Raw genomic sequence first — 56152 nt, 5'->3', positions numbered from 1 at the left:
CAGACAGTGAAATGGCCACGACTGATCACACCCTTGGTCGGTCCGCCTTGCCGGCCCGGAGATGTACGGCCGAGCACTCCTCCGTTCCGTCCATCGTGCCATCAACTCCCCTGTGGTCGCTGCCGGCTGACGGATCGAAGTGACTGGATCTCGCCATCCTTGCGCCCCGCGTGCGCCCTGGGGCGCACAGGTGCACACGGGTGCTCACAGGACCCACCAGCCCTCCGCACGCCTGTGAGTGAACTGTGAATAAAACAATCACAAGAACGTTCGACTGTGATGGTTTCCATATCCACACACTTCATCCACATGCAATTCCAAGGGATCCGTGCGATGAAATTCATCCACCTCAACCGCCTGTCGATATGCACCATTTAATGGGGATGAATCTGGGCATAGCGGGCATTTCTTGGCGGTTTCGCTTTTGAATGGACGCGAACATCAAATATCTGTGAGCGGTTTTACGAATTACAATCGAGCCGTCTAAGGTGCTTTAGATGTTCCCCGCTCCGAACGTATTTCAGAGGGCCCCGCTCCCATCAGCGACCCGGGAGTCGGAGCCCAGACACCAAGGGACGACGACCGCCACCGCGGCATCCCCCGCACCGGTGGCGAACAAGCCTCCGGCGGCCGCGCCGGCGAAGAAGCGCGACGCCTACTTCGACAACGCCAAATATCTGGCCATCGTGCTCGTCGCGGTGGCGCACGCCTGGGAACCGGTCATGGACGGCAGCCGGACCACCCGCGCGCTGTACATGGTGGCGTACACCTTTCACATGCCGGCCTTCATCATCGTCTCCGGCTATTTCTCCCGCTCCTTCGACCTGTCCGCCGCCAAGGTGAAACGCCTGGTCACCGGCGTCGCCGTGCCCTACGTGGTGTTCGAGACGGCGTATTCGCTGTTCAAGCGGTACGCGGGCGACTCGCCCGATCAGCCGATCAGCCTGCTCGACCCCTGGTATCTCACCTGGTTCCTGGCCGCGCTGTTCATCTGGCGGCTCACCACACCGCTGTGGCAGGCCCTGCGCCATCCGCTGCCGGTGTCGCTCGTCATCGCCGTACTCGCCTCGTTCTCCTCGACGATCGGCGACGACCTCGATCTCCAGCGAGTTCTGCAGTTCCTGCCGTTCTTCGTGCTGGGACTCCAGCTGAAGCCCGAGCATTTCCAGCTGGTCCGCCGGCGGGAGGTGCGGATGTGCGCGCTGCCGCTGTTCGCCGGGGCCCTGGCGTTCGCGTACTGGGTGGCGCCGCGGATGCAGCTGGGCTGGTTCTACCGCAGCAACAGCGCGCCGGAGATGGGCGCACCGTGGTGGTCCGGTGCCGTGATGACGCCGGCGATGTTCGGCTGCGCGCTGCTGCTCACCATCGGGTTCCTGTCCTGGGTGCCGCGTCGGCCCATGTGGTTCACCGTGCTCGGCGCCGGGACCATCTGCGGCTACCTGCTGCACGGATTCCTGATCAAGGGCGCCGAGTACGCCGGGGTCTTCGACGCCTGCGACTGGCTCTCGGCGCCCGCCGGCCTGGTCCTGGTCTCGCTCGTCGCGGCCGGCGCGGTGACGCTGATGTGTACGCCTCCTGTACGCAGAGCACTGCGCGTGGTGACCGAGCCGGAGATGGACTGGGCGTTCCGGCGGGACGCGTCCACACGCTGATCCGGGTGGTTCAGTCCCCCGCCGGGTTGGCTTGAACCGGTTGCTCGGCGGACGCTTCACCTGGGGCGAGTCCGAGCAGCCGCCGTACCTGCGCATACTTCTCGGCCAGTCGGGTACGGGTCGCCGGCTCCAGTACGGCGAGGCGGGCCGGGTCGGCGTTGTGTGCCAGGTCGGACTCCTTGATCAGCAGGGCGCCCGGGGTGCCGAGGATGCGCCGGGTGTACGCGGCGAGGTCCTCGCCGTCACGTTTGGTGACGGCGAGGACCATGTCCTTGACGCTCTGCGGCAGCGCGGCGCCGGCCAGCCACTGCGCCGACAGCGCGTCGTCCTCGACGGCGTCGTGCAGCCAGGCCGCGGCGATCTGCTCGTCGCTGCCGCCCCGGGCGCGTACGCCTTCGGCGACGGCGGCGAGGTGCTCGGTGTACGGGCGCCCCGCCTTGTCCCGCTGGCCGGCGTGCGCCTCGCGGGCGATCGCCACTACTTCGGCCAGGGTCAGCTGTGCGTGTGGAGTGGGCATGGCCCGACTCTACGGACGGGCGGCCGTCCTGCGCAGGGCCGCACGGGCCGGGACCGTCACGGCCGCGAGGCCGAGCCCGATGGTGGCGGCGACGAAGGATCCGTACAGGGCCGGCGGGATGTACGGCGCCTCGCCCGTCAGGCCCTTCATCATCGGGACGAGTGTGGCCAGTGCGATGGCGGTGCCGAGCGCGGCCCCGGCCACCGTGACGAGCAGCGCCTCCCAGCGGATCATGCCCATGACCTGGCGCCGGGTGGAGCCGACGAGGCGGAGCATGGTCAGTTCGCGGCGGCGGTCGAGGACGGTCATCACCAGGGTGTTGATCGCGGCGACGGCGGCGAATCCGCCGAGGACCGCGGCCATGACGGTGTTGGCCCAGGCGTTGAGTTCACGGTTCTGGTCCTGCGCGGCGGCGTAGCCGGAGCGGTCGGTGACGGTGCCCAGCGCGGCGAGCTTCTGTGCGGCGGCGGGGGTGGCCCGTACCAGCAGGTCGGAGGCATACGGCGAGGTGACATGGGTCCTGAGGTCGGCGGCGGACAGCGTGACGAGACCGGTGCCCAGGCCGCGGCCGTAGACGGCGACGATCTTCGGCGACGCCTCGGTGCCGTCCGGGAGGCGCAGGGTCAGCCGGTCGCCCGTCCCGAGCTTCGTGGATCCGGCGAGGGTGGTGTCGATGGCGACGGTGCCGGGCCGCAGGCCGGCCAGGGATCCGGTCCGGACGTCGAGGTCCAGGACCTTGGCGAGGTCGCCGCCGGAGCCGGTGATCCCCTGGGCGGAGGTGGTCTGGAGCCTGCGGTCCCCGCCCGATCCGGTGGGCACCAGGACGGAGCCGCGGAGCAGCCCGACGGCGGCCGTGACACCGGGTGTGGCGGCGGCCCGCTCGGTCGCGTCGGAGGCGAGTCCGCCCGGGGCGGAGACGATGTGGTCGGCGGTGATGGCGTCGCGCTGCTGGTGTGCGATCACCCGGTTCTCGCTGGTGTGCATGAAGACGAGCGTGGAGGAGAAGGCCATGGCGAGCACGATCGGGGTGATCGCGGAGGCCAGCCGGCGCGAGTTCGCCCGGGAGTTGGCGGCGGCCAGCGAGCCCGACGCGCCGGCGGCGCGCAGCGGGAAGCCGATGACGGCGGCACAGATCCGGGCGATCAGCGGGCCGAGCAGGCCGACCGCGAACATGAAGAACATGACGACGCCGAGTGCGGCGTTCGCCGAGTCCTCGCCGCTCGTGGACGAGGCGACGCCCGCGAAAACCACACCGCCGGCGAGGGCGGCGAGGCCGAGCGGGGTGCGGATCCAGCCGAACGGGGGGCGTTCCACCGCGGACTGGGCGAGAGCCAGCCCCGGCTTGGTCTTCGACGGCCGGCGGGCGGCGAAGTATCCGGCGCCCAGCGCGGTGAGCATCGTGGCAGCCACGGTGACGGTCAGCGGCAGCCAGGACACCCGCAGCGCGACGGCTTCGGGAATGGCTCCCTTGTCCTGGAGCTGCCCGAACCACCAGCGGGCCAGGGCGATTCCGGGCAGACAGCCGAGCGTTCCGGCGAGCGGTGCGACGAGCAGGGACTCGGTGGCGATGGTGCGGCGCAACTGGCGCGGGGTGGCGCCGATGGCGCGCAGCAGGGCGAACTCGCGGCTGCGCTGGCCGACGGAGAGGGCGACCGTACCGGCGGCGGTGAAAACGGCGACCATGGTGGCGACGCCGCCGAAGGAGCCGCCGAGGCCGACGAGGACTTCCTGGGCGCCCGCGAGTTCCGCGTCCTCGACGGCGCCCCGGCCGTCACCGGTGTGGACCTTGGCATGGGCGGTGCGGCCGACGGCTTCGCGTACCTGGTCGGCGAGGGTGCCGGTGGGGGTGGAGCGGGCGGCGAGCACGGCGATGGCGTCGACCCGGCCGGGGTGTCCGGAGAGCTGTACGGCCTGCCGGTCGGCGAACCAGACGGTGGCTTCGGTGGCGGTGGTGCCCGCGACGCGGAACTCCCTTGCGCCCGCGGGGGTGTCGAGGGTGATCTTCTCGCCGACCCGGGCCCCGGTGCCGGTGGGGACGACGACTTCGCCGGTCCCGGGCGCCTCGCCGGTGAGCAGTCGCGCGCCGGTGAGGACGGTGGAGCCCCAGCCGTGAGCGGTGAGGGGGGTGCCGTTCTGCCGTACGGAGTAGCTGACGTCCCCGATCGCGGCGGCCGCGCCGGGGGCCGAGGCGGCCTTGCCCACCAGGGATTCGGGGAGCCGCGCGGTGTCCGGTACGGGGGTGGCGGCGTCGTACGCGCCCTCGCCGCTGCCGACCGTCATGTGGACCCGCTGGTCGGCGGCGACCACCACGGGTGCCTTCGCGTAGCGGTCCGCGGGTACCGAGGCGCGCAGGCCGGTCTCCAGCAGGATGCCGCAGGCGGAGACGATCGCCGCGGCCAGCAGCAGCGCGACGAAGGTTCCAACGAACGACGAGGGCTTGAAGCGGACGGCCGCGCGGGCGAGGCCGTTCGGGACGTGCGGGGTGAACATCAGGCTGCTGCTCCTGCATAGGCGGGGGCCGTCCGTGCGGTCAGTGCGGTCATCCGGGCGGCGATCTGTGCGGCGTCGGCGCGCGGCAGGCTGTCCGCGATCGCGCCGTCGGCGAGGAAGAGCACCCGGTCCGCGTAGGCGGCGGCCGCCGGGTCGTGGGTGACCATCACGACGGTGGCGCCGAGGGTGTCCACCGCGTGCCGGAGCAGGGTGAGGATCTCGGCGGCGGTGGTGGTGTCGAGGGCGCCGGTCGGTTCGTCGGCGAAGATCACGTCGGGCCGGGTGACCAGGGCGCGGGCGACGGCGACGCGCTGCTGCTGGCCGCCGGAGAGCTGGCCGGGGCGGCGATCACCCTTGTCGCCGAGGCCGACCCGGGTGAGCATCTCGGCGGCCTCGCGGCGGCCGCGGGCGGAACCGGGGCGCTGTCCGGCCAGGCGCATGGGCAGGACGACGTTCTGCTCGACCGTGAGGGACGGGAGCAGGTTGAAGGCCTGGAAGACGAAGCCGAGGCGGGTGCGGCGCAGCTCGGTGAGCCGGTTCTCGCTCATCCCGGTGATCTCGGTGCCGCCGAGGCGTACGGAGCCCTCGGTGGGACGGTCGAGTCCGGCCGCGCACTGCAGGAAGGTCGACTTCCCGGAGCCCGAGGGGCCCATGACGGCGGTGAAAGTGGCGCGCGGGAGAGCGAGGTCGATGCCCCGCAGGGCGTGGACGGCGGAGCCGCCGCGACCGTACTGCCTGCGGACGCCACGCAGTTCGACGGCGAGGTCCGGGTGGCCGGGCCCCCGGTGGAGGTCCGCCGTGTACTGCCTGTCCTGCGCGCCCTGCTTGGTGCGTCGCAGCCCCATGGTGTCCGCCTTCCGTTGTTCGCCGGCAGGTTCTCCGGCCGGTAACCCGAACGTACGGATCACGGGCGGGTCCGGGCCATGGCGGCTGCTGGCGGATCGGGGGTGGGGGAAACCCCAGGGTGGCGCGGGGGGCGGGCAGAGCTCCGGGGTGCCGGGGCGGGCGGAGCCGGGGTGCCGCCGGGGGGACACACTTGCAACGTCAATCATTCGGTAAACTAATTACTGACGATTTCTTGACGCGCTCTTGACCGACTGAAGGATCAGGCTCATCGGACACACAGACACGCTCATCGCCATGGGCGGCGCCTTTCTCGCCGCCGCCGTACTCGCCCGCGTCGGCAGCCGCATCGGACTGCCGACCATCCCCCTGTTCATCCTGGCCGGAATCCTGCTCGGCCCGCACACGCCCGGCATCGTGCTCGTCGCCGACCCGCACGAGCTGGAGATGCTCTCCGCACTCGGCCTGGTGCTGCTGCTCTTCTACCTCGGCCTCGAATTCCATCTCGACGACCTCAAGGCCGGCGGCCGCAAGATGGCCCTCGCCGGTGGCGCCTATCTCGCCCTGAACGTCGGTGCCGGGCTCGGCTTCGGCTTCGCGCTGGGCTGGGGCACGTCCGAAGCGCTGGTCCTCGCCGGTGTGCTGGGCATCTCGTCGTCGGCCATCGTCACCAAGGTCCTGGTCGACCTGGGCCGGATCGGCAATCCGGAGACCAAGCCGATCCTCGGCATCATCGTCGTCGAGGACGTGTTCCTCGCCCTCTACCTGGCCGCCCTCCAGCCGATCCTGTCGGGCGCCGACAGCCTCTCCGCCGCGGCGGTCGACGGCGGAAAGGCCTTCGGGTTCCTGCTGCTGCTCGCCCTGATAGCCCGGTTCGGGACCAGGGCCATCGGCAAGCTGATCAACACCCGCGACGACGAACTCCTCGTCATCTCCTTCCTCGGCGCCGCGGTCTTCGTGGCGGGGGTCTCGGAGTGGTTCGGGGTCGCGGACGCGATCGGCGCCTTCATGGTCGGCCTGATGCTCGGCAGCACGTCGTCCGGCGAACGCATCCTCAAACTGGTCCACCCGCTGCGGGACGCCTTCGGGGCGATCTTCTTCTTCGCCTTCGGCCTCTCCATCGACCCGGGCGATCTGCCGACCGTGCTGTGGCCGGTGCTGGCCGCCGTCGCGGTGACCCTCGCGATGAACGTCCTCGCCGGGCTCGCCGCCGCCAAGGTGTACGCGTTCGGCCCGCGGGCCACGGCGAACATCTCCACCACGCTGGTGGCCCGCGGCGAGTTCGCCCTGATCCTCGCCACGATGGCGGCGGCCGCGGGGCTGGACGAACGGCTCTCCCCGTTCATCGCGGGCTATGTACTCGTCCTCGCGGTCCTCGCACCACTGGCCGCCGGGAGATCCCACTGGCTGGCCCGCATCCTGCCCGGCGGGCGGGACCGGGGCGAGGACGGCGACCGCGGCGGCAGCAGCAGCGGCGCCGGACAGGTCTCGGTCCCGGCCTGAGCCGTCGGCCGGCCTGCCGGGGTACGGGGGCGGAGCGGCGCGTGAGCCCTCGCACCCCGGCAGGCCGATGACCCACGATCCGGTGATGGACCGCTCCCCGTTGACGTACGCCCGGTTCGATCCGTTTGCGTACGGTTCAGAATGTCGGAGCCGATTGCGTACGGTTCAGAAGGCCCGAGCCGGGTGCGGGCGGTCCAGGATGTACGAGCCGGGTGCGTGCGGTCCAGGATGTCCGAGCCGGGTGCGGGCGGTTCAGGATGTACGCGACAACAGCAGCAGCGCCCGGTCGTCGTTGACGTCCTTGGCGCATGCCTCGATCAGATGCCAGGCCGCACCCTCGAAACCGGTGACGACATAGCGGTCGGCCTCGCCGGTCAGCCGGTCGATGCCCTCCGCGATATCGCGGTCGGACGCCTCCACCAGACCGTCCGTGAACAGCATCAGCACGTCGCCGGGGGCCAGCGAGCCCTTCACCGCGTCGAACTCCGCCCCGTCGTACACCCCGAGCAGCGGGCCCTCCGCGGCCTTCTCCTCCCACAGACCGCTGCCCGAGTGGAGTTGCAGGGCCGGCGGGTGACCCGCCGAGAGGAGTTCGTAGTCGCCCGATTCGAGGTCCAGGACCAGATGGATCGAGGTGGCGAAACCCTCGTCCCAGTCCTGCCGCAGCAGATAGCCGTTGGCCGCCGGGAGGAAGCCGTGCGGGGGCAGCGAGCCGAGGAGGCCGCCGAAGGCACCGGACAGCAGCAGGGCGCGGGAGCCCGCGTCCATGCCCTTGCCGGAGACATCGGTGAGCACGGCCTCCAGGGTCCGCCCGCCGTTGGTACGGGCCGCGACGACGAAGTCGCCCGAGAAGGACTGCCCGCCCGCCGGGCGCAGCGCCATCTCGCGGTGCCAGCCCTGCGGCAGCCGCGGCAGGGCGCTCTGCACCCTGATGCGTTCGCGCAGGTCGAAGAGCATGGTGCCGCCGCGCCGCCACGGCACACCGACCCTGGCCCGGAACTGGGCGAGGACCAGCCCGAAGAAGCCGCAGGCCGCGACCACCAGGACGACGCCGGGCGTCACCCGGGCCGGGCCGTCCTGGTACGGGCCGAGTCCGAGCGACTCCACGATCAGGGCGGTGGCGGCGGCCGCGTACAGCCCCAGCAGGCTCGCGGGCCGCAACAGCAGGCCGCCCGCGACGATCGGCAGGACGAGCGCGGCCGGTGAGCACCACATCGGGGTGAGCAGGGTGGCGCAGGTGATGGCCGGAATGGTGAGCAGCAGACCGACCAGCGCGATCCAGTCCGATCCGTCGCCGCGGAAGTAGTCGACGCCGGACTTGCGCAGCGCGATGCGCGCCCGGTGCGCCGATTTCCGCAATCGGGCCGGGTACGAGTCTGCTCCTGCGCGTCGGGCCATTGCGGGGACCTTATCCACCCGACGGCCTCCGGTGCAGGGGGACCCCGTGACAATGCGTTCGAAATCGGGTCGACCGGCCGCCGCGCCCCTGATAGGGATGGCTCATGACTACAGAGCTTCGTGTGTTGCGACCGTCCGAATGGAACGAATGGTTCGAGTGTCTGGAGCTGGCGTTCGGCGGTGTCGCGGAGCCTCCGGAGCAGCGCGAGCTGGACGAGCAGCTGACCGAGCACGAGAGGTCGATCGGGATCTGGGACGGCCCCGATGTGGTGGCCACGGCCGGGGCGTTCAGCTTCCGGGTCGCCGTGCCGGGCGGGGCGCTGGTGCCCGCCGCCGGGGTCACGATGGTGAGTGTCGCAGCCACCCACCGCAGGCGCGGACTGCTGACCTCGATGATGCGCCGGCAGCTCGACGACGTCCGGGCGCTGGGCGAGCCGATCGCCGTCCTGACGGCCTCGGAGCCGGTGATCTACGGCCGGTTCGGATACGGCACGGCCTCGCGGCAGATGTCCCTGACGATCGACACGGACCGGGTGCGGCTGACGGTGCCGGAGGGCACGGACGAGGTGCGGCTGCGCCACGCGAAGCCGGACGAGGCGATGGCCGCGTGCGAGGGCGTCTACGAGCAGTTGGTGACCACCCACCCCGGCACCCCGGCCCATGGGCCCGGCTGGGAACGGAAGCCCATGGTCGACCCGGTGAGTTCCCGTCAGGGCAGTTCGGCGCAGCAGTGCGTGCTGGCGGAGCGGGACGGGGAGACCGTCGGCTATGTGACGTATCACATCAAGCCGGACTGGGAGCTGTCCGGCCCCAAGGGCACGGTCACGGTGAACGATCTCGCCGCGCTGGACCCGGCGGCGTACGCGGCGCTGTGGCGGTTCGTCTTCGAGGTCGACCTGACGTCGACGATCGAGGCGAGGAACCGGCCGGTCGACGACGCGGTGCTGCACCTGGTGTCGGACGTGCGGCGGTGCAACATCCGGGTCCGGGACGCGCTCCATGTACGGCTGGTGGAGCTGGGGGCGGCGCTGGAGGCGCGGACGTACCGGGCGCCGGTGGATGTGGTGTTCGAGGTCGAGGACGCGTTCTGCCCCTGGAACGCGGGGCGTTGGCGGCTCACGGGTGACGCGAAGGGTGCCGCGACCTGCCGGCGCACCGACGACGCGGCCGATCTCGCGCTGTCGGTACGGGAGTTGGGCTCGGCGTATCTGGGCGGTGAGTCCCTGAGCGCGTTGGCCCTGGCCGGCCGGGTGCGAGAGCTGCGGGCGGGTGCGCTGGCGGAGGCGTCGCTGGCGTTCTCCTCGGACGCGGCACCGTGGCTGCCCCGGGGGTTCTGAGAGTTCCACGACCGTCCGGCGGCGGCGCTGTCCTCGGACGCCGGACGGGCCGGTCTTCGCCGGGCGCGGCGGTCGAGCCCGCACGGGCCCCGGCCGGCCGCGTCGTCCTCGACCACCGGACGGGCCGGAACGGGCCGGGCACGCAGCGCCACGAGCCCAGGGCCTGGGCCTGGGCGTGGCTCTGGGCGTGGCTCTGGGCGGGTACCGAGCCCGTCCGGTGGCCGGGGACGGCGGGGCAGCCCTCAGGCGTGCTGGCACCCCGGGCACCAGAAGAGGTTGCGGGCCGCGAGATCGGCGGTGCTGATCTCGCCGCCGCAGATGTGGCAGGCCTGCCGGGCCCTGCGGTACACGTACACCTCGCCGCCGTGGTCGTCGACCCGCGGCGGGCGCCCCATCGCCTCCGGCAGGTGCTCGGGCCGGACCGTGTCGATCCGGTTGTTCCTCACGCCCTCGCGCATCAGCACGGTCAGATCGGCCCAGATCGCGTCCCACTCCGCACGTGCGAGGTCCTTGCCGAGGCGGTACGGGTCAATCCCGTGCCGGAACAGCACCTCCGCGCGGTAGACGTTGCCGACCCCCGCGATGACCTTCTGGTCCATCAGCAGGGCCGCGACGGTGATACGGCTGCGGGAGATCCGCCGCCACGCCCGCTCGCCGTCCTCGTCGGTGCGCAGCGGGTCCGGGCCGAGGCGGTCGTGTATCGCGCGCTTCTCGGGATCGGTGATCAGCGCGCACGTGGTGGGGCCGCGCAGGTCCGCGTGGTGGTCCTCGTTCACCAGGCGCAGCCGGACCGTGTCGGTGGGCGGCGGGGCCGGGGCCGTACCGAAGCCCAGCTTGCCGAAGAGGCCCAGGTGGATGTGGACCCAGCCGGCGTCCTCGAAACCGAGGAAGAGGTGCTTGCCGTGGGCGTCGACGCCGGTGAACGTCCGGCCGTCGAGCAGCCCGGCGCTGCCGGAGAACTTGCCCTGCGGGCTGCTCACCCGCACCGGCCGCCCGGCGAACCGGTCCCGGTGGTCCGCCGCGAGGCGGTGGATCGTGTGTCCCTCGGGCACGGCGGCGGCTCTCCTCGGTGACGTGACGGCGATGACGTGACGGCGTGGGAAACGGCTGTGCCGCCGGGCGCACCGGCGGCACAGGGGCGGAGGGCGGTCAGCCCTGCTGCGGGTGGTGGGCCGGGATCGGGGGGAGCTCGCCGGTCGTCTCGTACGCCGTCAGCATCTCGATCCGGCGGGTGTGGCGCTCCTCGCCCGAGTACGGGGTGGCGAGGAAGATCTCGACGAACTTGGTGGACTCCTCCACCGAGTGCATCCGGCCGCCGATGGCGACCACGTTGGCGTCGTTGTGCTCGCGGCCCAGCGCGGCGGTCTGCTCGCTCCAGGCGAGCGCGGCACGCACGCCCTTGACCTTGTTGGCGGCGATCTGCTCGCCGTTGCCGGAGCCGCCGATCACGATGCCGAGGCTGTCCGGGTCCGCGGCCGTCTTCTCGGCGGCACGCAGGCAGAACGGCGGGTAGTCGTCCTGGGCGTCGTAGATGTGGGGGCCGCAGTCGACGGCCTCGTGGCCCTGGGCCGTGAGCCACTCGACGAGGTGGTTCTTGAGTTCATAGCCGGCATGGTCCGAGCCGAGGTACACGCGCATGTATCCGAGTGTGGCACGAGCGTCGCCGGGTAGCCGTCATCGGGGTCGGGACGCTCCGGCCGGTCCGCTCCGGCCGACGTGGCCGCGTATGACCCTCCTGTGCGCGACCTGTGTGGCCGACGCCACTCCTGCAACGATCCGGTCAACGATCCGGAAGAAGGGGTTCCGCTTTTGCGGTCCGGCGCGTTTCAATGCATCACTCGCTGCCGCACCCCACTTCGGCGGCCGGACACGCATCGCGTGATCCGAAAACGTAAGGAGTCGATCCATGACGTCGCAGACGACTCTGGCCGGGCCGGGCCGACAGCCGGGCAAGCCGGACCGGTCGAACGGGCCGGACGCACCGGATTCCTCCGACGGACTCCAGGCGGGCCTGAAGAACCGCCACCTCTCGATGATCGCCATCGGCGGTGTGATCGGGGCGGGCCTCTTCGTGGGCTCCGGCGCCGGCATCGCCGCCGCGGGGCCGGCCATCCTGTTGTCGTACGCCCTCGTCGGCCTGATGGTCGTCTTCGTGATGCGGATGCTCGGCGAGATGGCCGCCGCCCGCCCCAGCTCGGGCTCCTTCTCCGCCTACGCCGACCAGGCGCTGGGCCGCTGGGCCGGTTTCTCGATCGGCTGGCTGTACTGGTTCTTCTGGGTCGTGGTGCTCGCCGTCGAGGCCACCGCGGGTGCCAAGATCCTGGAGGGCTGGGTGCCGGGTGTCCCGCAATGGGCATGGGCGCTGATCGTGATGGTGGTGCTCACCGCGACGAACCTGGTCTCGGTCGGGTCGTACGGCGAGTTCGAGTTCTGGTTCGCCGGGATCAAGGTCGTGGCGATCGGCGCGTTCGTGGTCATCGGGCTGCTCGCCGTCTTCGGGGTGCTGCCCGGCTCGGACAACCCGGGCGCGGGACTCGCGCATCTCACCGACACCGGCGGGTTCTTCCCCAAGGGGCCCGGCGCCATCCTCACCGGTGTGCTGATGGTCGTCTTCTCCTTCATGGGCAGCGAGATCGTCACGCTGGCGGCCGGCGAGTCCGAGAACCCGCAGCGCGCCGTCCAGAAGGCCACCAACAGCGTGATCTGGCGGATCGCCGTCTTCTACCTGGGCTCGATCTTCATCGTGCTCACCCTGCTGCCGTGGAACGACGCGTCGATCGTGAAGGACGGCAGCTACGTCGCCGCCCTCAACTCCATCGGCATTCCGCACGCCGGACAGGTGATGAACGTCATCGTCCTCACCGCCGTGCTGTCCTGCCTCAACTCCGGCCTCTACACCGCCTCGCGGATGGCCTTCTCGCTCGGCGGCCGCGGGGACGCGCCGAAGGCGTTCGCCCGGGTCAACAAGCGGGGCGTACCGCAGGCCGCCATCCTGTCGTCCGTCGTGTTCGGCTTCGTCGCCGTGTTCTTCAACTACCAGTGGCCCGACACCGTCTTCCAGTTCCTGCTGAACTCCTCCGGCGCGGTCGCCCTGTTCGTCTGGCTGGTCATCTGCTTCACCCAGCTGCGGATGCGCGGCATGATCCTGCGCGAGTCGCCGGAGAAGCTGGTCGTACGGATGTGGCTCTTCCCGTACCTGACCTGGGCGACCATCGCGATGATCTCGTTCGTTCTCGTCTACATGCTGACCGACGACGGCGGGCGACAGCAGGTGCTGCTCTCGCTGCTCGTGGCGGCGGTGGTGGTGGCGATCTCGCTGGTGCGTGAGGTGCGGCAGCGGAAGGTCCGTGCCTGAGGCCACCGGTCCCGCCGATACCTGACGGCGGATGTCAGGTTTACCGGGGAGGCTCTCCGTCGCAACGCCACCGAGCGATCGATCGGAGAGCTTCCTCATGACATCCGCCCCTGCCCGTGTCCCCGCCGGCTTCCAGACCGGCTTCGCCGTCCGCCCCGACCTCGTCGTCGAAGCCGCCCGTGCCGATGACGTACGGGCCGCCGTGGCCGACGCCGCCGGGCGCGGCCTCCCCGTCCGGGTCCACGCCACCGGTCACGGGCTGCCCGGGGCCATCGCGGGCGGGGTGCTGATCAGCACCCGCCGCATGGACTCCGTCGAGGTGGACCCGGTGCGCCGCACCGTTCGGATCGGCGCGGGCGCCACCTGGGGGCGGGTGATCGAGGCGGCCGCGCCGCACGGGCTCGCCCCGCTGAACGGCTCCTCCCCGGGCGTCGGCGCCGTCTCCTACACCCTCGGCGGCGGGCTCTCCCTCCTGGCCAGGGAGTTCGGCTACGCCGCCGACCACGTGCGCGCGCTCGACGTGGTGACCGCCGACGGCACACCGCGCCATGTCTCCCCCGACAGCGAGCCCGAGCTCTTCTGGGGGCTGCGCGGCGGCGGGCACCGGCTCGGCGTCGTGACCGGCATGGAGATCGGCCTGGTCCGGGCCGGGCGGCTGTACGGCGGCTCGGTCGCCTTCGACGGCGGCACCCGCAACGGCGGCGGCCACGTGATCCGCCGCTATCTGGAGTGGACCCGGACCGTCCCCGACACGCTGACGTCCTCGCTGTCCGCGCTGCGCTACCCCGACGTCCCGCAACTGCCGCAGCCGATGCGCGGCCGGTACGTGCTCTCGGTGCGGGTCGCGTACACCGGCAGCACGGCCGAGGGCGAGCGGCTGGTCGCGCCGCTGCGGGCGATCGGGCCCGCGCTCGCGGACTCGCTGCGGGAGATGCCGTACGCCGAGAGCCACACCGTCCACAACGACCCGCCGTTCCCGCACGCCTACTACGGGGACAGCGTGGTGCTCGGTGATCTGGACGCGGAGCGCGCCGCGCGCGTGCTGGAGCTGACCGGGCCGAGGGCCCCGATGATGACCGTGGTCCAGCTCAACCACCTGGGCGGCGCGCTGGCCGTGCGGCCCGCCGTCGACAACGCGGTGCCGTACCGCGACGCCGGGTTCCTGCTGCGGCTGCTGTCACCGCTCGACGGTACGGACGTGGCGTCGGTCCGGGCCCTGTACGCGGAGGTGACCGGCCTGCTCGCCCCGCTCGCCCTGGGCCGTTCGCTGAACTTCTCCTTCGGCGGCGGCGACCGTACCGAGGGCTTCCACGACGCCCGGACACACCAGAGGCTCGCCGGTCTGGTGTCGCGTCACGACCCGGCGAGCCTCTTCGGAGGGAGTTACGGCATCAGCCGCGGCGGCCGATGAGCTTCCAGGCCGCGGGCAGCGCGCCCATCGCCAGGGCCGCCTTCAGCGCGTCACCGAGCAGGAACGGCACCATCCCGGCCGCGATCGCGGCGCTCGCCGACATGCCGGTGGACAGCGCCAGGTACGGGACACCGACCGCGTAGGTGACCGCGGAGCCCAGCGCCATCGTGCCCGCGGTGCGCAGCACGGAGCGGTCGCCGCCGCGGCGGGCGAGGCCGCCGACCACGGTGGCGGCGAGCAGCATGCCGAGGACATAGCCGAACGAGGCGCCGCCCGCACCGGAGCTGCCGTCCGCGAACCACGGCATGCCCGCCATGCCGACGAGCGCGTACACGGCGAGGGAGAGGAAGCCGCGACGGGCGCCGAGCGCCGTGCCGACGAGGAGCGCGGCGAAGGTCTGACCGGTGACCGGGACCGGGGAGCCGGGCACCGGGACGGCGATCTGAGCGGCGATGCCGGTGAGTGCGGCACCGCCGAGGACCAGGGCCGTGTCGACGGCGTAACGGTGCCTGGCGGCGGGCAGCAGGTCGGCGAGGACCGCTCCGGTGCGGGCAGGGACGGCGGCAGCAGTGGTCATCGGGACTCCGCGGGGTGAGGGCAGGTGGGGGACGGACTGAGGCTGACGTTAGCCCACGGGTTAACGCTCGATCACCATCAGTGGCCCACAAAGCGGCGGTTGAGGCCTTGGTGGGGTTCACACAAAGAGGTCCACGCAATCACGCGACGGCGTGATGCTCGTCACTGAGGTGGGGGCGGAATGGGTCACATTTTGCCGGGAGGAGCTACCGGGAGAGACTGTAGGTTCTCACCAAATCCGCCCGGAGACCGAGCGGCGATCACCCCGCCCCTCGCCCCGTGCCCGGGTGTGCACCGTGTGTGAGCGTCGTGCCCGTATAGCGGACAGCGATTCCCTGTGGACGGAGCGCGTGTTCAGACTGTCCGCGCACGTCCCCCCACGTCCCCTCGTGCCTCCTACCGAACAGAGCTCGTCCATGTCCCGGAATTCCGCGTCTCCCCCCACCGGCTCCCCAGCCGCCGTCTCCGATGCCGGGACCGACTCGGCGCTCACCCACGGACTCAAGCAGCGCCATCTGTCGATGATCGCCCTCGGCGGCGTCATCGGCGCCGGGCTCTTCGTCGGCTCGGGTGCGGGCATCGCCGCCGCGGGCCCGTCGATCATCATCGCGTACGCCGTCTCCGGGCTGCTGGTCATGCTCGTGATGCGGATGCTGGGTGAGATGTCGGCCGCGAATCCGGCCTCCGGCTCCTTCTCCGTCCACGCGGAACGGGCGATCGGGCCATGGGCGGGCTTCACCGTGGGCTGGGCGTTCTGGGTGCTGCTCTGCGTCGCCGTCGGCCTGGAGGGCATCGGCGCCGCGAAGATCGTCACCGGCTGGCTGCCCGGTACGCCGGAGTGGGCCTGGGTCGCCCTGTTCATGGTGGTCTTCCTGGGCACGAACCTGGCCTCGGTGAAGAAGTTCGGCGAGTTCGAGTTCTGGTTCGCCACCCTCAAGGTCGTGGCGATCACGCTCTTCCTGGTCCTGGGGGTACTGGCGATCCTCGGTGTGCTGCCCGGCACGGACGCCCCCGGCGCCGCCAACCTCAAGGGCGAGGGCGGCTTCATGCCGAACGGTGCCGAGGGCCTGGTGATCGGGCTGCTCGCCTCCGTCTTCGCGTACGGCGGTCTGGAGACCGTCACCATCGCGGCGGCCGAGTCCGAGAACCCGGTGCGGGGTGTCGCCAAGGCCGTGCGGACGGCGATGTGGCGGATCGCGCTCTTCTACGTCGGCTCGATGGCCGTCGTCGTCACGCTGGTCCCGTGGGACGACCCGGCGGTCGTGAAGGTCGGCCCGTTCTACGCGGCCCTGAACCACCTCGGCATCAGCGGCGCCGCGGAGATCATGAACGTGGTCATCCTGGTCGCCCTGCTCTCCGCGATGAACGCCAACATCTACGGCGCCTCGCGCATGGCCTGCTCGCTGGTCGTCCGCGGCCAGGGCCCGAAGCGGCTCGGCAGGATCTCCTCGGGCGTGCCGCGCACGGCCGTGCTGGTCTCGTCCGTGTTCGGCTTCCTGTGCGTGCTGCTCAGCTACTGGCGTCCCGACGACGTCTTCCCGTGGCTGCTCAACATGATCGGTGCGGTGATCCTGATCGTCTGGATCTTCATCGCCCTCTCCCAACTGATCCTGCGCGACCGGCTGGAGCGCGAGGCCCCGGAGAAGCTCGTCGTACGGATGTGGCTCTTCCCGGTCCTGACGGTGCTGGCGCTCCTGGCGATGCTCGGCATCTTCGTCCTGATGCTGCGCCAGCCCGGCACCCGCGACCAGCTGGTGGCGTCCGGCGCCCTGACCGTCGTCCTGGCGGCCGTCGGTGTCGTACGGCAGCGGCGGGCCGCGGCCGTCCAGGACGTCAGGGGCTGACGGCAGCGGCGGGCCTCGGCCGTCGGGGACGTCAGGGGCCGGCGTCCGGCGCGCAGGGCACATTGAGGGAGAGCAGCGCACCGCCCTCCGCCCCGATCCGCACCTCGCTCACCGCCCCGTTCCGCAGCCGGGGAAAGACCCTGCGGTAGGCACCCAGCGGAATCGACAGCAGCTCGCACAGCACGAGCCGCAACAGGGTGTTGTGCGCGACGACGAGCACCCGCTGCCCCGGGTGCCCGTCCGCGATCCGGCGCAGCGCCATCGCCCCCCGGGCCGCCGCCGTCCGGGGGTCCTCGGCCCCGGGGAAGGGGTGGGCCACCGGGTCGGCCCGGTACTCCCGGGCCCGCTCCGGGTGCTCGGCCACGAACTCCGCCAGCGTGCGGCCCTCCACCGCGCCGAAGTCGCATTCGCGCAGGTCGTTTTCGCGCCGGGGGACGAGCCCGAGCGCCCGGCACGCCGGCTCCGCCGTCTCGACGGCACGCGTGAGCGTCGACGTCCAGATCGCGTCGACCGGGTGCCGGGCCGCCCACTCGCCCAGCTGCCGGGCCTGGCGGCGCCCTTCGCCGGTGAGGGCGATGTCACTGACCCCGGCGTAGCGGTTCTCCGCATGCCAGACGCTCTGACCGTGGCGGACGAGCAGGAGGACGGCGGGCGGACTCTGGGGCATGGCTTCTCCGTTCGGGTACGGGCGGTCCCGGTTCTCGGTCCGGGACAAGCGGGACAAGGCGGTCACGGTTCCTGGTCCGGGCAGCCGGTCACGGTTCCCGGTGCTGGTGCGGGGGCTGGTGCTGGTGCTGGTGCTGGTGCTGGTGCTGGTGCCGGTCAGGGTGCGGGCGCGGATGCGCCCGGGGTGCCGGTCCGCGCGTGCGGTCGGTCACTGCGCCTCGGTCCGGGTCCGGGCATGGGCGGCGACCGGGCCGGGGAGCCAGCCGCGTCGCTCCAGTTCGTCCACCAGCGTGAGGTACGGCTCGGCGTACCACGCCGTACGCGCCGGATGCGGGTGCAGTACATGCCGCAGCCGCACCATGCGCCCCGCCGCCTCCTGCAGCGTGGTCGTGGCCCGCGCCCCGTACGCGGCGAGGACGGCCATGCCGAGCGCGGGTTCGCTGTACTGCGGGATGCACACGGGCCGGCCCAGGATGTCGGCGCGCAGCCGGCTCCAGTAACCGCTGCGGACCGCGCCGCCGGTAAAGGTGAGCCGGCCGTACAGCTGAGCGCCGAGCAGGTCGAGGTAGTCGAGGCAGAGCCGTTCGACCAGGCCCACCCCGGTCAGCAGGGCCGCCCAGTGCTCGGCGTCCGAGGCGGGCTCGCCGATCAGGAAGCCGGTCGCCTCCGGCGCGACGAAGGGGAAGCGCTCGCCCGTCCCTGGGAGGGGGTACGCCACCACGCGCGCCGGTTCGTGCGCGCGGGCCAGGGCGTCCAGGCGGGCCGGGTCCGCGCCCGGGAAGGCCGCGGCCAGCGCCCCGCCGCCGACCCCGGAGGCCCCGCCGGGCAGTCGGCGGCCGTCCGGGGCGCGGTGGTTGTAGACCACCCCGGCCGGGTCCTCGACCGGCGACGAGGTGACCCCCTTGAGCACCAGCGTCGTGCCGAGCACCGAATTCCAGGAGCCGACGGTGAGCCCGCCGGACGCGATCTGCGCCGCGCACCCGTCCGTCATCCCCGACACCAGGAGCGTGCCCGCCGGAATCCCGGTCTCCTCCGCCGCCGCCCGCCCCACCTCACCGATCCGGCTGCCGGGCCGCACCACCTCCGGGAACAGCCCGTCCGGCAGGCCCAGCCTGTTGAACCTCCGGTACGGCCAGGCGTCCCGCTCCAGGTCGTACCCGGTCTTCAGGGCGTGGCTGGAGTCGGTGGGCAGAGGAGTCCCGGCGAGCCGCGCCAGGACCAGATCGGCCTGATGCATGATCCGCACCTCGCCGCCCGCCCCTCCCCCGTACTCCCGCAGCAGCCACATCACCTTGGGCAGCGCCCAGCTCGGCGGTGTCCGGGCCCTGGCCGCCTCGGCCGCCGCCCGCCCGTCGTCGTACATCACCCCCGGGGTCAGCGGCCGGCCCGCCCGGTCGCCGAGCAGAACGGTGCCGGAGGTGGCGCACACGGCCAGCGCACGCGGGGCGGGGCAGTCGCGCAGCGCCTGGCGGCTGGCCGCGCACACGGCCGTCCACCAGTCGAGGGGCCGCTGCTCATGCCGTACGCCGTCGCGTCTGCCCACGAGCGGGGCACAGCCGCTGCCGAGAATCTCGCCCCGGTCTCCTGCCACCACCGCACGGACGCTCTGCGTACCGAGATCGATGCCCATCCACATATCGGCCCTCCCTGTGAACTTCTCACTCTGCACCGAGAATTTCCGTTGCGCGAGGGATTGACTGCCAAGTTCCGTTGTTCCAAGCTCTGTTAACCAGTCGGCTCATCGTGTGAAGGGGCCCCACCGCAACCCGTCCCCGGCCGGACCGTGGAGGTCACGGATGGACATGCAGGCGCACGACCGACGACGGTTCCTCGCCCTCGGCGCGGCTGCGGCCGCATCCGCCGCCCCTCTGCTCACCGGCTGCGGCACCGGCTTCGGCGACGGCGGGACCGGCGGCGGCAAGGGCGGCGGCTCCGCCGCCGACGACATCACCGGGTCCTTCGACTGGAAGCGGGCCGGGGGCAGGACGGTCAGGGCCCTGCTCAACAAGCATCCGTACACCGACGCTCTGATCGCCGATCTGAAGGCGTTCACCGAGAAGACCGGGATCGAGGTCGAGTACGACGTCTTCCCCGAGGACAACTACTTCGACAAGCTCACCGTCGACCTCTCCAGCGGACGCGCCTCCTACGACGTGTTCATGCTCGGCGCGTACATGGTGTGGCAGTACGGCCCGCCGGGGTGGCTGGAGGACCTCGGCCCGTGGATGCGCAACTCCTCGGCGACCGGGGCCGAATGGGACCAGGACGACTTCTTCCCCAGCCTCCTCTCGTCGGACCGGTGGTCGCTGAAGGCGGGTGCCCCGCTCGGGCAGGGCGGGCAGTACGCGCTGCCGTGGGGCTGGGAGACCAATGTCGTCGCGTACAACACCGAGGTGTTCAGGAAGCTCGGCCTGAAGCCCGCCGAGACCTTCGACGAACTGCGCGAGGTCGCCGGGGCCCTCACCCGCCGGGCGCCGGGCGCGGGCTTCGACGGGATGTACGGGGTCGCGGTGCGCGGCTCGCGCAGCTGGGCGACGATCCACCCGGGCTTCATGACGATGTACGCCCGCAACGGGCTGAAGGACTTCACGGTCGAGGGCGGCAGCCTGAAGCCCGCGATGAACTCCCCGGAGGCGATCGCCTTCACCCGGGACTGGGCGGAGATGGTCAGGAAGGGCGGACCGCCGTCCTGGACCTCGTACACCTGGTACCAGTGCTCCAGCGACCTCGGCGCGCAGAAGGCGGGGATGCTCTTCGACGCGGACACCGCCGCCTACTTCCAGGCGGTGGAGGGGGCCTCCCCCGCGTCCGGGAAGATCGCCTTCCACCCCGGCCCGAAGGGCCCCGGCGGCTCCCTCGCCACGAACATGTGGATCTGGTCGCTCGGCATGAACGCCAGGAGCCGCAACAAGTCAGCGGCCTGGCTGTTCCTCCAGTGGGCGACCGGCAAGGAGCATCTGCGCAAGGGCGCGGTCGAGCACCACCACATCGACCCGGTACGGAAGTCGGTCGGCCAGGACCCGGCGTACAAGGACAAAATGCGCGCCGTCCCCGGTTTCCTGGAGACGTTCGAGGCGGTCGTCGACCGGACGAGGATCCAGTTCACCCCGCAGGAGCAGTTCTTCGACGCGACGACCAGCTGGGCCGCCGCGCTCCAGGAGATCTACGGCGGCAAGAACGCCTCGTCCGTGCTGAACTCCCTGGCCGGCGATCTCGCGTCGAAGGTCGGCTGACCGGTGTCCGGACGCGTGGCGCCCGTGCCGGTGACCGGCCGCGGGGCGGCGGCCTCGGGCGCGGAGGCCGGGAAGCGGGCGGTACCGGCGTGGCGCCGCTCGCTGCGGCCGTACCTGCTGATCGTCCCCGCGCTGCTGCTGACCGGCGGCATCCTCTACCCGTTCGGACTCGGCCTCTACTACACGGTGTTCGACTTCGCGGCGAGCACACCGCGGCCGGACATGGTGGGCGTCGACAACTACCGGCGGATCTTCACCCAGCCCGCGTTCTGGGACTCGGCGCGGGTGACGGTGGCCTACGCGCTCGGCGCGGCCGCCGTCGAGACGGTGCTCGGGGTGGCCGTGGCTCTGCTGCTGCACCGGGCGAGCTTCGTCGGGCGGGTGCTGGAGAAGATCCTGATCCTGCCGTTGATGATCGCGCCGGTGATCGCCGCGATCATGTGGAAGCTGATGCTCCAGCCGTCGGTCGGCGTCGTCAACCATCTCCTGGAGCCGTTCGGCCTCGGCGGCGTGCAGTGGACGGACACGCCGACGGGCGCCCTGCTGTCGTCGATCGCGGTGGACGTGTGGATCTACACGCCGTTCGTCGCGATCCTCGCACTGGCCGGTCTGCGCTCGCTGCCCGCCTCGCCGTTCGAGGCGGCGGCGGTCGACGGGGCGGGCTGGTGGTTCACCTTCCGGCGCCTCACCCTGCCGATGCTGTGGCCGTACGTCCTGGTCGCCGTGATCTTCCGGTTCATGGACTCGCTGAAGGTGTTCGACATCATCTACGCGCTGACCGAGGGCGGCCCCGGCGACTCGACGATGGTGCTTCAGATCAGGGCCTATCTGGAGGCGATCCGCTTCCAGCGCTACTCGTTCGGGATCAGCTACATGGTGGTGCTGTGGGCTGTGGTGTACCTGGTCACGATGGTGCTGGTGCGCTATCTGGGCCGGGTCCAGAACCGGGCGGCGGAGGTGCCGGGATGAGGGCGCCGAAGCGCAGGGTGCTCGCCGTCGCCGCCGATCTGGCGCTGATCCTCTACTTCGTCTTCGCGCTGTTCCCGGTCGCCTGGATGGTGGTCCTGTCGCTGAAGCCGGCGAACGAGCTGTTCAGTACGTACTTCTCGTTCACCCCGACCCTCGACTCCTACCGCACGGTCCTCGGCGCCGGGGGCGATCAGGGCGTGCCGTTCGTGCGGTTCTTCGTGAACAGCCTGGTGGTGTCGCTGGGCGCGGTCGCGCTGTCGCTGGTGGTCGGGCTGCCGGCCGCGTACGCCGCCGCGCGGTGGCGGTTCCGCGGCTCGGAGAACCTGATGTTCACCCTGCTCTCGTTCCGCTTCGCCCCCGAACTCACCGTCATCGTGCCGCTGTTCGTGCTCTATCAGAAGCTCGGCCTCTTCGACACGTACGTCGGCATGGTGTGGGTGCTGCAACTGGTGACCCTCCCGCTGATCGTCTGGATCATGCGGTCGTACTTCTCCGATCTCTCCCCCGAGCTGGAGCAGGCCGCGCTGCTGGACGGCTACACCCGCAGGCAGGCGTTCTTCAAGGTCGCGCTGCCGCTGGTGAAGCCGGGGATCGCGGCCGTCTCGCTGCTGGCGTTCATCTTCGCGTGGAACAACTTCGTCTTCCCGCTGATCCTGACCTCCTCCCACGCGCAGACGGTGACGGTCGGCGCGCTGTCCTTCCTCGGCGGCGACCGGCCCAAGTACAACCTGACGGCGGCCGCGGCCCTGGTCTCGGTGGTCCCGCCGCTGCTGCTGGCCCTCACCATCCAGCGGTATCTGGTGCGCGGCCTGTCGTTCGGGGCGGTGAAGTCGTGACCGGCCCGGCGGCCGTCGCGCTGCGCGGCGTGCACAAGCGGTACGGGAGGAACACCGCGCTCGACGGGCTGGACCTGGAGGTGGCCGAGGGGGAGTTCTTCTGCCTGCTCGGGCCGTCCGGGGCCGGGAAGACGACCACGCTCAAGACGGTCGCGGGCCTGGAGGCGCCGGACGCCGGGGCCGTCGAGCTGGGCGGGGCGGACATGGCGGGCGTGGAGCCGTACGACCGGGGTGTGGCCATGTGCTTCGAGTCGTACGCCCTGTACCCGCACCGCACCGCGTACGACAATCTCGCTTCCCCGCTCCGCTCGCCGCGCCACCGCCTGCCCGCGCACGAGGCGCGCGAGCGGATCGGGGAGGTCGCCGAACTCCTCGGGATCGGGGCTCTGTTGGACCGTCCGGTGGGCCGGCTCTCCAACGGCCAGCGGCAGCGGGTGGCGCTCGGCCGGGTGCTGGTGCGGCCGGCCCGCGCGTTCCTGCTCGACGAGCCGCTGTCGCACCTCGACGCGAAGCTGCGGCAGGCGATGCGCGCGGAGCTGAAGGCGATCGGCTCGGTCCGGCGCACGACCACGCTGTACGTGACCCACGACTCGGTGGAGGCGTTGGCGCTCGGGGACCGGATCGGGGTGATCAGGGACGGCCGCATGGTGCAGACCGGCACCCGCGAGGAGCTGTGGCACCGCCCGTACGACACGTTCGTCGCCCGGTCCTTCGGCCGGCCGCGCATCAATCTGCTGCCCGGGACGGTGACGTCCGAGGGGCGCTTCCGGTCGATCGACGGGGCGTACGAGCTGCCGCTGGCGGTGCCCGCACCGCCGGGTACGGCGGTCCAGCTCGGCGTACGGCCGCGGGACATCGGACTCCAGGGCCCCGGCACGGGCCCCCTGGACCTGCCGGGGCCGGCCGGTGACGGCCGCATGCCGGGCGCGGACCCGGCCGGTGCGGGCAGCGGTTCGGGGGCGGACCCGGCCGGTGCGGGCGGCGGCCCCGGTCCGGTGCCGGCCGGCACCGGTGGGCGCCCCGCCCTGGAACTGACCGGCACCGTCCACGTCACCGAGCTGCTGGGCCGGGCCACCGAAGTCACCGTCCGGATCGGCGGACAGCAGCTGTCCCTCGTCGTCCCGCGCGCCGACGCGGCGGGCCTGAGCCCCGACCGTCCCGTGCGGCTCCGCGTACCGCCTGAGAGTCTGCTGCTGTTCGAGGCCGACCGGCCGGCACGTCCAGGACGAAGGATCAGCACGTGAGCAACGTTCCGCAGCGGGGCCCCGCCCCGCGCCAGGCATCCATAGCCGAGTACGTCCTCGCACAGGGCGAGGTGAGCGCCGCCGAGCTGGCGGAGCGTTTCGACGTCAGCCTGATGACGATCCACCGCGATCTGGACGAGCTGGAACGGCAGGGTGTCGTCCGCAAGTTCCGCGGCGGCGTCACCGCCCAGCCGTCCGGTGTCTTCGAGTCGAACGTCTCCTACCGGCTGAAGACGATGCGCGCCGAGAAGGCCGCCGTCGCGGACCGGGCCCTGAGGCTCATAGAGCCCGGCATGGCGGTGATGCTCGACGATTCGACGTCCACGCTGGAGATAGCGCGCAGGCTGCGTTCCATCACCCCGCTGACCGTCGTCACCAACTTCCTGGAGGCGATCAACCTGCTGTCGCAGGAGCGCGGCATCCATCTGATGGGCCTCGGCGGCGACTTCGACCCGCTGCACTCCTCCTTCCTCGGCGTCTCGTGCGTGGAGGCGGTGCAGTCGCTCCAGGTCGACATCTGCTTCACCTCCACCTCCGCCGTGTCCGGCGGATACGCCTACCACCAGGAGCAGCACATCGTCTCCGTGAAGCGGGCGATGCTCGACTCGGCGAGCCGCAACGTGCTGCTGCTCGACCACTCCAAGCTGGGCCGGGTCGCCCTGCACCGGCTCGCCCCGCTCTCCCGCTTCGATCTGCTGCTGGTCGACGACGGGGCGTCCGACCGGGCACTGCGCGAACTCGACGAGCACAAGGTGCCCTACGAGGTCTGCGGCACCGGCCGGGAGTCCGGTACGGCGGGCGGGGACGACGGATGAACGGGGGACGGCGATGACGGATGACTGAACTGGCCCTGCGCGCGCTGCGCAAGACCTACGGCGGACGGGGCCGGGCCGCCGTCGAGGCCGTCCGCTCCCTCGACATCGAGCTGCGTTCCGGCGAGCTGCTGGGACTGCTCGGTCCGTCCGGCTGCGGCAAGTCCACCACCCTGCGGATGATCGCCGGGCTGGAGACGGTCACCGGCGGCGACATCCTCATCGGCGGCTCGTCGGTGGTGGGACTCCCGGCCCGGCAGCGCAACATCGGGGTGGCGTTCGAGAACTACGCGCTGTACCCGCCGCTGACCGTCGCGGAGAACCTCGGTTTCGGACTCGCCGCCCGCCGCCGGTACGGGCGGGCCGAGATCCGCCGCCGGGTCTTCGACCTGGCCGAGCGCATCGGGATCACGGACCTCCTGGAGGCCCGCCCCGCCGGACTCTCCAGCGGCCAGAAGCAGCGCGTCGCCCTGGCCCGCGCCCTGATCCGCAGCCCCGACGTACTGCTCCTCGACGAACCGCTGTCCCATCTGGACGCCGCCCAACGGGACACCACCCGACGCGAGTTGAAGCGCATCCAGCGGGACAGCGGCCACACCGCGATCCTCGTCACGCACGACCAGGAGGAGGCGCTGTCGCTCGCCGACCGGATCGCGGTGATGCGGGACGGCGAGATCCAGCAGCTCGGCACCCCGGAGCAGATCTACGACGCCCCGGTGAATCTGTTCGTCGCCGACTTCGTCGGCGAACCGGCGATCAATCTGCTCCCGGGGACGGCCGACGGGGCGGGCGGGGTGCACCTCTCCGACAGGGTGCGTTTCGCGGTACCGCACAGCCCGGCGGCGGGTCGCGCGGTGGTCCTCGGCATCCGACCGGAGGATCTGCACATGGAGGATCCGCACATGGACGACACGGGCGTACCGGCCCGGGTCGCCGCCCATGAACCCCTGCTGGAGTCCGGCATCGCCACGCTCTCGCTCGACGGGGTGGCGCGGCCGCTGGTCGTCGTGACCGGTCCGGAGATACGGCTCGACCGGGACGACACCGTACGCATCACCGCCGATCCCCGGCACATCCATGTCTTCGACGCCCGGACAGGAGACGCTCTGCGATGACCCGCCCCACAACGGTCCGCCCCGCGCCGGTCGGCCCCGCTACGGTCCGCCCCACAACGGTCGGCCTCACAACGGTCGACCCCGCTACGGTCCGCCCCGCGACGAGGATTCTGATCGCCGGTGACCATTTCGTCCGCAACTCCCTCATCGCCGAGGCCCTGCACCACGCCCTCGGCCCGGAGCCCCATATCGCCGAACTCACCCTCCGCTGGCCCCTGGAGCCCTTCGGACGGGTCGCCGAGGTCGACGAGGCGAGCGACGCCGAGGACACGCTGATCCGCGCCCTGGACGGGGTCGAGGTGTGCGTGACGCAGATGGGACCGTTCACGGAGCGGGTCCTGGCCGCCGCGCCCGATCTGCGGCTGATCGTGGTCTGCCGGGGCGGCCCGGTCAATGTGAACGCGGCTGCCGCACGGGCCCGGGGTGTGCGGGTGTGTTTCGCGCCCGGACGCAACGCGGCGGCGACCGCAGAGTTCACCGTGGGGCTGATGCTCTGCGCGCTGCGCCGCATCCCCGAGGCCCACCGCTCGCTCGCCGCGGACGGCCGCTGGGACGCCTCCCACTACACGTACGAGAACTGCGGGCTGGAGCTGGAGGACACCCCCGTCGGCCTGATCGGCTACGGCGCGGTCGGCAGCCGGGTGGCCCGGGTCCTCACCGCGTTCGGCGCCCGGGTCGAGGTGTACGACCCGTATGTGCGCGGCGACGTCCACGGCCTGCGTGCGGCCTCGCTGGAGGCGCTCCTGGACCGCTCCCGCGTCCTCACCCTGCACGCCAGGCTCACCCCGGAGACCCGGCATCTCGTCGGCGCCGGCGAACTGGCCCTGCTGCCGCACGGCGCGGTCCTGGTGAACGCGGCCCGGGGCGGGCTGCTGGACACGGACGCGCTGTGCGACGCCCTGGACTCGGGGCAGTTGCGGGCCGCGGCGCTCGACACCTACGAGCAGGAGCCGCCCCCGCCCGCGTCGCGGCTCTTCCGGACCCCGCATCTGCTGATGACCCCGCATGTGGCGGGCGCCAGCCGGGCCGTCGCGCAGAAGGCGGCCCGGATCGCGGCGGCCGAGGTCGCGCGCTACGTGCGGGGCGAACCGCTCGCCCACGCCCTGTGAAGGGAGCCCGCCCCATGACGCGATACATCGGCATCGATGTCGGCACGTCGGTGGTGAAGGCCGCGGCCTTCGACCCGCGGGGCCGCGCGCTGGCCGTCGAATCCCGCCCGGTGGGGCTCACGATCCGCGGCGGTTGCGTCGAACAGGACATGGACGAGGTGTACAGGGCGGTCCGCGAGGTCCTGGCCGCGCTGGGCCCGGACGGGGTCGCGTTCGCCGGTCTCACCGGTCAGGGCGACGGCGTCTGGCTGGTGGACGCGGAGGGCCGCCCCGTCCGCACGGCGATCTCCTGGATGGACGGCCGGGCCCATGAACTGGTCGGCACCTGGCTGGAGTCCGGCGTCTTCGGGGCCGTCTACCGCCGCACCGGCAGCGCGATGTTCCCGGGCTGTCCGGGTCCGGTGCTCGCCTGGCTCGACCGTCACGACCCGGCCTCGCTCGACGCGGCGACGACCGCCCTGTACTGCAAGGACATGGTGTTCCAGCGGCTGACCGGAGTCCGGGCCACGGATGTCTCCGACGCGTCGATGCCGTTTCTGGACCCGATGACGCGTGCCTACTCCTCCGATGTCGTGGCCGCGCTCGGCCTCGGCCACCGGGCCGCGCTCCTCGCCCCGGTCAGCGACCCCGTCGCCACGGCCACGCTCCCCTCCGGGGTACCGATCTCCAACGGCCCGTACGATCTGCCGGCCTGCGCCCTGGGCGCGGGTGTCGCGCGTCCCGGTGACGGCCTGCTGATCGTCGGCACCTGCCTGGCGGCGCTGGTGGCCACGGAACAGCTCGATCTGGACGGCGAGCCGGCGGGACTGCACATCTCCACCGACCGCCCCGGCCACTGGCTGCGCGCCATGCCCGCGATGGTCGGCACCGCGGCCCTCGACTGGGTGCTCGCCACCACCGGCGTACGCCACACGGAGGTCGACGCGCTCCTCGCCGCCACCCCGCCCGGCGCGAACGGTGTCCATGTGCTGCCCTACTTCGCTCCGTCCGGCGAACGCGCCCCGTTCGTCGAGCCGCGGCTGCGCGCGGAGCTCACCGGTGTGTCTCTGGAGACCACCCCGGCGGATCTGATCCGCGCGGTCTGCGAGGGCATCGGCTTCGCCGCCCGCCACTGCCTGGAGGCCGCGGGCCTCACCGGCACCCTCGCCCTGTGCGGCGGCGGCACCCGCTCCCGCGCCTGGACGCGGCTGTTCGCCGATGTGCTGGGCCGCCCGGTCCGGATCGTGGAGGGCGAGGTCGGTGCGCGGGGCGCGGTGCTCGCGGCGGCACAGCGGTTCGGCGCGGAACTGGACACGGCCGCGTGGACGGCCCCGACGGAGGTGGTCGAACCCGACCCGGAACGTTCGGAGTTCTACGCGAAGGCGTACGGGGACCATCTGACCCGGCTCGCCGAGGCCCGTACGCGGGCCCGCGCGTGACGAGGCGTTCCCCGAGCGGGGACGGGCCCCGGCCATGGGGTCGGTCGGAGACGGGCCCGCGAGCACGTACGGCCGGGCACCGCAGTCGGCCACCGTGCATTCCGGTCGGCCACCATGGCGCTCCCTCAGTGCTCCGGTTGCGCAGGCGGAGAACCGGACGGCCGCTGCCCCAGCCACGTCCCGTCCCGCATGATGACTCTGCCGCGCAGTTCCGGCTCGCCGCGCCAAGCGCGCACCGTCTTCGGTACCACGCGCACATACAGAAAGGGGCCCTCCTCCGTGCGCGGGTCCCACCCGAACTTGCCGGCGAACGCCTCCGCCGCGTCACCGGGCACCTCCTGGTCGGGGAAGCACTCCGCCTCGCCCTGGAGGAGCACCACATCGAAGGTGTCCGGCAGCGCCAGCCGCACGCGCGGCTCCGTGCGGACGTTCCGGGCAGTCACGGAAGTCGCACCGGTGCACATCCATACCGCTCGCCCGTCCCACAGGAACCACAGCGGCACCTGGTGCGGCCCGCGATCGGGGTGGGCTGTCGACACCCAGACATCCCGCTCCGCGACGAGCCGTTCCAGCGTGTCGCGCCTGCGCTCCGATGTCTGACGAGGAACCGTCTTCGTGGTCTGCATGAGTGCAGACCCTAGCCAGCAGACGTGAAGCGCGGATGAGGCGCGGGACCTACTCCCCGCGGCCGATGAACCCCTCAGCCCATGGCTCGGGCGGCCGACCGGGCGGCCGGCGGTCAGCGCCTCGCGTACACCCCTCGCTCCCTCGGCGAGGCGGCCTTCCCGCCGGGAGCAGCGCTGCCCGTGAGGCAGGGGCTTCAGGGGGTGAAGAGGCCGAGGTTGTCACGGACGTAGTCGGCCACCCCCGAAGGGGGCCGCCCGGTGACCTGCCGGACCCCTTCCGCCTCGCGGTCGTACCGGTTCTCCGCGTGAAGGCGGGCCATGGTGGAGATGTGCTGGAAGACGTGGTCGGGCAGCCCCAGCGGCCTGAGGTCGTCGTCGATCCATTCCCGCAGGGGGACGTCGGTGTACCCGACCGGTCGGCCCAGAACTGCGGAGACCTCCGCCGCCATGGCGTCGATGCCCTCCGAGCGCGGGCCGGTCAGCTCATAGGTTCTGCCGATGTGCGGGACCGGGTCGGCCAGGATCTCTTCCACGACCGCGGCGACGTCGCCGGCTGCCACGGGGGAGGTCTTCGCCCGGCCGAAGGGCAGCCTGATGGTCCCGTACTCCGCGATCGAGGAGAAGCCGGCACGGAACAGCGGGTTTTCCATGAACACGGTGGGCCTGATCTGGACGGCGGGCAGGCCCGACCAGTCGAGGACCTGCTCCACCAGCCACTGCTCCTGCTGCTGCACGGACTCGGAAGTACTGGTGAGGTCCATCTCGGAGACGGTCAGCTGCGACATGTTCACGAACGCTTCCAGGCGCCCGTACGCACGCGCGGCGACCGCCGCCGTCACGGCAGCCTCCAGATACTGCGCCGACACGCCCATGCCGAAGTACATGCGTGCGCAGCCGGCCAGGGCGCCGGCGACATCGCCGGCGCGCGTCAGGTCTCCGACGACGACCTCGGCGCCGGTTGCGCGCAGCGCCTGCGCCCGCTCGTCGTCGCGGCGCACCATGGCCCGGACAGGCAGGTCCCGTCGCCGAAGGCCCTCGACAACGGATCGTCCGACGGCGCCGACGCTGCCCGCCGCGCCCGTCACCAGGATGGGCAGCACACCGGCCTCCCTGCGGTTCATAGGGGCAGCTTGCGGTGCACACCGCCGGCACGCAACCGGAGCCCGACGCGCCTCTGCGCTGCGACAACAGCAGGGCCGTGAGGGCGACGGAACCGGCCCTCGGGGTGGGGAGGGGAGGCAGGTCCTGGTCCGAAGGGCTGATCACTTCCGAGCTCTTCCTGCTGTTAGCCTGCTCTTGCATATAGATTGCAATAACAACAGGACAGCAGCTGGAGGGTTCGACCACATGGCCACGTACACGCTTCCGGAACTCCCGTACGACTACGCGGCGCTCGAACCGGTCATCAATCCGCAGATCATCGAGCTCCACCACGACAAGCACCACGCCGCCTATGTGAAGGGTGCGAACGACACCCTGGAGCAGTTGGAGGAGGCGCGCGACAAGGGGGCCTGGGGAGCGGTCAACGGGCTCCAGAAGAACCTCGCGTTCCACCTCTCCGGCCACATCCTGCACTCGATCTACTGGCACAACATGACCGGCGACGGCGGCGGCGAGCCCCTCGCGGCGGACGGTGTCGGTGACCTCGCGGACGCGATCACGGAGTCGTTCGGCTCGTTCGCCGGCTTCAAGTCCCAGCTGACGAAGGCTTCGGCCACCACGCAGGGCTCCGGCTGGGGCGTCCTGGCGTACGAGCCGGTCAGCGGAAAGCTGATCGTCGAGCAGGTCTACGACCACCAGGGCAATGTCGGCCAGGGCTCCGTCCCGATCCTGGTCTTCGACGCCTGGGAGCACGCCTTCTACCTCCAGTACAAGAACCAGAAGGTCGACTTCATCGAAGCCATGTGGCGCGTCGTCAACTGGCAGGACGTGGCGAAGCGTTACGCGGCCGCCAAGGAGCGCGCCGACGTACTCCTGCTCGCCCCCTGACGGGGAGGCGCATGAACGTCCTGCCTCGTGATCGTCTTCTCAACCTTCACCGGGCAGGCGGATGAAGGGGGGACCCTCACCTGGACGTGACAGGTGAGGGTCCTTCTGTCATGTCGCGCACGGGGGTCAGGTGCTGGGGGCGTGCTTCAGCAGCGTGCTCAGCACCTGCTCGGCATGCGTCCAGAGCACCGCCCCGCCCGCGTCCGGCACCAGATGCCGGACCGCTCCCGGGATCCGCGAGGCCAGAGCGGCCCCCTGGTCGGGCGAGTGACCGGTGTCCTTCTCCCCGTACCAGAGGTCCACCGGTACGTCGATGTCCGACAGTTCGATGCCCCAGCGGCCCATGGCCAGGACGGTGTCCCGGGCATAGCCGCCGGTCCCCTGGGCGAAGGCTTCGTCGAGCGCGCGCCGGTAGGCGGCCGCGAACGCGGGCTGCTGATAGACGGCCAGGTCGCACTCCGGGCTGCCGGACATGACCATGTCCCACATCGCCTGCGGGGTGAACCCGGCGAAGACCTTCTCGGCGGCGGCCGGGTCGGACACGGCCAGGTCGACGAGGCGCCGCAGTTCGCCCGGCAGCGCGTCGCCGAAACACGGCGCCGCGATCTCGTCCGCGCCGGAGACCACCGCGAGCGCGCCGACCACTCCGGCAGCCGCGCATCCGAGAGCGAAGGGCGCGCCCTGCGAGTTGCCGACCATCAGGGGCCGCTCCAGGCCGCGCAGGGCGGCGAACGCGCGGATGTCGTCGGCGAAATCCCCGAAGGTGCGGCCGGGCCGGGGCGAGGAGGCACCCAGTCCCGGACGGTCCAGCGAGATCACCCGCACCCCGAGACCGTCCGCCACGTCACCGCCGAAGCCGAGATGCCTGCTGGTGGCCGCCCCCGGCGACAGCAGCACCGGCACACCGTCCACCGGCCCCCACTCGGCCCAGCCCAGCCGCCGCCCTCCCGGAAGCTGTTCTGCACCGATACGAACCGGATCAATCACACGCAAAGTCATACTTCTGATCATGACCGGATCCACGTATCCCGTCGAAGGGTTTTCCACCGGCCCCTGCACCGGACCGCTTCAGGAGGTGACCGCGTCCGGCCAGGAGATGTCGGTCTCGACCGGCGCGGCGTAGTCGATGCCGGGCACGGCGAACCCGTACAGGCGCTGCACTTCGGCGTGGAACCAGTCGAGGTCGGCGAGTTCGGTGATGTTCTCCGTCGTGGCGGCATTCCACCGCTCGGTGACGGCCGCCTGGACGGCAGGGGCGAGTTCCCAGGTGTCCAGGCGCACCCGCCCTTCGTCGTCGAGGTCGAGCGGACGGACGCCGGTGAGCCGGTCCCACAGGTCGGTGAGCTGCCCGATCGGCGGGACCATGGCCTGGCCGAGAACGCCACGGAGCAGCCCGACGTACAGGGCGATGCCGGGGATCGCGGTCGAGGACTGGGTGACGGCTGCCGCGTTGACCGAGGTGACCGCGCGCCCGCCGACCAGCTTGCCGAGCCGCTCGTCGAGGGTGCGGGCGGTCTGTTCGAGGTGGGACTTGGCGGCGCCGATGGTGCCCTGCCGGTAGATCGCGGCCGTCAGGGCGGAGCCGATGTAGGAGAGGGCGGCGGTGGTGAACCCGTCGGCGAGCAGCCCGCGGTCGGCGAGGTGGTCGATCCACCGTTCCCAGTCGGTTCCGCCCATGACGGCGACGGTCTGCTCGATGTCGTCGCCGTCGGCCGGCTGCGTCCCGACCTCCCGCACCTCACCGGCGCCCCCGTCGTCGAAGACGAGGGTCTTGGTGCTGTACGCCTCGCCGATGGGCTTGAGGACGGACGCGTAGACGGTCCCGGTGTCGGGGTCGGTGCGGCGCGGGGCGGCCACCGAGTAGACCAGGTAGTCCAGACGGCCGCCGAAACGCTCTTCCAGCACCTGCGCGACCTGGTTCTTCATCTCGTCGGAGAACGCGTCCCCGTTGAGGAACACCATGTCGTGTCCGTGCCGGCGGGCGAGTTCGGCGGTCGCGGCCGTGCGGTACCAACCGGCCGTACCCGTGCGGCGTCCGGGGGCCTTCTCGAAGCAGACCCCGATCCCACGGATCCCGGCACGGGCGAGACCGGCGATCGTCGCGGCCAGCCCGTACCCGGCGGAGGAGCCGATGACCAGTGCCACAGGCGCCCGGTCGGGCACCCGGGACGGGGCGGGGACGGCCTGCCACATGTCCTCCACCAGGCGCTCGCAGCCGGCCGGGTGGGAATCGAGGAAGAGGAAGCCGCGATTCTTGGGGGCGATGACGCGTTCGCTCATGGGTTCGGGTCCTTCGGGTCGTCACGGACGGGGGGCGCGACCGCGAGGGCCCGCGCCGCACCCTGCAAGTCTGCGACCGCACGAACACGGGTGGTCACCTCGCCGGCCACAGTAATGCCGAGCAGCTCTTGGAGGCTTTCCACCACTTCGGCCGGGGCGGGACCACGGACGCCTCGGATCCCGTGCGAGGCGCGCTCCGGGCCACCGGGGTCTTCGGCCGGGTGGCCGGTGGTTTCCTCCGCCCAATACCTGGAGTTGTTCACCGCCTTGGGCATGAGCCCGTCCCGATGGGGCAGGGACCTCTTCCCCTGCACATGGCGCCTGCCGGGTCCGCAGGAGGGCAGCGGGCAGGTGGAGTGAGGGGTCCTTCGCCGGACGTGACAGACGAGGCACCTGTCGTCACGTCGCACAGACGGGGGAGGCGCTCCACCGCCCAGCCGGCGCCCCGCCCGGTCCGGAGGAAGACAGCGCACGGACGAGCCGAGGGACCCCCTCGCCGGACGTGACAGACGAGGCCCCCACCGTCACGTCGCATCAACGGGGAGAGGCACTCCGCTGATGCCCCGCCCGGCCGCCGCGGTGCACGGGGCGGCCCGCTCGGCACCGCTCACCGCAGGCATCCCGGCCGAAGTCAGCAGATGTCAACCGGTGACGAGCGCCATCAACAGCCCGTCGTAGCCCTTGCTCCCGACGGTCTGGAGTGCGGTCGCGCTCAGCCTCGGGTCGGCCGCGACGAGTTCGGTGAAGCGGCGCACGCCCTGCACCCTCGGGTCGTCGCTGGTGCCGTCGACGACCTCACCGTCCCGCACCACGTTGTCCGCGATGATCAGGCTGCCCGGCCGGGTCAGTTTCAGCGACCAGGCCAGGTAGTCCGGGTTGCTCGGCTTGTCGGCGTCGATGAACACGACGTCGAACGGCCCGTACCCCTCCTCCGCGAGCCCCGGCAGCGTGTCGAGGGCCCCGCCGACCCGGATCTCGACGACATCCGCCAGGCCGGCACGCTCGATGTTCCCGCGAGCGACCTCGGCGCACCGCGGATCGGATTCGAGCGTCACGAGCCTGCCGCCCTCAGGCAGCGCACGGGCCAGCCAGATGGTGCTGTAGCCCCCCAGTGTGCCGATCTCCAGCACGGTGCGCGCCCCCTGGAGCCTCGCCAGCAGATGCAGCAGCTTGCCCTGGTTGGCAGCGACCTGGATCGCCGGGAGCCCGGCCTCGTCGCTGGCCTCGACGGCCGCGTCCAGAGCTTCGTCCGAACCGACCAGCAGGCCGTTGAAGTAGTCGTCGACCTCGGTCCACTGCACCAGTGTCACGGCGTGTTCCTCTCTCGAAACGATGTGAGTTCCCAAAAGAAACTTACCTCATCCGCGTGAATGCGATGATGGGCACCATGAACGTCGTTCCCGCCGACCCCAGCGCTCTCCACCCGATGCCGGGCCAGCCCCGGGTGGTGCAGCTGAAACCCCTGGTGAAGTCCGAGCTGATCGAGGTCGGCGACTACTCGTACTACGACGACCCCGACGACGCGACGGCGTTCGAGGCCCGCAACGTGCTGTACCACTACGGTCCCGAGAAGCTCGTCATCGGGAAGTTCTGCGCGCTGGGGACCGGGGTGCGGTTCCTCATGAACGGTGCGAACCATCGGATGGACGGCCCGTCCACCTTCCCGTTCCCCACCATGGGCGGCTCCTGGGCCGAGCACTTCGACCTGCTGACCGGGCTGCCGGGCCGGGGCGACACGGTCGTCGGCAACGACGTCTGGTTCGGCTACGGCTCCCTGGTGATGCCGGGCGTACGGATCGGGCACGGTGCGATCATCGGCTCCGGCGCCGTCGTCACCGGTGACGTACCCGACTACGGCATCGTCGGCGGCAACCCGGCCAAGCTGATCCGCACCCGGTACGACGACGAGACCATCGCCCGGCTCCTGGCGGTGGCCTGGTGGGACTGGCCCATCGAACACCTCACCCGCCACATCCGCACCATCATGTCCGGCAGCGTCGACGACCTCGAAGCGGCGGCCCGGGAGGGGACATCGTGACGATCACCGTTCGAGAACTGGCGTACTACCCGGTCAAGGGCTGCGCCGGCACCACGGTCGATTCCGCACAGGTCCTCGGGACCGGCCTCGAACACGACCGGACGTTCATGGTGGTGGACGCGGCGAACGGCGCCTTCCGCAGCCAGCGCACCCATCCTTCGATGGCCGCGATCGGGGTCGAAGTCCTGGACGCCGGCGCGGTGTTGGCCCTGTCCGGCGAGGGCGTCGAGCCACTCCGCCTGAAAGTCGACCGGGACGGCCCGCGCCGCGAGGTCAGCATGTTCGACCGCCCGCTCGGCGTGGCCTCCGACCAGGGTGACGAGGTCGCGGAATGGTTCTCCGACGCGCTCGGCGCGAAGTCCCGCCTGGTACGGGTGGCCCCCGGCTTCGACCGGGACGGCTGGGGCGACACCCCCGGCAAGGTCAACTTCGCCGACGCACACGCGGTGCTGGTCGCCTCGACGGCCTCCCTGGACGGTCTCAACGCCCGCATCACCGCCCGCGGCGACGCCGAGCCCGTGCCGATGGACCGCTTCCGCCCCAACATCGTCCTGACCGGCAACGACGAACCGCACTTCGAGGACCGGATACGCCGGATGCTCCTCGGTTCCGTGGAACTCGCCTACTCGGTACGGGCGATGCGGTGCAACGTCCCGCTCATCGACCAGCGCACCGGCCGCCGCCGGGGCCCGGAACCGGTCCGGACCCTCGCGACGTACCGGCGCGAGCCGGAGTACAAGAACAAGGTGAGCTTCGGCGCGAAGAACGCGGTGGTCTGCGAGGGCGTGGTGGCCGTCGGGGACACCGTCGAGGTCGCGGAGTGGCTCAGCCTGTGAAGGCCCCGGACTCCACCCCCCCCCGGCGATGGCCAAGCTGCCGAGCATGGGCATCGTGATCCCGCTCTTCTACCGCTTCGAACCGTCCCCACGCTCAACGACCTCTCCGGCCGTGGCCTGGTCATCGTGGCCGCGGTCGCCGCGAAGTGGGGCGTGCGGCCGCGCCCCCGGCAGAACCGTCCGGGCCCATCCGGCCGTCGGCCCAACGGAGTTGACGTGAGGCGGCCCCTCCGGAGCGCCTGACGGTGCGAGGCCGCCGTCGACGGGCTGCTCGTACGGGCGGGGCCCGCCACCGCCCCCACGCAGCCGCCGATCCGGATGCGGGTCTCCGTGCGGCCCCTGCCCGTGGGGGCGGTCACCACGGTTCCTGGTCCTTGCCCTTGTCCTTGCCCAGGGACTCCCCGATGCGGGCCATGACGGCCCACATGATCGCCTTCCGGCACGGGCTCAGGCCCTTGGCCTCGATGTACAGGGTGTTGTCACCGCCGACCCGGTAGTTCTCCCGGCGGCCGTCCGCCTTGAGCTTGACGCCTTCCATGCGGCGCCGCAGGTGGGGAACGGTGATGCCGACCTCGTGGTCGTCCACGGTCACCCGGGTGACCTCGTCCCACGGGATCTCGTCCGCGGCGCTCTTGACGTACAGGTACGTGTTGCCGATCTCAATGGGGCCGTACTGGACCTTGCCGCCTTCTGTGGCGAGTTCACGCAGGTCGTGCCGTACGCGCGCCTCGACGACGCGGTCGGTGATGTCTCCGAACATCGCTGTCAGACTCCCCGGGGAACGCAGGAAGGTGCGCACGAGTCCGGCGCCGACGTCGATCAGGAAGTAGTTGCCGGACAGCTGACGGGCGCCCTGGCCGGTCGCCGTCCACAGGCGGGCGACGATCCGGTCCGAGATCGGCCGTACGGCGGACGACCCGAGATGGGTGACATGACGGGTCAGGACCACGTCACGGAAGTCCTCCCAGCGGTGCGCCCACCGCACCTTGTGCCGGCCCCGGTAGACGATTCCGCCCTCGTGCAGGACCAGCCACGAGGCGAGGGAGTGCGTCAGCTCGAACACTCCCCAGACGAAGAGCAGGACGCAGATGACGTCGAATACGAGGTGCCCGATGCCCGGCATGGAGTCGGGTATCGGGCCGAACAGCAGGAAGGCCACCACCGGGACGACGGTCAGGCCGAGCTTGCCCATCGTCGGGCGTTCGCGGAAGCGGACGAGGACAGGCCCGAGTTCGGCCGGATCCACCGTGCGTCGCCGTTCGCCGTTCTTGTCGTCCCGATCCGCCATGACCCCTCCCACGTAGCCGACTGCCCCTCACATCGGTCTGGTTTCAAGTGAGTTGGATACCCGGAGAGTCACCCGCCGTTGCCCGGCTCCGATGTGCTTCCGGCAGCCTATGCCCGCCCCGGGGCGATCCGAACGGCCGCATCCCTCAGTCGTCCCGCTGGGCCTCCACCAGCGTGTCGCCCACGTCCGTGCGGAAGTACAGCACCGACCGTCCGGCCCTTCGGCGGCCCGCCAGGCCGGCGTCCAGCAGCACCTTGAGGTGGCGGCCGACCGACCCCAGCCCCTGGCCGGTCAGGGCCACCAGCTGGGTGGTGCTCTTCGGGCTGGAGAGAAGGACGAGGACAGCCGCCCGAGCGGGGCCGAGCAGACGTCCCAGGCTGTCGGGCACCCGCACCCGTCCCGCGTCGGCCAGGGCGCCCGAGCACGGGTAGACGACCGCGTACCGCCCGGCGTCGTCGTCCCAGGACACCCAGCCGGTGCGCTGGGTGACCGGCACGAACAGCAGCCGCACACCGGACAGTTGCTTCGGCGGGTAGTCGTGCGCGTTGATCTGGAGCCGGCTCCCGCCGAGCCACCGCATTCCCGGGCGCAGGCCGCTCAGGGCGGTTGCCCAGCCGCCCTCGCTCAGCTGTCCGGTCCGCGCGACGATGTCCGCCTCGATGATCCGGCGGCGGCGCGGCCAGTCCGGCAGTACGGTCCGCTGCCAGACCCACTCCAGCACGTCGGCGGCGCGCTGTGCCAGGTCGTCGCGGTCCAGCAGTGCCGGGAGGGGGCCGCCGAGGGCGACCTCCAGATCCGCTCGGGCGCGTTCGGGCGAGGTCGCCCGGACGGATGCCAGCTCCTCCTCGAAGGACGGTGTGCCCTCGCCCGTCGGTGTGGGGGTGATGAAGTCCGCGTTCCAGCTGCCGCCGAGCGCCGCCGGTACGAGTCGGGCGGCGACCGGGTCGGCGGCCCGTCGCGCCCGGTGGGCGGGCAGATGGGCGTCGAGCCAGGCCCGTTCGCCGGGGTGCTCGGGCCGTTCCCTCTCCAGGGAGTTCAGGGCGGAGATGGTCTCGGCGAGCGGCGAGACGACGAAGCGGCTCCCCGCGAGCGTGTCCGCGTTGATCTGCCACAGGCCCATGTTGTTTCGCCTCCGCGCGAAACAGTAACGGCCGCCGTACGCACCCGCTGAGACTCCCCGCATGCGCACCTACCGGGAACTCTTCCGAACGCCGCAGTTCAAACCGCTCTTCGCGACCAGTGCCGTGCAGGTCGCGGGATCGACGATGAGCGGGCTGGCCCTCGGCACCCTCGTCTACGCCGCGACCGATTCGCCGCTGCTCGCCGCCCTGTCCATGTTCGGCTCCTCGCTGGCCCAGGTGATCGGGGCGACCGTGCTGATGTCGGCGGCGGACCGGCTGCCGCCACGGGCCGCGATGACCGGTATGGCGCTCGCCTTCGGGCTGGCCACCGCCGTCCTCGCCGTTCCCGGGCTCCCGCTGCCGGCCGTCTTCGCGATCGTCCTGATCGAGGGCGTGGTCGCCGCGGTGGGCGGTGGTGTGCGGTACGGCCTGCTCCATGAGGTCCTGCCCGAGGACGGCTATCTGCTGGGGCGTTCCGTACTGAACATGTGCGTCGGTCTGATGCAGATCGGCGGGTTCGGGCTCGGTGGTCTCCTGGTGGCCACGTTGTCCGCGCGCGGCACACTGCTGGTCGCGGCCGCCCTGTATCTGACCGGTGCGGCCGTCGCCCGGTTCGGTCTGGCCCGCCGTCCGCCGCGCGCCACCGGGCGGCCGTCGGCCGCCGAGACGTGGCGGACCAATGCCGTTCTGTGGTCCTCGGGTCCACGCCGCCGGGTCTATCTCGCGCTCTGGGTGCCGAACGGGCTGATCGTCGGCTGCGAGTCGCTGTTCGTCCCGTTCGCCCCCGAGCACGCCGGGCTGCTCTTCGCCTGTGCCGCGCTGGGGATGCTCGTCGGGGACACCGCGGCGGGCCGGTTCGTCGCACCGCGATGGCGGGGGCGGCCGGCCCTGCCGATGCTGGTGCTCCTGGCCGCCCCGTATCTGCTCTTCGCCGCGCGTCCGGCGCTGCCGCTCGCGATCGCTCTGGCCGCGCTCGCCTCGGTCGGGTTCTCCGCGAGTCTGCTGCTCCAGGAGCGGCTGATGGCCCTGACCCCGAAGGAGATCACCGGTCAGGCCCTCGGGCTGCACTCCTCGGGCATGCTCACCATGCAGGGCGTCGCGGCCGCGTTCGCGGGTGCGCTCGCCCAGTGGACCCCGCCGGGGACGGCGATGGCCGTGCTGGCGGGGGCCTCCCTCGCGGTCACGCTGGCCCTGGCCGTGGCCGGGCGCCGGGCCGCGGGAGCGGAGTACGGCGGGGCACCCCGCGAGCCGTCAGGCAGTGCCGTCACTCGATAGTTTGAGCGTGCGCCTCGACGGGGCTTCAGCGCTCCCGATCGGCCTCGGTACACATTGAATGGGCGAAAGGGCAGGGGGAGAACATGTTGAAGACGTATCGCGCAGTGCAGTTCACGGAGTACGGCGGACCGGATGTTCTGGAGGTCGTGCGGCGCGAGGTGCCGCGTCCGGGTCACGGGCAGGTGCTGGTCGAGGTCCGGGCAGCCGGGGTGAATCCGCTGGACTGGCAGCTGCGCAGCGGGGCCGTCGCGGCGATGATGCCGGTGGAGTTCCCCGCGGTGCCCGGCGGCGACGTCGCCGGTGTCGTGGTGGACGTCGGCGAGGACGTGACCGGCTTCGCGGCGGGTGACGAGGTCTTCGGTTCGATCGGCTCCGGCGGCTACGCCGAGTTCGCACTGGCCCCGGCGGCGCAGATCGCGCGAAGGCCCGCAAACGTGCCCTGGGAGGTCGCGGCCGGGCTGCCGGTGGCGGTCAGCACGGCCTACCAGGCGCTCGACGACCTCGGTGTGAAGGCCGGGGAGACGCTGGTCGTGGACGGGGCCGCCGGCGGTGTCGGGTCCGTGGCCGTGCAGATCGCCAGGCAGCTCGGCGCGACCGTGATCGGTACGGCGAGCGAGCGCAACCACGCGTACCTGCGTTCGCTCGGCGCCGAGCCGGTGACCTACGGCGAGGGGCTCGCCGAACGGATCCGCGCCCTCGCGCCGAACGGCGCGGACGCGGCATTCGACACCGCGGGAAAGGGCTCGCTGCCGGCGCTCGTCGACGTGACCGGCGGGCCGGAGCGCGTGGTCACCATCGCCGACCACCGGGCGGAGGAGCACGGCGTGCGCTTTGTGTTCGCCGGCGCCGGTGCGGTCCGTGAGCGTCTGGAGCGGGCGGCCGCGCTGGTCGTGGACGGCGCACTCACCCTGTCGGTGGCGCGGACGTACGCGCTCTCCCAGGCGGCCGATGCCCACCGGGAGAGCGAAGGCGGCCACGTACGCGGCAAGCTGATCATCGTGCCGGACCGACGCGGGTACGGCTGCCCCGGCAGCGTCTGACGGCCCCGGCCCGGGGACCGGCAGGGAGTCAGCGCGAGGTGAGGCCGACTTCCAGCAGCGGCAGCACGCGCCCGGGGATCGAGCCCGACGGGGTCGCCCCGATCCGTACCGCGCCCATCGTGAGGTAGAACGCCTCCGCGTTCGGGTCGGCGTCGATGGTGAGGCGTACGAAGCCGAGGCGGCGAGCCTCCGTCGCGGTGTGCTCGAACAGCACCCGGCCGATGCCCCGGCCGATCACGTCCGGGGCGACGAACATCATGCCGAGGGCGCCCCGGGGCGGGGCGCCCTCCAGGGTGGTGAAGCCGAGCACGCGGCCGTCCTCCTCGACGACTGTCGTCCGGTGACGCCCGATGTCGGCCGGGTGCAGGGTGAGTTCTTCGCGGCAGGAGGCGAGGAACGCCTCGTCGTAACCCCAGTGGGCCTTCGAGGCCATGGCCAGCTCGGTCAGCTCCCCGGCCTCGGATCGCTGTGCCGGTCGTACCTTCATGTCCGCCGGACTCCCTTCCCTCGGTGTGCGGTTCGCCGCTCGCGCAGCTCCCATCCACTCAAGCACAGCGCGAGGACGAGCAGAGCGCCCCAACGAAGGGCTGCGACGCCCGCGTTCGGAGCACCCGGTGCGGGGAACAGGGCGGACCGGTCCGGCAGCAGGAGCACCGTTGCGAGCAGCAGGATCAGTGCCGGGGCCGCCAGTGTGCTGCCCGATCCGGAGGCCGAGTGCCGCAGCCCCAGCAGGGCCAGGGCCAGCGTGAACGCGGCGAGCGCGGCACCCTCCGTGGCAAGGGCGCCGAGCGGGAGGGCCTCCCGCGCCCCGGCGGCCGTCCCGAGCCGGGCGAGGCCGGCCGAGGCTCCCCAGAAGACGCCGAAGACCATCAGTCCCAGGGCCATCCGCAGGCCGTTGCGCAGCGCCTTCGTCACCGGCAGCACCTCGGTCGTACGGACGGCGGGATCGTCCAGCAGGAAGGCGAGCCCGAGGGCGCCGAGCACGGTGGCGAACCGCAGCAGCAGCGCGGCCGAGGCCGGTTCGACGTGGGTGTGGAACGCGGCGGGGCCGGCCGCGACGGCCAGCCCCGCCGTTCCGGCTGCCAGCGGTGGGCGGGTGCGGGCCGCGCGCAGGTCGGGGCGCAGGAGCGCGCGGAGCACCGCGACGGGGGCGGCAGGGGTGGCGGGGCTCATACGGCGCACACCCCTTCGTCGTCCCGGGACGCGGGCGCGGGTGCGGGGACACCGAGGAGGGCGGCCGCCCGGTCGGTGGTGGTGGACGGTGCGGTGAGTTCGGCCCAGGACCGCTGCACCCTGGCACCGATTTCGGCGGCGTCCCGTTTCAACAACGCGTCCACGACGCCCTGTTCGCGTCGGCTGAAGCCGAGGCCGGTGTCCGTGTCGAAGCTGTTGAGCGTGATGCCGCCGAAGGACCGCCCGGCCAGGGATTCGTAGGCGGCCTGATTATCGGCGGTCGACCGGACCGCGAGCCAGAGCGTGAGCACCCCCCTGGAGCGGCAGACCACGCCGTGTTCGGGGGCGGGTGAGGACTCCCGGGTCACGGACCGGTGGGCGAGGCTTGCGGCGAAGGCGAGCATCCGGTCGCCCGCCACGTCGCTGTGCGTGCCCCAGTCGGTGCCGACCGGCAGGGCGCCGGGCGTCCCGGCCGCACGGTCGTCGGCCGCCCAGCTCTCCAGGGGCAGCGGGGGTACGAGACCGCCGACGGGCACGTCCGGAACGAGGTGCTGACGTACGGCGTACCGCTTCTCCCGCGCCCCCCTGGGCACCCACCGCCGTACCCCTTCGGCAACCTGCGCCCACTGCCGGGAGCGGTCCGCGAACTCGGGGAAAGCGCAGTAGTCGACGGGTCCGCGCACACCGCACACCTGCTGCGAGGACGGGGCCCGTTCGGCCGCCGCGCGGGCCCTGGAGACCTCGTCCGGGACACCGCGCAGCTGCACGCATCCCGCGACGACCGCGAGGGCCAGGGCAAGGCCGGCCACGGCCCCGAGGCCGGTGGTGACGCGGCGGCCGGAGCGCAGCAGGGCCGCTGCCGCCACCAGGGCCAGCAGCGCGGCCAGATAGAGCAGGTGCCAGCCCGCCGGACGGTGCATGAGGGAGCTGGGAAGCGGCGCCCGGTTCTCGTCCTCCACGGCGACGAGACCCCACCAGCGCCAGTCCGACCGCGACTGGAGGGCGCCGACCACCGTCACGATGCCGAGCCCGGCCACCATGAGCGGCCCGGCCGCCACGGACCGTACGAGACGGGCGGCGAGGACGCCGATCGCACCGGAAAGCAGGACGACGAGCGGTCCGGTGGCGAGTTCGGCCCCGGAGGGGCTGCCGACCGCCCCGTCCTGAATCGCCGCGTAGCCGGTACGGGCCCCGGCAACGGCCGCCGACAGTGCGGCGAGCGGCAGCAGGGAGAGCAGGTGGGCGCAGGTGCGCCGCCGGGGCGGGAGCACCAGGAGGTCGAACATCGCGTCGGTGCCGTGCCGGTGGGGGCGCAGCGCGGCGAGATCGGCCGCGAGGAGCGTTCCCGCCGCGATGAGCAGGAGCGGCGGTTGGGTGTAGCGGTCCTCGTCCTGCAGCACCGGGTAGCGGTCGTGCCCCGCGTACGCGCTGTACGCCCACTGTGCCGCGTACAGCGCGAACGCGACGAGCACGGCGGGGTGCCGCAGCAGCCGTACCGCTTCGGTACGGGCCAGCGAACGCGTGACGGATCGCGCCCCGGAGTCCTTACCGTCGCCGCCGGGTCGTGCAGGGGCCTCGGCCGTCGTGGCGCTCATGCCGTGGTCCCCCGCGCCGCCGTTCGGGTCGTGGCGTCGAGGAGCAGCAGATAACCGTCTTCCAACGCCGGGGCCACTGTCTCGGCATCCGGGGGCGGGCTGCCGATGTTGCGGAACGCCCCCGTGCCGGTGCGCCAGCCCGCGAGTGCGCGAGGGTCACGTTCGGCGCTGCTCCACACCCGGCCCTCGGCGACGGCGCTCAGCCCCGCCGGGTCGCCGTCGAACTTCACGGCCCCGTGGTCGAGCACCACGACACGGTGGCAGAGCGCGGAGACGTCCTCCGTCTGGTGGGTGGAGAGCAGGACGGTCCGCCCCTCACCGATTTCGGCGATCAACTCACGGAATCTCAGGCGTTGTCCGGGGTCGAGTCCGACGGTCGGCTCGTCCAGGACGAGGAGTTCGGGCGCACCCGCGAGCGCGGCGGCCAGCGCCACCCGCCGGCGCATTCCGCCGGAGAGGGCTTTCATGCGCCGGCCGCGGTGCTCGCTCATCCCGACGGCGTCGAGCACTCGGCGGACCTCGTCGTGCCTGCGCGCCCGGTGGGTCATCTCCTTGAGGATCGCCACGTAGTCCACGAACTCGAAGGCCGTGAAGTGCGGATGGAATCCGGGGTCCTGCGGCAGGAATCCGAGCCGCCGCCGGATCTCGGTCCGCTCCCGGGGGTCACGGGGGTCGCGGCCGAGCACGCTGATCTCCCCGGTGTCGGGGACGAGTGCGGTGGCCACGGCGCGCAGCAGGGTGGTCTTGCCCGCGCCGTTGGGCCCGAGCAGGCCGGTGACTCCGGCCCGCAGCGACAGAGTCACCGAGTCGAGCGCCACGGAACGGCGGAACCGCACGCCCAACTCTCTTGTCAGAACGGTGCGTTCGTTCGTCATCGGGCAGTCCTCCATCGGTGGTCGGGCCGGTCGAAAGCGGTACGGAAGAGCACGACGACCGTCGAGGCCGCGGCAAGCACCGCGGCCGAGGTGAGCTGCCCCTGGGCGGTGAAGACGGCGTGCGAGTCGCGGGTGACGGCCAGGAGGGCCAGCCAGGCCGCCCCGGCCGCTGCCGCCGCCGTCGTGGATTCCATCCGGGTGGCGAGGGCGAGGCTCACCGCGGTGAGCGCGCATCCCGGCAGCAGCCAGCCGAGGGTGGCGGGTGCGGGCCCGGGCAGCACCGTGCTCGCGGCGGCGGCGAGCGCGACGCAGGTGGCGAGCACGACCGCGGTGCGCAGCAGGACGAGCCGGAAGGCCCGCACGGGGGTGACCAGGCCCATGTCGTGCGCGGGATCCCAGCGTCTGCCGTACGAGACGGCCACGCCGATCACGGGCAGCAGCGGGGCGAGGCCGAGGAAGACCAGAGGGGTGCCGGACGGTTCCGCGAGCCGTGCGGCCAGGGCGGCCAGCAGCAGTGTCAGGGCTGCCCCTGTGACCCAGGACGCGCGCAGCGCCGGGGTGGCGGCCAGCAGCCTGGCCAGGTGGTCCGGCACCCCGCTACGCAGCAGCAGCCGCTCTCCCGGGCCCGGCACGGGCGCGTCGATCGCCGCGTCGAGCCGTCCCCAGCCACGGTCCGCGGCGGCCGGGCCGAGGTGGTCGGCGAGCCTCGCACGGCAGAGTCGGCAGCCGTCGAGGTGCGGTTCGACGGTGCGCAGGGCGGCGATCGCCGTCTCGCCGCGTGCGTAGCTGTGGAGCAGGGGGTCGGGCGGGTGCGGGTCGCCGCTCCGGTACGTCGTCATGGTCGTCTCCTCGCGCGCCCGGGCATCGGGCTCGGTCCGGTTTCCGGTTCGGGTCCTGGTTCCGGGCTCCCGAGTTCCCGCTTCAGCAGCGTGCGGGCGCGCATCGCGCGGGTTTTCACGGTGCCGGGCGGCAGGGCCAGCAGGCTCGCCGTCTGTCGTACGGTCAGACCGTCGACGACCAGGATCTGCATGACCTGCCGCAGCTCGGTGGGCAGCCCGGCCAGTGCGTCGGCCAGATCACCGTGCTCGGCGCTGTCGAGCACCCGATCCTCGGCGGACCGCTCAACGCGCGGGCGCGCCCGTCGCAGTGCCTGCCACAGCCGTGCGCGGGCGCCGCCCGCACGGGCCTGGTCCACGAGCCGCCGGGAGGCGACGCGCCACAGCCAGCCCGCCATGTCGTCGATCCGCGGTGGCGGCCGGCCGGGCGAGGAACAGCTGCGCCAGAGGCCCAGGAACGTCTCCTGAACCATGTCGTCGAGCAAAGATTCGTCGGCACAGCGGTGGCGCAGCCTGGCGGTCAGCCAGGGGGCGTAGTGACGGTAGAGCAGCTCGAAGGCGACGCGGTCCCCGTCGGCGACCGCCGCCACGAGGTCCGCTTCGGTATCCGCGTCCAGCGGCTCCCTGTTCACACCCCTTCGTCGTCCGGGGCGGGCCGACCGGTTCACCATCGAGAAGTGACGCGCGCCACACGAATCGGGGGGTGCCTTCAGGCCCCCCGGCTGTCAGGCCCCTCCGGCATGCTGCACCACATGGACACCACGGACTTCTGGAATCTGATCGAACACGCCCGCGCCCGGGTCACCGGCCCGGCGGACGCCGAAGCCGTCGTCGCGCGGGCCTCCGCGCTGCTCGCCGCCCGGCCCCGCGACGAGATCGTCGCGGCGCAGCAGTTGCTCTGGGACCTGATGGCCGCTTCCTACCGGGCGCCGCTCTGGGCTGCGGCGTACACGATCAACGGGGGCTGTTCCGACGACGGTTTCGACTATTTCCGGGGCTGGCTGATAGCGCAGGGGCGTGAGGTGTTCGAGCGGGTCGTCGCCGATCCGGACACGCTGGCCGAGCTGCCGGAGATCAGGGCCGCCGCGCCCGAGGGCATGGAGGTGGAGTGCGAGCGGACGCTCGGGATCGCCTGGGACGCACATCGGGCGGCAACGGGTGAGGACATGCCCGCCGGCTCGTTCACGATCGACTGTCCCGGCCTGGACCCGGAGTGGGACTTCGACTTCGACGACGCGGAGCGGGTGGCGTCGCGGCTGCCGAAGCTGGCCGCGCTGTACGCGTGAGGCGGGTGGTGGTGCGGGGCCCGGACAGCCGCCGGGCCCCTCACCGCACCGTGTGGATCAGTCGAAGATCGGGTCCTGCGTCCGGGTCCGCTTGATCTCGTAGAAGCCGGGGATCGACGCCACCAGCAGCGTGCCGTCCCACAGCTTCGCCGCCTCCTCGCCCTTCGGGGCGGGGGTGACGACCGGACCGAAGAAGGCGATCTGCTCGCCGTCCGTGCCTGGGACGGCGATGACCGGGGTGCCGACGTCCTGGCCGACCTTGTCGATGCCCTCCTTGTGGGAGGCGCGCAGCTCGGCGTCGTACGCGTCGGAGTCCATGTAGTCCGCCAGCTCGGCGGGCAGGCCGACGTCCCCGAGCGCGGCCGTGATCGCCTCGCGGGTCGGGCCCTCGCCCTGGTTGTGGAAGCGCGTGCCGAGCGCGGTGTACAGGGGGCCGACGACCTCGTCACCGTACTTCTGCCGGGCGGCGACGACGACGCGGACCGGGCCCCACGCCTGGTTCTCCAGCAGGTCGCGGTACTCCTCCGGCAGCTCGTCGAGCTTGTCCTCGTTGAGGACGGCGAGGCTCATCACATGCCAGCGGACCTCGACGTCACGGACCTTCTCCACCTCCAGCATCCAGCGGGAGGTCATCCAGGCCCAGGGGCAGAGCGGGTCGAACCAGAAGTCAGCAGGTGTCCTGCCGGTCGCCGTGCTGTTGTCGGACATGTCTCTCCTCGTAAGAGCGTTCGCACCTGTGCGCGAGAACGCCTCCGGACGTACCGGCCATTCCCGTATGCCGGGCCGAGTAGCGGCATGGGAGGATCAAACTATTCGAACGTGACACAAAGGAGTGTGCCCGTGCCCGGTGAGAACCTGTCCCGCGACGAGGCCCGTGCGCGGGCCGAGCTGCTGACGGTCGACAGCTACGAGGTCGGTCTCGATCTGCGTTCCGCCGTCGGCGGGCCCGACGAGGACGGCGACGGGGCCGCCGCCGGTCCGCGGACCTTCCGCTCGGTGACGACCGTCCGGTTCCGCACCGCGCGGGCGGGGGCGTCGACCTTCGCGGATCTGGTGGCGCCGAGCGTGAACGCGGTGACGCTGAACGGCCGGCCGCTCGACCCCGCCGTCGTCTTCGACGGGACGCGGGTGGCGCTGGAGGGGCTGCCGGAGGGCGAGAACGTCCTGGTGGTCGACGCGCAGTGCGCGTACAGCCGGACCGGCGAGGGCATGCACCGGTTCGTCGACCCGGAGGACGGCGAGGTCTACCTCTACACGCAGTACGAGCCGGCCGACGCGCGGCGGGTCTTCACGAACTTCGAGCAGCCCGACCTGAAGGCCCCCTTCCGCTTCGAGGTGACCGCACCCGAGGGCTGGACGGTCTGGAGCAACGGGGCCGAGGAGTCGCGGGAGGGCGAGGTCCGGCGGTTCGCCGAAACGAAGCCGATCTCCACGTACATCACGGCGATCGTGGCCGGTCCCTACCACTACGTCACCGACTCCTACAGCCGGACGTTCGACGACGGTACGGAGCTGGAGATCCCGCTCGGCGCGATGTGCCGCAAGGGGCTCGCCCGGCACTTCGACGCGGACGACATCTTCCTCGTCACCAAGCAGGGCCTGGACTTCTTCCACGACAACTTCGACTACCCGTACCCGTTCGGGAAGTACGACCAGGCGTTCGTGCCGGAGTACAACCTCGGCGCGATGGAGAACCCGGGCTGTGTCACGTTCCGCGAGGAGTACATCTTCCGCGGCAAGGTGACGCAGGCGGCGTACGAGAGCCGGGCCAACGTCATCCTGCACGAGATGGCGCACATGTGGTTCGGCGACCTCGTCACCATGCAGTGGTGGGACGACCTGTGGCTGAAGGAGTCGTTCGCCGACTTCATGGGCGTCTTCGCCATGGTGGAGTCGACCCGGTTCGAGGACGGCTGGATCACCTTCGCCAACAACCGCAAGGCCTGGGCGTACCGCGCCGACCAGCTGCCGTCCACGCACCCGGTCACGGCCGACATCCGTGACCTGGAGGACGCCAAGCTCAACTTCGACGGCATCACGTACGCCAAGGGCGCCTCGGTGCTGAAGCAGCTGGTGGCGTACGTGGGGCGGGACGCGTTCCTGAAGGGCGCCCGGCGCTACTTCAAGAAGCACGCCTACGGCAACACGCAGCTGGGCGATCTGCTGTCGGTCCTGGCCGAGACGTCCGGGCGTGACATGACCGCCTGGTCGCGGTCGTGGCTGGAGACCGCGGGCGTCAATTCGCTGACCCCGGTGGCGACATACGACGCGGCGGACCGGATCACGGAGCTGGCGGTCCTCCAGGAGGCGGCCGGCTCCCACCCGGAGCTGCGGCCGCACCGGGTCGCGGTCGGCCTGTACCGGCGCACCGCCGACGGCGACCTGGTGCGGTACGCCCGTGCCGAGGTCGATGTGGCGGGGCCGCGCACGGTGGTCGCGGAGCTGGCGGGGGCCGAGCGGCCCGAGCTGATCCTGGTCAACGACGACGACCTCACCTACTGCAAGGTCCGCTTCGACGAGGTGTCCCTGGCCACGCTGCGGGCGCACCTCGGTGACGTGACCGATCCCCTGGCGCGGGCGCTGTGCTGGTCCGCGCTGTGGAACCTGACCCGGGACGGGCTGATGCCGGCCCGTGACTTCGTCTCGCTCGTGCTGGCCTTCTCCGGCCGGGAGTCCGACATCGGTGTGCTGCAGATGCTGCACATCTGGACGCGGACCGCGCTCGTGCACTACGTGGCGCCCGGGTGGCGCGAGGAGGGCGGCCGGGCGCTGGCCGAGGGCGCGCTGCGGGAGCTGCGGGTCGCCGAGCCGGGCAGCGAGCACCAGTTGGCGTGGGCGCGGTTCTTCGCGTCGGTCGCCGGCTCCGACACGGACTTCCAGCTGCTGTCCGGGCTGCTCGACGGCTCGGCGCGGATCGACGGGCTGGACGTCGACCAGGAGCTGCGGTGGGCGTTCCTGTCGCCGCTGGCGGCGCACGGGGTGGCCGACGAGTCGGTGCTCGACGCCGAACTGGCCCGCGACGACACGGCATCCGGGAAGCGGCACCAGGTGCGGTGCCTGGCCTCGCGGCCCTCGGCCGCGGTCAAGGCGCAGGCCTGGGTGGGTGTCGTGGAGTCGGACGCGCTGTCCAACGCGTTGGTGGAGGCGACGATCATCGGCTTCGAGCAGTCGTCGCAGCGGGAGCTGCTGGCTCCGTACGCGGGCAAGTACTTCGACGCGATCGAGCGGGTGTGGGCCGAGCGGTCGATCCAGATCGGGATGGCCGTGGTGAAGGGCCTGTTCCCGTCGCTCCAGGACGACCCCTCGACGCTGGCGGCCGCGGACGCGTGGCTGACCGCCCACGAAGGCGCGGCGCCGGCGCTGCGCCGGCTGGTGCTGGAGGCGCGGGACGATCTGGCTCGGGCGTTGCGGGCGCAGGGGTGCGACGCGAGGGCGGCGGAAGCCGGGGCCGGGGTCTGACGGCCGGGGTCTGACCGCCGGGGTCTGACCGCCGATGCCACGGTCAGGGGGCCGCAGTGACGGTCGCGGGGCCGATCGCGCCGCCCGTGCGCGAGGCGGGCGTGCGATCCCCGGCGGGACAGGCCCTTTCGGTTGTCGAACGCGCGTACTTTAGGACGGCGTTGTCCTGAATTGTCGACGGATGTGTAACAGGGGTTACCACCGCGACCGTGCGCGGGATACCCCGGAGCATGACCCAGAACACCCCGCTCTCCCCCCGCCACCTCCCCGTCACCGGCGATGTCCGTCAACGCGTGCTGTCCGCAGCACAGTTGAGGGCGCACGGCGTGTCCGTCGCGGAGGCCGCCGCGCAGTGCAGGACCGGCGGGCCGTGGCAGCAGCCACTGCCCGGTGTGTACGTCCTGCACCCGGGACCGCCCACCGGCGAGGAGCTGCTGCGTTCCGCCCTCCTGTACGCCGGACGGCCACCGGCCTCCGGTCGCCGTCGGGACGCGGACACGGGGTCCGGGTACGGCGAGGCCATGGTCACCGGGCTCGCCGCGCTCGCCCTGCACGGGTTCGCGACCGCGCCACCGCTCGCCTCCTCGGCCGGGATCGATGTGCTGGTGCCGCGCACCCGGCGGCTGCGCTCGGTCCGGTACGTACATCTGGTGCGGGCCGCCGATCCGCCCCGCCCCCAGGAGGTGGGCGGCCTGCCCGTGGCGCCGGTGGAGCGGGCGCTCGCGGACGCGGTCGCCGGGACCGGGGACGCCTCGGCGGTACGCCGTCTGCTCACCGAGGCGATCCGCGGCGGGTACTGCGAGCCGGCCGCCGCCGTACGCGAGCTGAGCCGGGCCGGGGTGCTGGGCCGCCCGCACGTGGTGGACGCCGTCGACGCACTGCTCGCCGAGGGGCGGGCGGCGGCGGAGGGCCGGCTGTACGAGACGGTGCGGTCGTACGGCCTGCCGGAGCCGCTGTGGAACGTGGACCTGCGGCTGCCCGGCGGCCCGCATCTCGGCGCGGTGGACGCCTACTGGCCCGAGCAGGCGGTCGCCGTGGTCCTCGGCGCCGGGGCGCCCCGGCGCAGCGGGCTCGGCGACGGCCGGCGCCAGGAGGACCACTCCGCGCAGTGGTCCGCGAACACCGCCGAGCCGGAGCACCTGGAGCGGCTCGGCATCACCGTCGTCCCGCTCTCGCCGAAGAAGCTCCGCGACGCCGGGGAGCAGCAGGCGGTCGTGGTGCGTACGGCACTGATGGCGGCGGCCGGTCGCGAACCGGCCGCGTACGTGAGCGTCCTGCCCCGCTGAGAGCAGGACCACAGACGCCACTTATTCACCGGTTCCTCCCTGCTGGCGCATCAGCCCCGGTGGCGGGATTCCGCCATGTCACCATCTCGTACCCCCCAACTCTCCACAAACCCCTGTCATTTACGAAAGGGTGAGCGGTCATCCGGTATCGAATTCCGGACTTTCTCTTTCACTTTCAGGGATGCTGATGACCTCCGAGTCCCCCAGTTCCATACCCGGGGCGAGACGCGCGGCCCGAGTCGCGGCTGCCGCCGGTCTGGTGGCCGCGCTGGCCGCCACCGGCACCGCACCGGTGTTCGCCGCCGACGCCCCCGTTCCCGCACCCGCTCCCGTCAAGTCCGCGCCCAAGGGCGCCACGAGCGACAAGCTCGGCGCGGCCGACGCCGACATTCTGGCCAAGGCCAAGGCCGACGGCGAGAAGAACGTCACCATGATGGTCGCCACCGCTCCCGGTGCGACCGAGCAGGTCACCAAGCAGCTGGACGCCGTCAAGGGGTCCGTGCTGGGGCGTGCGTACGACAAGCTCGGCTACGTACGGGTCACCGTGCCCACCGCGTCCGCCGAGGCGACCATCAAGGCGGCCTCCAAGCTGTCGTCCGTCCACGGCATCGATCTCAAGCAGGAGATCAAGCTGGACGACCCGACGCCCGCGGCCGACCGCGCGTCCGGGACCGCCGCGAAGACGAAGTCCACCGGCTCCTACCCGGCGCCGGGCAAGAAGACCCCGGCGAAGAACCCGTACAACCCGTCCTTCGAGACGGGCGCGGTCGACTTCGTCGCGCAGCACCCGAAGGCCGACGGCCGCGGGGTGACCATCGGCATCCTCGACTCGGGTGTCGACCTCGGCCACCCGGCGCTGCAGAAGACCACGACCGGTGCCCGCAAGGTCGCCGACTGGGTGACCGCCACCGACCCGGTCAGCGACGGCGACGGCACCTGGCTGCGGATGACGGACGCCGTGTCCGGCCCGGCGTTCACGTACCAGGGCCGTACGTACAAGGCGCCCAAGGGCTCGTACCGGATCAAGCTGTTCGCCGAGGCCGCCACCAAGGGCGGCGACATGGCGGGCGACCTGAACCGCGACGGCGACACCACCGACGTGTGGGCCGTGCTCTACGACCCGGTCACCGGCACCACGCGCGTCGACCTGAACAGCAACGGCGACTTCACCGACGACGCCGTCCTGAAGCCGTACAAGGAGAAGCACCAGGTCTCCTACTTCGGCAAGGACGACCCGCGGACCGATGTCGCCGAGCGCATCCCGTTCGTCGTGGAGACGCGCAAGGACGTCGTGTACAACGCGGCCGGCGACACGTCCGACTACGTGAACATCGGCGTCATCGCGAACGAGCACGGCACCCACGTCGCGGGCATCACCTCCGCGAACGGCCTGTTCGGCGGCAAGATGAGCGGTGCCGCGCCCGGTGCGCAGATCGTCTCGTCGCGTGCCTGCACCTGGTCGGGCGGCTGCACCAACATCGCGCTCACCGAGGGCATGATCGACCTCGTCGTGAACCGCGGCGTCGATGTCGTCAACATGTCGATCGGCGGACTGCCTCCGCTCAACGACGGCAACAACGCCCGCGCCGCGCTCTACAAGCGGCTCATCGACATGTACGGCGTCCAGCTGGTCATCTCGGCCGGCAACGACGGCCCGGGTGTCAACACCATCGGTGACCCCGGCCTCGCCGACCACGTCATCTCCGTCGGCGCGTCGATCTCCAAGGAGACGTGGGCCGCCAACTACGGCTCGAACGTCACCAAGAAGTACGACATGATGCCCTTCTCCTCGCGCGGTCCGCGTGAGGACGGCGGCTTCGCGCCGATCCTGACGGCCCCGGGCGCGGCCATCAACACCACCCAGACCTGGCTGCCCGGCGGCCCGGTCAAGGAGTCGGGCTACTCGCTCCCGGCCGGCTACTCCATGCTGCAGGGCACCTCGATGGCCTCGCCGCAGGCCGCGGGCGCGACCGCGCTGCTGCTGTCCGCCGCGAAGCAGAAGCACATCGAGCTGCCCCCGGCCGATCTGCGTACCGCGCTGACCAGCACCGCCACCCACATCAAGGGGGTGCCCGCGCACGCCCAGGGCTCCGGTCTGATCGACATCGTCGGCGCCTGGAAGCAGATCGAGAAGCAGGGCACCCCGGCGCACGAGTACTCGGTGAAGGCCCCGGTCGACACCGCGATCGACTCCGCGCTGGAGACCCCCGGCTTCGGTACCGGTCTGTACGACCGCGAGGGCGGCCTGAAGGCCGGCCAGAAGAAGTCGTACGACGTCACGATCACCCGCACCACGGGTCCGGACAAGGCCGTCAAGCACCAGCTGTCGTGGAAGAACAACGACGGCACCTTCACGCTGACCGGTCCGAGCACGGTCTCGCTGCCGCTCGGCAAGCCGGTCACCGTCAAGGTCCAGGCGAAGCCGGGCAGCGCGGGCGTGCACAGCGCGATCCTGCGGGTGGACGACAGCAGGACCACCGGTGTGGACCAGCAGATCCTCACCACGGTGATCGTCTCCTCGAAGCTGACGAAGCCCGCCTACGCGTTCAAGGCGTCCGGCTCGGTGCAGCGCAACAGCACCACGTCGTACTTCGTGGACGTGCCGGCGGGTGCCAAGACCCTTGAGGTCGCCATGAGCGCGCTGCGCTCGGGCAGCCAGACCCGCTTCATCTCCATCCACCCGTACGGGGTGCAGATGGAGGACAGCGGCACGCCGTTCTGCTACCCGAACTACGAGAACCCGGCCAACACCTGCCGGCCGGACGTGCGCTCGTACAAGGACCCGCAGGCCGGCGTCTGGGAGATCGAGGTCGAGGCGCGGCGTACGTCGCCGCTGCTGGACAACCCGTACAAGCTGGACGTCTCCCTGCTCGGTGCGACCTTCGACCCGGCGGTGCAGACCCTCGCCGAGGCGAAGATCGGCACGCCCGCCGCGGTGAACTGGAAGGTCACCAACAACGCGGGTGACCTGGCGGGCACGCTCAAGGGCGGCTCGCTGGGCACGGCCAAGGTCGCCAAGCCGTCGATCAGGACAGGCGACCAGCAGGAGTACACCGTCACCATCGGTGAGGGCGTCGAGAAGCTGGACGTCGCCATCGGCGGTACGGCGGACGCCAACGCGGACCTGGACCTGTACGTCTACCGGGGCGACACCGAGGTCGGCAAGTCCACCACGGCCGGCTCCGAGGAGTCGGTCAGCCTGGTGAAGCCCGCCGCCGGCACGTACACCGTCCTGGTCGACGGCTACGACGTCCCGGCCGGCACCACCACGTACGACTACCGCGACGTGTACTACGCACCGTCGCTCGGCACGATCAAGGTCGACGAGTCGAAGGCCGTGAACCTGGCCAACGGCGCCTCGGCCCAGATCGGTGCCGAGGTCTCCGTCGCCGGGGCGGCCCCCGAGGGCCGGCAGTTCTTCGGCGAGGTCCACCTGGTGAACGGCCGCGGGACCGCGGCGGGCACCGGCAGCGTCGTGATCGAGAAGGTCACGCCGTAGCGGAGCACGTGGCGGCCGCGGTGACCGCGGCCGCCGTGTGATCCGTGCGACACGCACGGCAGTGGGGCGGGCGCTCCCCGGGAGCTCCCGCCCCACCGCCGTGTCCGCCGCCCGCCGTCCGCCGGGCGGGCGCTGTCCGTACCGCGGACAATGGATTGGACAAGGAAGCCGCGGACATACGCATCATGGAGCGGCAACCGTGCCAGTTCGTACGTTTGAAGGAGTCCCTGTGAAGGTCGGAATCGTCGGCGCCACCGGTCAGGTCGGCACAGTCATGCGCAGGATCCTGGCCGAGCGGAAGTTCCCGGCCGACGAGCTGCGCCTGTTCGCCTCCGCGCGCTCCGCCGGCTCCACGATCGAGTGGCAGGGCCGGGAGATCACCGTCGAGGACGCCTCGACGGCCGATTACGCCGGGCTGGACATCGTGCTGTTCTCGGCCGGCGGCGCGACGTCGAAGGCGCTCGCCGAGAAGGTCGCCGCGCAGGGCGCCGTCGTGATCGACAACTCCTCCGCCTGGCGCCGGGACCCCGAGGTCCCGCTGGTCGTCTCCGAGGTCAACCCGCACGCGGTCGCCAACCGGCCCAAGGGCATCATCGCCAACCCGAACTGCACCACGATGGCCGCCATGCCCGTGCTGCGCCCGCTGCACGACGAGGCCGGGCTCGACGCGCTGGTCGTCGCCAGCTACCAGGCGGTGTCCGGCTCCGGGCTGGCCGGTGTCGCCGAGCTGCACGGCCAGGCGTCCAAGGTCGTCGCCGAGGCCGACCGGCTCACCCACGACGGCGGGGCCGTCGACTTCCCCGAGCCGGGCGTCTACAAGCGCCCGATCGCCTTCAACGTGCTGCCGCTGGCCGGCTCGATCGTCGACGACGGCTCCTTCGAGACCGACGAGGAGCAGAAGCTCCGCAACGAGTCCCGCAAGATCCTGGAGATCCCGGAGCTGAAGGTGTCCGGCACCTGTGTCCGGGTGCCGGTCTTCACCGGCCACTCGCTCCAGATCAACGCCCGTTTCGCGCGTCCGGTCAGCGTCGAGCGCGCCTATGAGCTGCTGGAGGACGCGCCGGGCGTCGAGGTCTCCGAGATCCCCACCCCGCTCCAGGCGGCCGGCAAGGACGTCTCGTTCGTCGGCCGGATCCGGGTCGACGAGACCGTGGAGAACGGCCTCGCGCTCTTCGTCTCCGGCGACAACCTGCGCAAGGGCGCGGCGCTGAACGCGGTGCAGATCGCGGAGCTGGTGGCGGCCGAGCTGAACGGCTGACCCGTTCAGCCCCTCCGGCGACCGAGGAGCGGGGCCCCGCCGCCCCTGACGGCCTCCCCGCGGG

At 71.8% G+C, this 56152-nt stretch carries 49 protein-coding genes (1 of these 49 cut by a window edge); 24 read left to right on the top strand and 25 right to left on the bottom strand.

All coding sequences use genetic code 11. The annotated features are described in order from the left end of the window. On the bottom strand, window positions 1-19 hold the beginning of the coding sequence (locus ACFVT1_RS18070) for a hypothetical protein (RefSeq protein WP_389796325.1). 176 nt of this gene lie to the left of the window's left edge; 19 of the gene's 195 nt are visible here — the first part of the coding sequence; its start codon is at window positions 17-19; its stop codon lies off the left edge, out of view. 478 nt (window positions 20-497) lie between these two features. On the opposite strand from ACFVT1_RS18070, the gene ACFVT1_RS18065 reads away from it, so the two are divergent. After that, window positions 498-1652 (top strand): acyltransferase family protein, encoded by a 1155-nt coding sequence (locus ACFVT1_RS18065; protein ID WP_389796322.1) that lies wholly within the window; start codon window positions 498-500, stop codon window positions 1650-1652. Between the two features lie 10 nt (window positions 1653-1662). Here the strand turns inward: ACFVT1_RS18065 and ACFVT1_RS18060 are convergent, their stop codons facing one another. Genes ACFVT1_RS18060 through ACFVT1_RS18050 form a run of 3 tightly spaced genes read right to left on the bottom strand, consistent with a single transcriptional unit; the run spans window position 1663 to window position 5504 of the window. After that, on the bottom strand, window positions 1663-2169 hold the full coding sequence (locus ACFVT1_RS18060) for an HD domain-containing protein (protein WP_389796320.1): 507 nt from the start codon (window positions 2167-2169) through the stop codon (window positions 1663-1665). Between the two features lie 9 nt (window positions 2170-2178). Next, on the bottom strand, window positions 2179-4659 hold the full coding sequence (locus ACFVT1_RS18055; protein ID WP_389796319.1) for an FtsX-like permease family protein: 2481 nt from the start codon (window positions 4657-4659) through the stop codon (window positions 2179-2181). Beyond that, window positions 4659-5504 (bottom strand): ABC transporter ATP-binding protein, encoded by an 846-nt coding sequence (locus ACFVT1_RS18050; RefSeq protein ID WP_389796316.1) that lies wholly within the window; start codon window positions 5502-5504, stop codon window positions 4659-4661. Before ACFVT1_RS18050 ends, ACFVT1_RS18055 begins: the two co-directional genes overlap by 1 nt. Window positions 5505-5799: 295 nt before the next feature. On the opposite strand from ACFVT1_RS18050, the gene ACFVT1_RS18045 reads away from it, so the two are divergent. Further along, complete coding sequence (locus tag ACFVT1_RS18045; RefSeq protein WP_389796314.1) at window positions 5800-7005, top strand: cation:proton antiporter; 1206 nt, start codon at window positions 5800-5802, stop codon at window positions 7003-7005. A 252-nt stretch (window positions 7006-7257) separates the two neighbouring features. Here ACFVT1_RS18045 and ACFVT1_RS18040 read toward each other — a convergent pair whose 3' ends face one another. Continuing rightward, window positions 7258-8403: a PP2C family protein-serine/threonine phosphatase gene (locus ACFVT1_RS18040; RefSeq protein ID WP_389796312.1), complete on the bottom strand. Its 1146-nt coding sequence runs from the start codon at window positions 8401-8403 to the stop codon at window positions 7258-7260. A gap of 104 nt (window positions 8404-8507) precedes the next feature. Here ACFVT1_RS18040 and ACFVT1_RS18035 point away from each other — a divergent pair, with 104 nt between their 5' ends. Further along, on the top strand, window positions 8508-9740 hold the full coding sequence (locus ACFVT1_RS18035; RefSeq protein ID WP_389796310.1) for a GNAT family N-acetyltransferase: 1233 nt from the start codon (window positions 8508-8510) through the stop codon (window positions 9738-9740). A gap of 242 nt (window positions 9741-9982) precedes the next feature. Here ACFVT1_RS18035 and ACFVT1_RS18030 read toward each other — a convergent pair whose 3' ends face one another. Together ACFVT1_RS18030 and ACFVT1_RS18025 are read right to left on the bottom strand one after the other, a co-directional pair. Continuing rightward, a complete protein-coding gene (locus ACFVT1_RS18030) occupies window positions 9983-10792 on the bottom strand; it encodes an Fpg/Nei family DNA glycosylase (RefSeq protein ID WP_389796308.1) in 810 nt (269 codons plus the stop codon). A 97-nt stretch (window positions 10793-10889) separates the two neighbouring features. After that, the gene (locus ACFVT1_RS18025) at window positions 10890-11378 is read right to left on the bottom strand and encodes a ribose-5-phosphate isomerase (protein ID WP_362193899.1); all 489 of its coding nucleotides are present in this window, start codon (window positions 11376-11378) and stop codon (window positions 10890-10892) included. Between the two features lie 268 nt (window positions 11379-11646). On the opposite strand from ACFVT1_RS18025, the gene ACFVT1_RS18020 reads away from it, so the two are divergent. Then, window positions 11647-13095 (top strand): amino acid permease, encoded by a 1449-nt coding sequence (locus ACFVT1_RS18020; RefSeq protein WP_389796303.1) that lies wholly within the window; start codon window positions 11647-11649, stop codon window positions 13093-13095. A gap of 97 nt (window positions 13096-13192) precedes the next feature. Continuing rightward, window positions 13193-14506 carry an FAD-binding oxidoreductase gene (locus tag ACFVT1_RS18015; protein ID WP_389796301.1) on the top strand — a complete coding sequence of 438 codons (1314 nt, stop codon included), beginning with the start codon at window positions 13193-13195 and terminating at the stop codon, window positions 14504-14506. Here ACFVT1_RS18015 and ACFVT1_RS18010 read toward each other — a convergent pair. Next, entirely contained in the window at window positions 14487-15083 is a 597-nt protein-coding gene (locus tag ACFVT1_RS18010; RefSeq protein ID WP_389796299.1) for a biotin transporter BioY, read from the bottom strand. The genes ACFVT1_RS18015 and ACFVT1_RS18010 overlap by 20 nt on opposite strands. A 415-nt stretch (window positions 15084-15498) precedes the next feature. Here ACFVT1_RS18010 and ACFVT1_RS18005 point away from each other — a divergent pair, with 415 nt between their 5' ends. Continuing rightward, window positions 15499-16926: an amino acid permease gene (locus ACFVT1_RS18005; protein WP_389796296.1), complete on the top strand. Its 1428-nt coding sequence runs from the start codon at window positions 15499-15501 to the stop codon at window positions 16924-16926. Window positions 16927-16957: 31 nt separating this feature from the next. Here the strand turns inward: ACFVT1_RS18005 and ACFVT1_RS18000 are convergent, their stop codons facing one another. Then, on the bottom strand, window positions 16958-17593 hold the full coding sequence (locus tag ACFVT1_RS18000) for a histidine phosphatase family protein (RefSeq protein WP_389796294.1): 636 nt from the start codon (window positions 17591-17593) through the stop codon (window positions 16958-16960). A gap of 207 nt (window positions 17594-17800) precedes the next feature. Next, a complete protein-coding gene (locus ACFVT1_RS17995) occupies window positions 17801-19228 on the bottom strand; it encodes an FGGY-family carbohydrate kinase (RefSeq protein WP_389796291.1) in 1428 nt (475 codons plus the stop codon). 160 nt (window positions 19229-19388) lie between these two features. Here ACFVT1_RS17995 and ACFVT1_RS17990 point away from each other — a divergent pair, with 160 nt between their 5' ends. The 8 genes from ACFVT1_RS17990 to ACFVT1_RS17955 are packed head-to-tail and all read left to right on the top strand — an operon-like array spanning window position 19389 to window position 28328. Next, window positions 19389-20825 carry an ABC transporter substrate-binding protein gene (locus ACFVT1_RS17990; protein ID WP_389796290.1) on the top strand — a complete coding sequence of 479 codons (1437 nt, stop codon included), beginning with the start codon at window positions 19389-19391 and terminating at the stop codon, window positions 20823-20825. A gap of 3 nt (window positions 20826-20828) precedes the next feature. Then, complete coding sequence (locus ACFVT1_RS17985) at window positions 20829-21794, top strand: carbohydrate ABC transporter permease (RefSeq protein WP_389796288.1); 966 nt, start codon at window positions 20829-20831, stop codon at window positions 21792-21794. Then, window positions 21791-22630 (top strand): carbohydrate ABC transporter permease, encoded by an 840-nt coding sequence (locus ACFVT1_RS17980; RefSeq protein ID WP_389796287.1) that lies wholly within the window; start codon window positions 21791-21793, stop codon window positions 22628-22630. Before ACFVT1_RS17985 ends, ACFVT1_RS17980 begins: the two co-directional genes overlap by 4 nt. Further along, the gene (locus tag ACFVT1_RS17975) at window positions 22627-23874 is read left to right on the top strand and encodes an ABC transporter ATP-binding protein (protein WP_389796285.1); all 1248 of its coding nucleotides are present in this window, start codon (window positions 22627-22629) and stop codon (window positions 23872-23874) included. The genes ACFVT1_RS17980 and ACFVT1_RS17975 overlap by 4 nt, the downstream gene beginning before the upstream one ends. Continuing rightward, on the top strand, window positions 23871-24689 hold the full coding sequence (locus ACFVT1_RS17970; protein WP_389796283.1) for a DeoR/GlpR family DNA-binding transcription regulator: 819 nt from the start codon (window positions 23871-23873) through the stop codon (window positions 24687-24689). Before ACFVT1_RS17975 ends, ACFVT1_RS17970 begins: the two co-directional genes overlap by 4 nt. A 20-nt stretch (window positions 24690-24709) precedes the next feature. Beyond that, window positions 24710-25801, top strand: a complete 1092-nt coding sequence (locus tag ACFVT1_RS17965; protein ID WP_389796280.1) for an ABC transporter ATP-binding protein — start codon at window positions 24710-24712, stop codon at window positions 25799-25801. Continuing rightward, entirely contained in the window at window positions 25798-26910 is a 1113-nt protein-coding gene (locus ACFVT1_RS17960; protein ID WP_389796279.1) for an NAD(P)-dependent oxidoreductase, read from the top strand. The genes ACFVT1_RS17965 and ACFVT1_RS17960 overlap by 4 nt, the downstream gene beginning before the upstream one ends. 14 nt (window positions 26911-26924) lie before the next feature. Continuing rightward, window positions 26925-28328, top strand: a complete 1404-nt coding sequence (locus tag ACFVT1_RS17955; protein WP_389796277.1) for an FGGY family carbohydrate kinase — start codon at window positions 26925-26927, stop codon at window positions 28326-28328. A gap of 125 nt (window positions 28329-28453) precedes the next feature. Here ACFVT1_RS17955 and ACFVT1_RS17950 read toward each other — a convergent pair whose 3' ends face one another. Both ACFVT1_RS17950 and ACFVT1_RS17945 read right to left on the bottom strand, forming a co-directional pair. Next, window positions 28454-28954 (bottom strand): pyridoxamine 5'-phosphate oxidase family protein, encoded by a 501-nt coding sequence (locus ACFVT1_RS17950; RefSeq protein WP_389796276.1) that lies wholly within the window; start codon window positions 28952-28954, stop codon window positions 28454-28456. Between the two features lie 194 nt (window positions 28955-29148). Continuing rightward, on the bottom strand, window positions 29149-30075 hold the full coding sequence (locus ACFVT1_RS17945; protein ID WP_389796275.1) for an NAD(P)H-binding protein: 927 nt from the start codon (window positions 30073-30075) through the stop codon (window positions 29149-29151). 226 nt (window positions 30076-30301) lie between these two features. Between ACFVT1_RS17945 and ACFVT1_RS17940 the strand changes: the two genes are divergently transcribed. Then, window positions 30302-30943 (top strand): superoxide dismutase, encoded by a 642-nt coding sequence (locus ACFVT1_RS17940; RefSeq protein WP_389796272.1) that lies wholly within the window; start codon window positions 30302-30304, stop codon window positions 30941-30943. A gap of 126 nt (window positions 30944-31069) precedes the next feature. Here the strand turns inward: ACFVT1_RS17940 and ACFVT1_RS17935 are convergent, their stop codons facing one another. The 4 genes from ACFVT1_RS17935 to ACFVT1_RS17920 all read right to left on the bottom strand — a co-directional run bounded on the left by ACFVT1_RS17935 (window position 31070) and on the right by ACFVT1_RS17920 (window position 34533). Then, a complete protein-coding gene (locus ACFVT1_RS17935) occupies window positions 31070-31942 on the bottom strand; it encodes an alpha/beta fold hydrolase (protein WP_389796271.1) in 873 nt (290 codons plus the stop codon). Window positions 31943-32011: 69 nt separating this feature from the next. Beyond that, the gene (gene fabV, locus ACFVT1_RS17930; RefSeq protein ID WP_389796269.1) at window positions 32012-33223 is read right to left on the bottom strand and encodes an enoyl-[acyl-carrier-protein] reductase FabV; all 1212 of its coding nucleotides are present in this window, start codon (window positions 33221-33223) and stop codon (window positions 32012-32014) included. Beyond that, on the bottom strand, window positions 33220-33498 hold the full coding sequence (locus ACFVT1_RS17925; RefSeq protein WP_389796267.1) for a hypothetical protein: 279 nt from the start codon (window positions 33496-33498) through the stop codon (window positions 33220-33222). The genes fabV and ACFVT1_RS17925 overlap by 4 nt, the downstream gene beginning before the upstream one ends. 366 nt (window positions 33499-33864) lie before the next feature. Continuing rightward, window positions 33865-34533: an O-methyltransferase gene (locus ACFVT1_RS17920; protein WP_389796265.1), complete on the bottom strand. Its 669-nt coding sequence runs from the start codon at window positions 34531-34533 to the stop codon at window positions 33865-33867. 77 nt (window positions 34534-34610) lie between these two features. Between ACFVT1_RS17920 and ACFVT1_RS17915 the strand changes: the two genes are divergently transcribed. Beyond that, entirely contained in the window at window positions 34611-35261 is a 651-nt protein-coding gene (locus ACFVT1_RS17915) for a CatB-related O-acetyltransferase (protein ID WP_389796262.1), read from the top strand. Further along, window positions 35258-36097 (top strand): MOSC domain-containing protein, encoded by an 840-nt coding sequence (locus ACFVT1_RS17910; RefSeq protein ID WP_389796260.1) that lies wholly within the window; start codon window positions 35258-35260, stop codon window positions 36095-36097. The genes ACFVT1_RS17915 and ACFVT1_RS17910 overlap by 4 nt, the downstream gene beginning before the upstream one ends. A gap of 355 nt (window positions 36098-36452) precedes the next feature. On the opposite strand, the gene ACFVT1_RS17905 is transcribed toward ACFVT1_RS17910, so the two are convergent. Further along, complete coding sequence (locus tag ACFVT1_RS17905) at window positions 36453-37385, bottom strand: hypothetical protein (RefSeq protein WP_389796258.1); 933 nt, start codon at window positions 37383-37385, stop codon at window positions 36453-36455. A gap of 145 nt (window positions 37386-37530) precedes the next feature. Further along, window positions 37531-38505 carry a transcriptional regulator gene (locus ACFVT1_RS17900; protein WP_389796256.1) on the bottom strand — a complete coding sequence of 325 codons (975 nt, stop codon included), beginning with the start codon at window positions 38503-38505 and terminating at the stop codon, window positions 37531-37533. Window positions 38506-38566: 61 nt separating this feature from the next. Here ACFVT1_RS17900 and ACFVT1_RS17895 point away from each other — a divergent pair, with 61 nt between their 5' ends. Further along, on the top strand, window positions 38567-39781 hold the full coding sequence (locus ACFVT1_RS17895; protein WP_389796254.1) for an MFS transporter: 1215 nt from the start codon (window positions 38567-38569) through the stop codon (window positions 39779-39781). 83 nt (window positions 39782-39864) lie between these two features. Further along, window positions 39865-40821 carry an NADP-dependent oxidoreductase gene (locus tag ACFVT1_RS17890; protein WP_389796251.1) on the top strand — a complete coding sequence of 319 codons (957 nt, stop codon included), beginning with the start codon at window positions 39865-39867 and terminating at the stop codon, window positions 40819-40821. Window positions 40822-40849: 28 nt separating this feature from the next. On the opposite strand, the gene ACFVT1_RS17885 is transcribed toward ACFVT1_RS17890, so the two are convergent. From ACFVT1_RS17885 to ACFVT1_RS17860, 6 genes are read right to left on the bottom strand one after another with little or no spacing between them, the layout of a single operon-like run. Then, a complete protein-coding gene (locus ACFVT1_RS17885; protein ID WP_389796250.1) occupies window positions 40850-41308 on the bottom strand; it encodes a GNAT family N-acetyltransferase in 459 nt (152 codons plus the stop codon). Continuing rightward, entirely contained in the window at window positions 41305-41994 is a 690-nt protein-coding gene (locus ACFVT1_RS17880) for an ABC transporter (protein WP_389796248.1), read from the bottom strand. The genes ACFVT1_RS17885 and ACFVT1_RS17880 overlap by 4 nt, the downstream gene beginning before the upstream one ends. Then, on the bottom strand, window positions 41991-43589 hold the full coding sequence (locus ACFVT1_RS17875; RefSeq protein ID WP_389796245.1) for an ABC transporter permease: 1599 nt from the start codon (window positions 43587-43589) through the stop codon (window positions 41991-41993). Before ACFVT1_RS17875 ends, ACFVT1_RS17880 begins: the two co-directional genes overlap by 4 nt. Next, complete coding sequence (locus ACFVT1_RS17870) at window positions 43586-44464, bottom strand: ATP-binding cassette domain-containing protein (protein ID WP_389796243.1); 879 nt, start codon at window positions 44462-44464, stop codon at window positions 43586-43588. The genes ACFVT1_RS17875 and ACFVT1_RS17870 overlap by 4 nt, the downstream gene beginning before the upstream one ends. Next, window positions 44461-45303, bottom strand: coding sequence for a zf-HC2 domain-containing protein (locus ACFVT1_RS17865; protein ID WP_389796241.1), 843 nt, complete (start codon window positions 45301-45303; stop codon window positions 44461-44463). The genes ACFVT1_RS17870 and ACFVT1_RS17865 overlap by 4 nt, the downstream gene beginning before the upstream one ends. After that, entirely contained in the window at window positions 45300-45971 is a 672-nt protein-coding gene (locus ACFVT1_RS17860; RefSeq protein WP_389796239.1) for an RNA polymerase sigma factor, read from the bottom strand. The genes ACFVT1_RS17865 and ACFVT1_RS17860 overlap by 4 nt, the downstream gene beginning before the upstream one ends. An 81-nt stretch (window positions 45972-46052) precedes the next feature. Here ACFVT1_RS17860 and ACFVT1_RS17855 point away from each other — a divergent pair, with 81 nt between their 5' ends. Then, a complete protein-coding gene (locus ACFVT1_RS17855) occupies window positions 46053-46586 on the top strand; it encodes a DUF4240 domain-containing protein (protein WP_389796236.1) in 534 nt (177 codons plus the stop codon). A gap of 57 nt (window positions 46587-46643) precedes the next feature. Here the strand turns inward: ACFVT1_RS17855 and ACFVT1_RS17850 are convergent, their stop codons facing one another. Then, window positions 46644-47294 (bottom strand): DsbA family protein, encoded by a 651-nt coding sequence (locus ACFVT1_RS17850; protein ID WP_389796235.1) that lies wholly within the window; start codon window positions 47292-47294, stop codon window positions 46644-46646. 132 nt (window positions 47295-47426) lie between these two features. On the opposite strand from ACFVT1_RS17850, the gene pepN reads away from it, so the two are divergent. The 4 genes from pepN to ACFVT1_RS17830 all read left to right on the top strand — a co-directional run bounded on the left by pepN (window position 47427) and on the right by ACFVT1_RS17830 (window position 56088). Continuing rightward, window positions 47427-50045, top strand: a complete 2619-nt coding sequence (gene pepN / locus ACFVT1_RS17845; RefSeq protein WP_389796233.1) for an aminopeptidase N — start codon at window positions 47427-47429, stop codon at window positions 50043-50045. Between the two features lie 230 nt (window positions 50046-50275). Beyond that, on the top strand, window positions 50276-51331 hold the full coding sequence (locus tag ACFVT1_RS17840) for a hypothetical protein (RefSeq protein WP_389796232.1): 1056 nt from the start codon (window positions 50276-50278) through the stop codon (window positions 51329-51331). 181 nt (window positions 51332-51512) lie between these two features. After that, complete coding sequence (locus ACFVT1_RS17835) at window positions 51513-54830, top strand: S8 family serine peptidase (RefSeq protein ID WP_389796230.1); 3318 nt, start codon at window positions 51513-51515, stop codon at window positions 54828-54830. 229 nt (window positions 54831-55059) lie between these two features. Next, window positions 55060-56088, top strand: coding sequence for an aspartate-semialdehyde dehydrogenase (locus ACFVT1_RS17830; protein WP_389796227.1), 1029 nt, complete (start codon window positions 55060-55062; stop codon window positions 56086-56088). Window positions 56089-56152 lie beyond the last annotated feature (64 nt).

Source organism: Streptomyces sp. NPDC057963 (assembly GCF_042887155.1).
Taxonomy (GTDB): Bacteria; Actinomycetota; Actinomycetes; order Streptomycetales; family Streptomycetaceae; genus Streptomyces.
Note: the sequence above shows the minus strand (reverse complement) of the source record. Positions and strands in the feature narration are given on the sequence as shown.

Excerpts from the sequence above, each read along its gene's own strand:
- ACFVT1_RS18065 (WP_389796322.1), top strand. The coding sequence starts at position 498 with ATGTTCCCCGCTCCGAACGTATTTCAGAGGGCCCCGCTCCCATCAGCG.
- ACFVT1_RS18060 (WP_389796320.1), bottom strand. The coding sequence starts at position 2,169 with ATGCCCACTCCACACGCACAGCTGACCCTGGCCGAAGTAGTGGCGATC.
- ACFVT1_RS18055 (WP_389796319.1), bottom strand. The coding sequence starts at position 4,659 with ATGTTCACCCCGCACGTCCCGAACGGCCTCGCCCGCGCGGCCGTCCGC.
- ACFVT1_RS18050 (WP_389796316.1), bottom strand. The coding sequence starts at position 5,504 with ATGGGGCTGCGACGCACCAAGCAGGGCGCGCAGGACAGGCAGTACACG.
- ACFVT1_RS18045 (WP_389796314.1), top strand. The coding sequence starts at position 5,800 with ATGGGCGGCGCCTTTCTCGCCGCCGCCGTACTCGCCCGCGTCGGCAGC.
- ACFVT1_RS18040 (WP_389796312.1), bottom strand. The coding sequence starts at position 8,403 with ATGGCCCGACGCGCAGGAGCAGACTCGTACCCGGCCCGATTGCGGAAA.
- ACFVT1_RS18035 (WP_389796310.1), top strand. The coding sequence starts at position 8,508 with ATGACTACAGAGCTTCGTGTGTTGCGACCGTCCGAATGGAACGAATGG.
- ACFVT1_RS18025 (WP_362193899.1), bottom strand. The coding sequence starts at position 11,378 with ATGCGCGTGTACCTCGGCTCGGACCATGCCGGCTATGAACTCAAGAAC.
- ACFVT1_RS18020 (WP_389796303.1), top strand. The coding sequence starts at position 11,647 with ATGACGTCGCAGACGACTCTGGCCGGGCCGGGCCGACAGCCGGGCAAG.
- ACFVT1_RS18015 (WP_389796301.1), top strand. The coding sequence starts at position 13,193 with ATGACATCCGCCCCTGCCCGTGTCCCCGCCGGCTTCCAGACCGGCTTC.
- ACFVT1_RS18010 (WP_389796299.1), bottom strand. The coding sequence starts at position 15,083 with ATGACCACTGCTGCCGCCGTCCCTGCCCGCACCGGAGCGGTCCTCGCC.
- ACFVT1_RS18005 (WP_389796296.1), top strand. The coding sequence starts at position 15,499 with ATGTCCCGGAATTCCGCGTCTCCCCCCACCGGCTCCCCAGCCGCCGTC.
- ACFVT1_RS18000 (WP_389796294.1), bottom strand. The coding sequence starts at position 17,593 with ATGCCCCAGAGTCCGCCCGCCGTCCTCCTGCTCGTCCGCCACGGTCAG.
- ACFVT1_RS17995 (WP_389796291.1), bottom strand. The coding sequence starts at position 19,228 with ATGTGGATGGGCATCGATCTCGGTACGCAGAGCGTCCGTGCGGTGGTG.
- ACFVT1_RS17990 (WP_389796290.1), top strand. The coding sequence starts at position 19,389 with ATGGACATGCAGGCGCACGACCGACGACGGTTCCTCGCCCTCGGCGCG.
- ACFVT1_RS17980 (WP_389796287.1), top strand. The coding sequence starts at position 21,791 with ATGAGGGCGCCGAAGCGCAGGGTGCTCGCCGTCGCCGCCGATCTGGCG.
- ACFVT1_RS17965 (WP_389796280.1), top strand. The coding sequence starts at position 24,710 with ATGACTGAACTGGCCCTGCGCGCGCTGCGCAAGACCTACGGCGGACGG.
- ACFVT1_RS17960 (WP_389796279.1), top strand. The coding sequence starts at position 25,798 with ATGACCCGCCCCACAACGGTCCGCCCCGCGCCGGTCGGCCCCGCTACG.
- ACFVT1_RS17955 (WP_389796277.1), top strand. The coding sequence starts at position 26,925 with ATGACGCGATACATCGGCATCGATGTCGGCACGTCGGTGGTGAAGGCC.
- ACFVT1_RS17950 (WP_389796276.1), bottom strand. The coding sequence starts at position 28,954 with ATGCAGACCACGAAGACGGTTCCTCGTCAGACATCGGAGCGCAGGCGC.
- ACFVT1_RS17945 (WP_389796275.1), bottom strand. The coding sequence starts at position 30,075 with ATGAACCGCAGGGAGGCCGGTGTGCTGCCCATCCTGGTGACGGGCGCG.
- ACFVT1_RS17940 (WP_389796272.1), top strand. The coding sequence starts at position 30,302 with ATGGCCACGTACACGCTTCCGGAACTCCCGTACGACTACGCGGCGCTC.
- ACFVT1_RS17935 (WP_389796271.1), bottom strand. The coding sequence starts at position 31,942 with ATGACTTTGCGTGTGATTGATCCGGTTCGTATCGGTGCAGAACAGCTT.
- fabV (WP_389796269.1), bottom strand. The coding sequence starts at position 33,223 with ATGAGCGAACGCGTCATCGCCCCCAAGAATCGCGGCTTCCTCTTCCTC.
- ACFVT1_RS17925 (WP_389796267.1), bottom strand. The coding sequence starts at position 33,498 with ATGCCCAAGGCGGTGAACAACTCCAGGTATTGGGCGGAGGAAACCACC.
- ACFVT1_RS17915 (WP_389796262.1), top strand. The coding sequence starts at position 34,611 with ATGAACGTCGTTCCCGCCGACCCCAGCGCTCTCCACCCGATGCCGGGC.
- ACFVT1_RS17905 (WP_389796258.1), bottom strand. The coding sequence starts at position 37,385 with ATGGCGGATCGGGACGACAAGAACGGCGAACGGCGACGCACGGTGGAT.
- ACFVT1_RS17900 (WP_389796256.1), bottom strand. The coding sequence starts at position 38,505 with ATGGGCCTGTGGCAGATCAACGCGGACACGCTCGCGGGGAGCCGCTTC.
- ACFVT1_RS17895 (WP_389796254.1), top strand. The coding sequence starts at position 38,567 with ATGCGCACCTACCGGGAACTCTTCCGAACGCCGCAGTTCAAACCGCTC.
- ACFVT1_RS17890 (WP_389796251.1), top strand. The coding sequence starts at position 39,865 with ATGTTGAAGACGTATCGCGCAGTGCAGTTCACGGAGTACGGCGGACCG.
- ACFVT1_RS17885 (WP_389796250.1), bottom strand. The coding sequence starts at position 41,308 with ATGAAGGTACGACCGGCACAGCGATCCGAGGCCGGGGAGCTGACCGAG.
- ACFVT1_RS17880 (WP_389796248.1), bottom strand. The coding sequence starts at position 41,994 with ATGAGCCCCGCCACCCCTGCCGCCCCCGTCGCGGTGCTCCGCGCGCTC.
- ACFVT1_RS17875 (WP_389796245.1), bottom strand. The coding sequence starts at position 43,589 with ATGAGCGCCACGACGGCCGAGGCCCCTGCACGACCCGGCGGCGACGGT.
- ACFVT1_RS17870 (WP_389796243.1), bottom strand. The coding sequence starts at position 44,464 with ATGACGAACGAACGCACCGTTCTGACAAGAGAGTTGGGCGTGCGGTTC.
- ACFVT1_RS17865 (WP_389796241.1), bottom strand. The coding sequence starts at position 45,303 with ATGACGACGTACCGGAGCGGCGACCCGCACCCGCCCGACCCCCTGCTC.
- ACFVT1_RS17860 (WP_389796239.1), bottom strand. The coding sequence starts at position 45,971 with ATGGTGAACCGGTCGGCCCGCCCCGGACGACGAAGGGGTGTGAACAGG.
- ACFVT1_RS17855 (WP_389796236.1), top strand. The coding sequence starts at position 46,053 with ATGGACACCACGGACTTCTGGAATCTGATCGAACACGCCCGCGCCCGG.
- ACFVT1_RS17850 (WP_389796235.1), bottom strand. The coding sequence starts at position 47,294 with ATGTCCGACAACAGCACGGCGACCGGCAGGACACCTGCTGACTTCTGG.
- ACFVT1_RS17840 (WP_389796232.1), top strand. The coding sequence starts at position 50,276 with ATGACCCAGAACACCCCGCTCTCCCCCCGCCACCTCCCCGTCACCGGC.
- ACFVT1_RS17835 (WP_389796230.1), top strand. The coding sequence starts at position 51,513 with ATGCTGATGACCTCCGAGTCCCCCAGTTCCATACCCGGGGCGAGACGC.